The organism is Streptomyces sp. NPDC101152, from assembly GCF_044768275.1.
Classification (GTDB): Bacteria; Actinomycetota; Actinomycetes; order Streptomycetales; family Streptomycetaceae; genus Streptomyces.
The window spans coordinates 149496-203910 of the sequence record NZ_JBIWPO010000005.1 but is presented as its reverse complement, the minus strand read 5'-3'; the positions used below and the strand labels follow the sequence as shown (position 1 = coordinate 203910).

The 54415-nt window shown below is 71.0% G+C and carries 55 protein-coding genes, 7 tRNA genes and 1 pseudogene (2 of these 63 only partly in view); 21 read left to right on the top strand and 42 right to left on the bottom strand.

Features of this window, described 5'->3' with window-relative positions:
• Positions 1-552, bottom strand: the 5' portion of a protein-coding gene (locus ACIRVK_RS09030; protein ID WP_404244770.1) for a hypothetical protein. Its footprint begins 684 nt before the window's first position; 552 of the gene's 1236 nt are visible here — the first part of the coding sequence; it begins with the start codon at positions 550-552; the stop codon falls past the left edge of the window.
• The gene (locus ACIRVK_RS09025) at positions 549-1115 is read right to left on the bottom strand and encodes a DUF4365 domain-containing protein (RefSeq protein ID WP_404244769.1); all 567 of its coding nucleotides are present in this window, start codon (positions 1113-1115) and stop codon (positions 549-551) included. The genes ACIRVK_RS09030 and ACIRVK_RS09025 overlap by 4 nt, the downstream gene beginning before the upstream one ends.
• Before the next feature lie 168 nt (positions 1116-1283).
• On the opposite strand from ACIRVK_RS09025, the gene ACIRVK_RS09020 reads away from it, so the two are divergent.
• Complete coding sequence (locus tag ACIRVK_RS09020) at positions 1284-2009, top strand: 3'-5' exonuclease (RefSeq protein WP_404244768.1); 726 nt, start codon at positions 1284-1286, stop codon at positions 2007-2009.
• A gap of 53 nt (positions 2010-2062) precedes the next feature.
• On the opposite strand, the gene ACIRVK_RS09015 is transcribed toward ACIRVK_RS09020, so the two are convergent.
• From ACIRVK_RS09015 to ACIRVK_RS08975, 9 genes are all read right to left on the bottom strand, one after another.
• Positions 2063-2134, bottom strand: a tRNA-Val gene (locus tag ACIRVK_RS09015).
• A gap of 39 nt (positions 2135-2173) precedes the next feature.
• On the bottom strand, positions 2174-2620 hold the full coding sequence (locus ACIRVK_RS09010) for an SRPBCC family protein (protein WP_404244767.1): 447 nt from the start codon (positions 2618-2620) through the stop codon (positions 2174-2176).
• A gap of 109 nt (positions 2621-2729) precedes the next feature.
• On the bottom strand, positions 2730-5465 hold the full coding sequence (locus ACIRVK_RS09005) for a Tat pathway signal sequence domain protein (protein WP_404244766.1): 2736 nt from the start codon (positions 5463-5465) through the stop codon (positions 2730-2732).
• A gap of 112 nt (positions 5466-5577) precedes the next feature.
• Complete coding sequence (locus tag ACIRVK_RS09000) at positions 5578-6168, bottom strand: hypothetical protein (RefSeq protein WP_404244765.1); 591 nt, start codon at positions 6166-6168, stop codon at positions 5578-5580.
• Between the two features lie 10 nt (positions 6169-6178).
• The gene (locus ACIRVK_RS08995) at positions 6179-7048 is read right to left on the bottom strand and encodes a carbohydrate ABC transporter permease (RefSeq protein WP_404244764.1); all 870 of its coding nucleotides are present in this window, start codon (positions 7046-7048) and stop codon (positions 6179-6181) included.
• Entirely contained in the window at positions 7045-8001 is a 957-nt protein-coding gene (locus ACIRVK_RS08990; RefSeq protein WP_404244763.1) for a carbohydrate ABC transporter permease, read from the bottom strand. The genes ACIRVK_RS08995 and ACIRVK_RS08990 overlap by 4 nt, the downstream gene beginning before the upstream one ends.
• An 11-nt stretch (positions 8002-8012) precedes the next feature.
• Positions 8013-9302, bottom strand: coding sequence for an ABC transporter substrate-binding protein (locus ACIRVK_RS08985; protein ID WP_404244762.1), 1290 nt, complete (start codon positions 9300-9302; stop codon positions 8013-8015).
• A 422-nt stretch (positions 9303-9724) separates the two neighbouring features.
• A tRNA-Val gene (locus tag ACIRVK_RS08980) sits at positions 9725-9796 on the bottom strand.
• A 57-nt stretch (positions 9797-9853) separates the two neighbouring features.
• The gene (locus ACIRVK_RS08975) at positions 9854-10312 is read right to left on the bottom strand and encodes a TIGR02611 family protein (protein ID WP_404244761.1); all 459 of its coding nucleotides are present in this window, start codon (positions 10310-10312) and stop codon (positions 9854-9856) included.
• A 201-nt stretch (positions 10313-10513) separates the two neighbouring features.
• Between ACIRVK_RS08975 and ACIRVK_RS08970 the strand changes: the two genes are divergently transcribed.
• Both ACIRVK_RS08970 and ACIRVK_RS08965 read left to right on the top strand, forming a co-directional pair.
• A complete protein-coding gene (locus ACIRVK_RS08970) occupies positions 10514-10927 on the top strand; it encodes an SsgA family sporulation/cell division regulator (protein WP_004002642.1) in 414 nt (137 codons plus the stop codon).
• A 239-nt stretch (positions 10928-11166) separates the two neighbouring features.
• Positions 11167-11727: a CGNR zinc finger domain-containing protein gene (locus tag ACIRVK_RS08965; RefSeq protein WP_404244760.1), complete on the top strand. Its 561-nt coding sequence runs from the start codon at positions 11167-11169 to the stop codon at positions 11725-11727.
• A 90-nt stretch (positions 11728-11817) separates the two neighbouring features.
• Here the strand turns inward: ACIRVK_RS08965 and ACIRVK_RS08960 are convergent, their stop codons facing one another.
• Positions 11818-11970 (bottom strand): hypothetical protein, encoded by a 153-nt coding sequence (locus ACIRVK_RS08960; RefSeq protein ID WP_208784159.1) that lies wholly within the window; start codon positions 11968-11970, stop codon positions 11818-11820.
• Positions 11971-12138: 168 nt separating this feature from the next.
• Positions 12139-12582, bottom strand: coding sequence for a hypothetical protein (locus tag ACIRVK_RS08955; RefSeq protein WP_404244758.1), 444 nt, complete (start codon positions 12580-12582; stop codon positions 12139-12141).
• Positions 12583-12786: 204 nt separating this feature from the next.
• Here ACIRVK_RS08955 and ACIRVK_RS08950 point away from each other — a divergent pair, with 204 nt between their 5' ends.
• A complete protein-coding gene (locus ACIRVK_RS08950; protein WP_404244757.1) occupies positions 12787-13308 on the top strand; it encodes a DsbA family protein in 522 nt (173 codons plus the stop codon).
• A 2-nt stretch (positions 13309-13310) separates the two neighbouring features.
• Here the strand turns inward: ACIRVK_RS08950 and ACIRVK_RS08945 are convergent, their stop codons facing one another.
• The 3 genes from ACIRVK_RS08945 to ACIRVK_RS08935 are packed head-to-tail and all read right to left on the bottom strand — an operon-like array spanning position 13311 to position 16052.
• Complete coding sequence (locus tag ACIRVK_RS08945; protein WP_404244756.1) at positions 13311-14135, bottom strand: GNAT family N-acetyltransferase; 825 nt, start codon at positions 14133-14135, stop codon at positions 13311-13313.
• Between the two features lie 53 nt (positions 14136-14188).
• Positions 14189-15010 (bottom strand): aminotransferase class IV, encoded by an 822-nt coding sequence (locus ACIRVK_RS08940; RefSeq protein WP_404244755.1) that lies wholly within the window; start codon positions 15008-15010, stop codon positions 14189-14191.
• 4 nt (positions 15011-15014) lie between these two features.
• On the bottom strand, positions 15015-16052 hold the full coding sequence (locus ACIRVK_RS08935; RefSeq protein WP_404244754.1) for a chorismate-binding protein: 1038 nt from the start codon (positions 16050-16052) through the stop codon (positions 15015-15017).
• A 189-nt stretch (positions 16053-16241) separates the two neighbouring features.
• Here ACIRVK_RS08935 and ACIRVK_RS08930 point away from each other — a divergent pair.
• The 5 genes from ACIRVK_RS08930 to ACIRVK_RS08910 all read left to right on the top strand — a co-directional run bounded on the left by ACIRVK_RS08930 (position 16242) and on the right by ACIRVK_RS08910 (position 16699).
• Positions 16242-16314, top strand: a tRNA-Gly gene (locus ACIRVK_RS08930).
• A 39-nt stretch (positions 16315-16353) separates the two neighbouring features.
• A tRNA-Cys gene (locus tag ACIRVK_RS08925) sits at positions 16354-16427 on the top strand.
• 1 nt (position 16428) lies between these two features.
• Positions 16429-16500 (top strand) — tRNA-Val (locus ACIRVK_RS08920).
• A 23-nt stretch (positions 16501-16523) separates the two neighbouring features.
• Positions 16524-16595 (top strand) — tRNA-Val (locus ACIRVK_RS08915).
• 32 nt (positions 16596-16627) lie between these two features.
• A tRNA-Val gene (locus tag ACIRVK_RS08910) sits at positions 16628-16699 on the top strand.
• Positions 16700-16893: 194 nt separating this feature from the next.
• Here the strand turns inward: ACIRVK_RS08910 and ACIRVK_RS08905 are convergent.
• Both ACIRVK_RS08905 and ACIRVK_RS08900 read right to left on the bottom strand, forming a co-directional pair.
• Positions 16894-17091 carry a hypothetical protein gene (locus ACIRVK_RS08905; RefSeq protein WP_404244753.1) on the bottom strand — a complete coding sequence of 66 codons (198 nt, stop codon included), beginning with the start codon at positions 17089-17091 and terminating at the stop codon, positions 16894-16896.
• Positions 17092-17288: 197 nt separating this feature from the next.
• The gene (locus ACIRVK_RS08900; RefSeq protein ID WP_133044924.1) at positions 17289-17564 is read right to left on the bottom strand and encodes a hypothetical protein; all 276 of its coding nucleotides are present in this window, start codon (positions 17562-17564) and stop codon (positions 17289-17291) included.
• Positions 17565-17760: 196 nt separating this feature from the next.
• Here ACIRVK_RS08900 and ACIRVK_RS08895 point away from each other — a divergent pair, with 196 nt between their 5' ends.
• A complete protein-coding gene (locus ACIRVK_RS08895) occupies positions 17761-19113 on the top strand; it encodes a serine/threonine-protein kinase (RefSeq protein WP_404244937.1) in 1353 nt (450 codons plus the stop codon).
• A gap of 4 nt (positions 19114-19117) precedes the next feature.
• Here ACIRVK_RS08895 and ACIRVK_RS08890 read toward each other — a convergent pair whose 3' ends face one another.
• The 10 genes from ACIRVK_RS08890 to ACIRVK_RS08845 form a co-directional block, all read right to left on the bottom strand.
• Entirely contained in the window at positions 19118-19510 is a 393-nt protein-coding gene (locus ACIRVK_RS08890) for an NUDIX domain-containing protein (RefSeq protein ID WP_404244751.1), read from the bottom strand.
• Complete coding sequence (locus tag ACIRVK_RS08885) at positions 19510-20328, bottom strand: TrmH family RNA methyltransferase (RefSeq protein ID WP_404244750.1); 819 nt, start codon at positions 20326-20328, stop codon at positions 19510-19512. The genes ACIRVK_RS08890 and ACIRVK_RS08885 overlap by 1 nt, the downstream gene beginning before the upstream one ends.
• Before the next feature lie 64 nt (positions 20329-20392).
• Positions 20393-21625, bottom strand: coding sequence for a uroporphyrinogen-III C-methyltransferase (cobA, locus tag ACIRVK_RS08880; protein ID WP_404244749.1), 1233 nt, complete (start codon positions 21623-21625; stop codon positions 20393-20395).
• Between the two features lie 144 nt (positions 21626-21769).
• Positions 21770-25720, bottom strand: coding sequence for a nicotinate-nucleotide--dimethylbenzimidazole phosphoribosyltransferase (gene cobT, locus ACIRVK_RS08875; protein ID WP_404244748.1), 3951 nt, complete (start codon positions 25718-25720; stop codon positions 21770-21772).
• A gap of 391 nt (positions 25721-26111) precedes the next feature.
• Positions 26112-27329, bottom strand: a complete 1218-nt coding sequence (gene cbiE, locus ACIRVK_RS08870) for a precorrin-6y C5,15-methyltransferase (decarboxylating) subunit CbiE (RefSeq protein WP_404244747.1) — start codon at positions 27327-27329, stop codon at positions 26112-26114.
• Between the two features lie 68 nt (positions 27330-27397).
• Entirely contained in the window at positions 27398-28036 is a 639-nt protein-coding gene (locus ACIRVK_RS08865) for a GNAT family N-acetyltransferase (protein ID WP_404244746.1), read from the bottom strand.
• Between the two features lie 180 nt (positions 28037-28216).
• Positions 28217-29047 (bottom strand): MetQ/NlpA family ABC transporter substrate-binding protein, encoded by an 831-nt coding sequence (locus ACIRVK_RS08860; protein WP_404244745.1) that lies wholly within the window; start codon positions 29045-29047, stop codon positions 28217-28219.
• 76 nt (positions 29048-29123) lie between these two features.
• The gene (locus ACIRVK_RS08855) at positions 29124-29861 is read right to left on the bottom strand and encodes a methionine ABC transporter permease (protein ID WP_404244744.1); all 738 of its coding nucleotides are present in this window, start codon (positions 29859-29861) and stop codon (positions 29124-29126) included.
• Positions 29858-30895 (bottom strand): methionine ABC transporter ATP-binding protein, encoded by a 1038-nt coding sequence (locus ACIRVK_RS08850; protein WP_404244743.1) that lies wholly within the window; start codon positions 30893-30895, stop codon positions 29858-29860. The genes ACIRVK_RS08855 and ACIRVK_RS08850 overlap by 4 nt, the downstream gene beginning before the upstream one ends.
• Positions 30896-31213: 318 nt before the next feature.
• Complete coding sequence (locus tag ACIRVK_RS08845; protein ID WP_404244742.1) at positions 31214-31864, bottom strand: HAD family hydrolase; 651 nt, start codon at positions 31862-31864, stop codon at positions 31214-31216.
• A 69-nt stretch (positions 31865-31933) separates the two neighbouring features.
• Between ACIRVK_RS08845 and ACIRVK_RS08840 the strand changes: the two genes are divergently transcribed.
• Positions 31934-32293: a hypothetical protein gene (locus ACIRVK_RS08840; RefSeq protein WP_404244741.1), complete on the top strand. Its 360-nt coding sequence runs from the start codon at positions 31934-31936 to the stop codon at positions 32291-32293.
• The gene (locus ACIRVK_RS08835) at positions 32274-32720 is read left to right on the top strand and encodes a hypothetical protein (RefSeq protein WP_404244740.1); all 447 of its coding nucleotides are present in this window, start codon (positions 32274-32276) and stop codon (positions 32718-32720) included. The genes ACIRVK_RS08840 and ACIRVK_RS08835 overlap by 20 nt, the downstream gene beginning before the upstream one ends.
• Here the strand turns inward: ACIRVK_RS08835 and ACIRVK_RS08830 are convergent.
• The 3 genes from ACIRVK_RS08830 to ACIRVK_RS08820 form a co-directional block, all read right to left on the bottom strand.
• A complete protein-coding gene (locus tag ACIRVK_RS08830) occupies positions 32707-33204 on the bottom strand; it encodes a GNAT family N-acetyltransferase (RefSeq protein ID WP_404244739.1) in 498 nt (165 codons plus the stop codon). The two genes, ACIRVK_RS08835 and ACIRVK_RS08830, sit on opposite strands and share 14 nt — an antisense overlap.
• Before the next feature lie 46 nt (positions 33205-33250).
• Complete coding sequence (locus tag ACIRVK_RS08825; RefSeq protein ID WP_404244738.1) at positions 33251-33757, bottom strand: RNA polymerase sigma factor; 507 nt, start codon at positions 33755-33757, stop codon at positions 33251-33253.
• Positions 33758-33831: 74 nt separating this feature from the next.
• Positions 33832-34992, bottom strand: a complete 1161-nt coding sequence (locus tag ACIRVK_RS08820; protein WP_404244737.1) for a glycerophosphodiester phosphodiesterase — start codon at positions 34990-34992, stop codon at positions 33832-33834.
• Positions 34993-35328: 336 nt separating this feature from the next.
• Here ACIRVK_RS08820 and ACIRVK_RS08815 point away from each other — a divergent pair, with 336 nt between their 5' ends.
• The gene (locus ACIRVK_RS08815; protein WP_404244735.1) at positions 35329-36000 is read left to right on the top strand and encodes a lysophospholipid acyltransferase family protein; all 672 of its coding nucleotides are present in this window, start codon (positions 35329-35331) and stop codon (positions 35998-36000) included.
• A 44-nt stretch (positions 36001-36044) separates the two neighbouring features.
• On the opposite strand, the gene ACIRVK_RS08810 is transcribed toward ACIRVK_RS08815, so the two are convergent.
• From ACIRVK_RS08810 to argH, 4 genes are all read right to left on the bottom strand, one after another.
• Complete coding sequence (locus tag ACIRVK_RS08810) at positions 36045-37568, bottom strand: MFS transporter (RefSeq protein ID WP_404244734.1); 1524 nt, start codon at positions 37566-37568, stop codon at positions 36045-36047.
• Positions 37565-38116, bottom strand: a complete 552-nt coding sequence (locus tag ACIRVK_RS08805; protein WP_404244732.1) for a TetR/AcrR family transcriptional regulator — start codon at positions 38114-38116, stop codon at positions 37565-37567. Before ACIRVK_RS08805 ends, ACIRVK_RS08810 begins: the two co-directional genes overlap by 4 nt.
• An 83-nt stretch (positions 38117-38199) precedes the next feature.
• Positions 38200-39171 carry an aldo/keto reductase gene (locus ACIRVK_RS08800; RefSeq protein WP_404244731.1) on the bottom strand — a complete coding sequence of 324 codons (972 nt, stop codon included), beginning with the start codon at positions 39169-39171 and terminating at the stop codon, positions 38200-38202.
• A 52-nt stretch (positions 39172-39223) separates the two neighbouring features.
• Complete coding sequence (gene argH, locus ACIRVK_RS08795) at positions 39224-40651, bottom strand: argininosuccinate lyase (protein ID WP_404244730.1); 1428 nt, start codon at positions 40649-40651, stop codon at positions 39224-39226.
• Between the two features lie 218 nt (positions 40652-40869).
• Here argH and ACIRVK_RS08790 point away from each other — a divergent pair, with 218 nt between their 5' ends.
• The 3 genes and pseudogenes from ACIRVK_RS08790 to ACIRVK_RS08780 all read left to right on the top strand — a co-directional run bounded on the left by ACIRVK_RS08790 (position 40870) and on the right by ACIRVK_RS08780 (position 42946).
• Positions 40870-41838: a hypothetical protein gene (locus ACIRVK_RS08790; protein WP_404244728.1), complete on the top strand. Its 969-nt coding sequence runs from the start codon at positions 40870-40872 to the stop codon at positions 41836-41838.
• Between the two features lie 120 nt (positions 41839-41958).
• Positions 41959-42546, top strand: coding sequence for a pyridoxamine 5'-phosphate oxidase family protein (locus ACIRVK_RS08785; RefSeq protein ID WP_404244726.1), 588 nt, complete (start codon positions 41959-41961; stop codon positions 42544-42546).
• Positions 42543-42946 (top strand): annotated as a pseudogene (locus tag ACIRVK_RS08780) (hypothetical protein). The gene ACIRVK_RS08785 and the pseudogene ACIRVK_RS08780 overlap by 4 nt, the downstream one beginning before the upstream one ends.
• Here the strand turns inward: ACIRVK_RS08780 and ACIRVK_RS08775 are convergent.
• Both ACIRVK_RS08775 and ACIRVK_RS08770 read right to left on the bottom strand, forming a co-directional pair.
• Positions 42933-44390 carry a sensor histidine kinase gene (locus ACIRVK_RS08775; RefSeq protein ID WP_404244725.1) on the bottom strand — a complete coding sequence of 486 codons (1458 nt, stop codon included), beginning with the start codon at positions 44388-44390 and terminating at the stop codon, positions 42933-42935. The pseudogene ACIRVK_RS08780 and the gene ACIRVK_RS08775 overlap by 14 nt on opposite strands.
• The gene (locus ACIRVK_RS08770) at positions 44387-45127 is read right to left on the bottom strand and encodes a response regulator transcription factor (protein ID WP_404244724.1); all 741 of its coding nucleotides are present in this window, start codon (positions 45125-45127) and stop codon (positions 44387-44389) included. The genes ACIRVK_RS08775 and ACIRVK_RS08770 overlap by 4 nt, the downstream gene beginning before the upstream one ends.
• Before the next feature lie 148 nt (positions 45128-45275).
• Here ACIRVK_RS08770 and ACIRVK_RS08765 point away from each other — a divergent pair, with 148 nt between their 5' ends.
• The 5 genes from ACIRVK_RS08765 (at position 45276) to ACIRVK_RS08745 (ending at position 50235) form a co-directional block, all read left to right on the top strand.
• On the top strand, positions 45276-46628 hold the full coding sequence (locus ACIRVK_RS08765) for a ferric reductase-like transmembrane domain-containing protein (RefSeq protein ID WP_404244723.1): 1353 nt from the start codon (positions 45276-45278) through the stop codon (positions 46626-46628).
• A 19-nt stretch (positions 46629-46647) separates the two neighbouring features.
• Entirely contained in the window at positions 46648-47136 is a 489-nt protein-coding gene (locus tag ACIRVK_RS08760; RefSeq protein ID WP_404244722.1) for an FMN-binding protein, read from the top strand.
• 76 nt (positions 47137-47212) lie between these two features.
• Positions 47213-48595: a ferric reductase-like transmembrane domain-containing protein gene (locus tag ACIRVK_RS08755; RefSeq protein WP_404244721.1), complete on the top strand. Its 1383-nt coding sequence runs from the start codon at positions 47213-47215 to the stop codon at positions 48593-48595.
• Positions 48596-48623: 28 nt separating this feature from the next.
• Positions 48624-49442: an FMN-binding protein gene (locus tag ACIRVK_RS08750; protein ID WP_404244720.1), complete on the top strand. Its 819-nt coding sequence runs from the start codon at positions 48624-48626 to the stop codon at positions 49440-49442.
• 55 nt (positions 49443-49497) lie between these two features.
• Positions 49498-50235, top strand: a complete 738-nt coding sequence (locus ACIRVK_RS08745) for an FAD:protein FMN transferase (RefSeq protein ID WP_404244719.1) — start codon at positions 49498-49500, stop codon at positions 50233-50235.
• A gap of 18 nt (positions 50236-50253) precedes the next feature.
• Here the strand turns inward: ACIRVK_RS08745 and ACIRVK_RS08740 are convergent, their stop codons facing one another.
• From ACIRVK_RS08740 to argC, 5 genes are all read right to left on the bottom strand, one after another.
• Positions 50254-50793: an arginine repressor gene (locus tag ACIRVK_RS08740; RefSeq protein WP_404244718.1), complete on the bottom strand. Its 540-nt coding sequence runs from the start codon at positions 50791-50793 to the stop codon at positions 50254-50256.
• Between the two features lie 19 nt (positions 50794-50812).
• A complete protein-coding gene (locus ACIRVK_RS08735; RefSeq protein ID WP_404244717.1) occupies positions 50813-51991 on the bottom strand; it encodes an acetylornithine transaminase in 1179 nt (392 codons plus the stop codon).
• Positions 51988-52896, bottom strand: coding sequence for an acetylglutamate kinase (gene argB, locus ACIRVK_RS08730; protein WP_404244716.1), 909 nt, complete (start codon positions 52894-52896; stop codon positions 51988-51990). Before argB ends, ACIRVK_RS08735 begins: the two co-directional genes overlap by 4 nt.
• Positions 52893-54044 carry a bifunctional glutamate N-acetyltransferase/amino-acid acetyltransferase ArgJ gene (argJ, locus tag ACIRVK_RS08725; protein ID WP_404244715.1) on the bottom strand — a complete coding sequence of 384 codons (1152 nt, stop codon included), beginning with the start codon at positions 54042-54044 and terminating at the stop codon, positions 52893-52895. The genes argB and argJ overlap by 4 nt, the downstream gene beginning before the upstream one ends.
• Before the next feature lie 112 nt (positions 54045-54156).
• A protein-coding gene (gene argC / locus ACIRVK_RS08720; protein WP_404244714.1) for an N-acetyl-gamma-glutamyl-phosphate reductase crosses the window boundary here: on the bottom strand, positions 54157-54415 show its 3' portion. It continues 770 nt past the right edge of the window; only the last 259 of its 1029 coding nucleotides appear in the window; its start codon lies beyond the right edge, outside the window; the stop codon is at positions 54157-54159.

Here is a 54415-nt window from a genome sequence, read left to right as displayed (position 1 = left end):
GAGCCGGCCGTCGCCGACGGTGGGCCCGACGAGGACGTTCTCCAGCAGCGCGGCGGCGGCACGGCGGTGCCGGGCGCCGTAGTAGCCCGCACGCGCGCGGGTGGCGAGCGCGGCGGCCAGCAGCATCTGGCGGGCGGCGGCGCGCAGTCGCTCCTCGACCGTCCAGGGCGCGGAGTCCGCGGGGCCGGTCGGGGCGTCGCGCCACCAGCGGATCTCGTCGCTCGGCACGGCGAGCCCGACCAGCACCTCGCGGGCGGAGGGCGTGCCGCTGCGGGCCAGGGCGACCAGCGCCTCGCCGAGCAGGTCGTCGCTGTCGGGGAAGGCGCGGCTCTCGGGGACCAGCAGGCTGATACCGGCGCCGCCCGGTCCGGGCGGGGTCCAGCGGCCGTAGCGTCCGGCGGCTCCCCCGCGGCGCTGCCAGCCGTGCCGGTGCAGCAGGGCGCCGAGCACGGCGGGGTCGACGTCGCCGGGCTCGGGCGGCCGCTGCCAGGCGGTTTCCACGGGGTGCGGCCGCACCGGTCGGGTCGGCTCCTCCAACGGGCGGTGCGTCATGGTCTGCCTCCCGTCCCGACCCGCGTCATGATCTCGCACAGCGCCCGGTCGTCGAAGATGCGTGAGGTCGGCACCCGGACGGTGGTCCGCGTGCGGCCGGTGATCGCGTGCCCGGCGAGGTTGACCCAGTAGCAGCAGTGCCTCAGGTCGAGGCGGTCGTGGCTGGCCCTGAGCCAGTCGTCCTGGGATCTCGGGACGAGCATCACGACCAGAATCTTGTGCACCGACACGGGCGTGCGCGCGAGCTTGCGCAGATGGTCGTTGTCGAGCGTGAAGGAGAAGAACCGGCCCGGCGGGTTCGGCGCGACCTGGTAGGTGCACTTCAACTGCACCTTGATGGTCACCTCGTCGTCGACGGTGTGCCCGGGCGAGCCGTGGCTGACGTGCCAGTCGATGCCGTTGTCCGGAAAGGGCTGCGACAGCGAGCAGCCGGCCGCCGCGGCGACGGCGTGCAGATAACCCACCTGCAGTGTCTCCATGCAGGCGGTGGTGGCGAGTGTGCCGCGAAGGGGGCCCGTGCGTTCGGGCAGCAGCCCGCCCCGCTCGGGCTGCGCTATCGCCATGACCGACAGCCTTCCAAGCCAAGAGTTTCCCCGCTGCGGGCCGCTGAACTGCAAAGACCCGTACTCCTGTTGTGTCCTTCCGGCGTAGTGCGCAAACAGCCCGGGTATCACCAAACAGGCAGAAGACGGGACGTCAGCTGTCGTGGGTGAACGAGGAGTTGTGTAGGGATGACGTGCTGGTACGAGGGGCCGCTGGCCGCCTTCGACACGGAGACCACGGGCGTGGACGTCGAGACCGACCGGATCGTGTCGGCGGCCGTCGTCGTCCAGGACGCCCCCGGCACCCGGCCCCGGGTGAGCCGCTGGCTGGTCAACCCGGGCGTGCCGGTGCCGGAATCGGCGACGGCGGTGCACGGGCTGACGGACGAACACCTGCAGCGCAACGGCCGCTGGCCGGCGCCGGTGATGTACGAGATAGCCGAGAAACTGGCCGAGCAGGCGGCGATGCACCGCCCGCTGGTGGTGATGAACGCGCCCTTCGATCTCACGCTCCTGGACCGGGAGTTGCGCCGTCATCGCGCCTCCTCGCTGGAGGGCTGGTTCGAGTCCTGCACGCTGCACGTGCTGGATCCCCGGGTGCTCGACAAACACCTGGACCGCTACCGCAAGGGCCGCCGCAGGCTCACCGACCTGTGCGAGCACTACGGCGTCACCCTGGAGGGCGCCCACGACGCGGCCGCGGACGCACTGGCGGCCCTGGATGTCGTACGGGCGCTGGGCCGCCGTTTCGCCGCCCGCCTGGAGCGCCTGTCCCCCGCCGAACTGCACACCCTGCAGACGGGCTGGCACGCGGCGCAGGCACGCGGGCTGCAGGCGTGGTTCGCCCGCAGCGGCACGGACGAAGTGGTGAGCACCCAGTGGCCGCTGCGTCCGGAACTGCCGGCGGCGGCCTGAGCCCTCCGCTCATGCGGAAGGCCGGCCCGCTGCTGCGGACCGGCCTTTCCCGGTGGGCGATACTGGGTTCGAACCAGTGACCTCTTCGGTGTGAACGAAGCGCTCTCCCACTGAGCTAATCGCCCGGGAACGCACTGAACCATACAGGTCTTCGCCGGTTTCCTTCAAACCGCTTCCAGCAGGGCGATCAGTCCCCGCCGCCCGGCCCGCATCATCAGCCGGTGGTTGGCGCGGAACACCGGCCGTCCCGGTACGGCCAGCCACCTGAGCAGGGGCTTGCGCACGTCGACGACCTGGTCGTAGCGGGCGAGCGTGCCGGCCCCGGCCGCCGTGACCGTCCACCGCGCCCGGCCCTCGAGGTCACCGGTCATCGAGACCTCCAGTACTCCGGCCCCGGCGTCGCGCCGCGTCGTGCGGGCGACGAACCGCAGGTCGTACGGCAGCAGCGACCGGACGCGGATGACGCCGCTCGTGTCGTCGAGCCGGGTCACCTCGCGCACCTGGGGCCACCAGCGGGGATAGTCCTCGAGCCGCTCCAGCACCTGGTACACGGTCGCCGGCGGCGCGGGCAGGTCCCACAGGCTGCGGAAGCGGTAGTGCGTCCAGTCCATGCGAGGAGTGTTCCCGTACGCGGGCCTGCCTGCACGGGGCCTCTTGCGGGGAACCGCGCGATCAACCACAACGAACCCGCGGTCCCCCGCAAACCTGCCCGCGGCGGCGCTACGGCATCTTGTCCCCCAACAACGCCAGATTCTCGATGGCCGCGAGCCCGTACAGGGCGGTGTCGTTCGACGACACCCACGCGGCCTCACTACCCGCCACCAGCGTCAGCGGCCCACTCAACGCCTCGGTCTTCCAGGGCGACGACTCCGTGTACCCGTCCGAGTCGTAGAACTTCGTCCACGCCCGCTTGGCCAGCGCGGCGTCCCCCGTCCGCACGGCCGCGTACGCGTCGAGCCGAGAGTGCCCCTGGAAGAGCAGCAGGGTGCCGAAGTCGGTGCCGTACCGCGCCTTCTGTTCGGCCTTGGTGGCGTTGAAGTACCGGCAGTAGTCGAGGTAGGCCTGGTCGAACGTCGGCATGTCGACCAGGTGGAGCAGCTCGGCGCACAGCTCGTTGAGGCCGAACACCGCGGAGAGGTGGGACACGGACACGACCGGCGTGCTCGCCACGGCGAACCTGCCCGTGTCGAGGTCGTACAGCCCGCTGCCCTGGACGAACCCGTTGGGCTGGGCGGCGATGCCCTCCATCGTCGACAGGACGCGCGCCCTGGCCTTCTCCCACTTGGGTCCCTTGCGTTCCCACTCGGTCAGCCAGGCCGACACGAGCCCGCTCCAGTCGGTGCCGAAGCCGATCGACAGGGCGTGCCGGTCGGGGGTGTACGGACCGGTCCGCACCTTGCGCTGGGGGTCGAGGACGAGGAACGTCTCGTCGGAGTCGACGTTCGCGTGCATGAGGTCGCCGACCCGTTCGTCGGCGGTGAGGAAGTAGTAGAAGCGGCGGTAGGTGGTGTTGGCGATGCGCTGCTGTTTGGCGCTGTCACCGAAGTGCTGGACGCCGTGCCGGGTGCCGAGCCCCGCCCACTGGCCGAGGTGGTAGACGTCGACCTCGCCGGTGTGCCGGGTCAGCGCCTCGGCGAAGCGGAAGATGTCGGACCGGCCGGAGCGGAGGTACGCGAACCAGAGCCAGATGTCCGGCGACAGTTCGGAGTTGTCCCAGGCGTAGCCACCGACGTCGTAGCGCCACTGGTGGCGGACGGTGTCGTAGGTGTGCATGAAGTCGCCGTAGTCCCAGAAGCCGTACCAACGGCGTTGCTCGACCTGGTCCTTGTAGTAGGTGAAGAGGAAGTCGAGGTGGTCCTCGATCTTCGCCTTGGCGGGAGTGGAGCGGTCCGGCTCGGAGTACAGCCCGGGGCCGAAGACCCTGGCCTTGATCAGCTGCTTGGGCGGCGCGGCGAGCTGCGGCAACACCCGTACGGCGGCGACCTGTCGGGCGAGTGTCTCGGCGCTCGGGGTGGACTCGTTGGCCCAGAACAGCAGCTCCGAGGTGCGGGCGATGCCGTAGGGGGTGCCGAACTCCGGCTCGTAGTCCTCGTAGGTGATGTTGAGGCCTTCGAGCTGTTTGGCGTAGGTGTCCTGGCCCATGCCGTCGTGGTAGAAGCGCAGGTCCATGGGCTGTGCTTCGGGTGACCAGAGCCAGAGGGTGACCTCGGCCGCGTCGGTCTGGGCGTCGCGGATGTCGAGCTGGGCGGGGTACTTCTCCCAGAAGTCCCGCAGGCCGAAGGAGAATCCGCCGCTCACACCGCCGACGTACCCGAACCCGGAGGCCCGCCGGCCGCCGCCCGCGCCGATCCAGCCGTACCCCTTCCTGGTCCGCTTGCGCAGGGTGAAGCCGTCGGCGGAGAGCTGGGCCAGGGTGTAGTCGCCCCACTCGGGGATGTACTGCAGCCGGCTCGTCACCCGCTGGTCCCACGTGGACGGGTCGGGCAGCTTCTGCCCCGCGTACTGCGCCGCCTGTACGGCCGCGCCCGGGTCGCGGCGCAGCCCGGTGATGCCCTGCACAGCCTCCCGCAGCAGGCCCGTCCCCTCACCGCCGATCCGGATGTGCCGGTCGTAGGCCGCGTCCCGCATCGGCACGCTGAAGCGCACGCCGAGCCCGCGGATGAAGTCGCCGCTCGCCCTGCCCGGCTCCTGCTTCCCGTCGTAGGTGATGGTGTGCACCATGCGGAAGGAGTCGGCCCCGGCGTAGAAGTACAGCCGGATCGAGAACGGCAGCCAGCTCCGGTCGCCCTTGCGGTGCTTGCCGTCGATGCGGACCACCGCCCGTACCGGCCCGTCCTGTTCGACGACGACCTCCCCGATCGCCCCGTCGAAGCGCTCGGTCCTCACGGCGCCCTGGTCCTCGTCCTCGATCTCGGGCTGGCGGATGAGGACGAGCCGCCCGTCGCGCGCGATCTCGGTGGACCCGCGGATCACCGACTTCACCAGCGTGGAGCCGGACTTGCCGATCTTCACGGAGATGACGCCGGTCGACACGTCGATGGTGCCGCCGCGCCTGTCGACGGTGACCTTCTTGTCCGGAACGGCCGCGTCCCCGGCGGCGAGCGTCAGCTTCCCGGAGCCCGAACTGACCGCGTGCGCGGTCCACTTGATTGATCCGTCCGGCCAGTACGCGATCGGCCAGGACTGCACCGGCACGGCTCTGCCGTCGGCGTCCGTGAGCGCGAAGGCCTGGTCGGGCCGGTAGACGCCCTTCGGCCAGGGCACGCCCACGGTCGAGCCGGGCGCGGCACCCAGGCCGCCGTCCTCCAGCCAGTCCAGGGTCACGGGATCCGCGTCGGCGGCCGCGGCCCCGGGCGCCGCCTGCGCCTCCTTGGCGCCCAGCACCCAGCTGAACTGCGCGGCGGCTCCGGCGACGGCGGCCGCCTTGAGGAGGGACCTGCGGGGAATGGGAGACATGAGAGTTCAGCCTTTCCTTGTCCGTGCGGGAAGTCTTTTCCGAGGCTGGTCAGGGGCATGACAGAAAGAGGTACGACGCCGGAACGCCGACCCGGTGCGCGGGCGCCGCCCGTCAGCGGTGCCGGTGCCGTTCCTCCACGGCGACGGCGGCCGCCGCGACGGCCCCCAGCACGGGAACCGCCAACGGCGCGATGAACACGGCGGACAGGACGACGAGGGCCAGCCCGCCGACGACCATGAAGGAGCCGGCCGGGTCGAGGACGGTACGGCGGCCGGCCTCCGCCAGCAGCACCCGCCACCTCTCCCCTGGAGCCCACACCGCCGCCGCGCGCAGCCCGGCCACGGCGGCGCCGATCAGCGCGAACAGCCCGGCCGCCCCGACGAGCGGCCCACCGGGCAGCCCCGCCCGCACGGCCTGGACGTCCACCCAGACCAGCGCGACGGCCACCCAGCCGCCGAGCCCGACGACCCAGCCGCGCCGCATCGCCGTACGGAAGTCCCCGACGAACTCCCGCCAGCCGCCGCCCTGGTGAGCCGTCCGCCGCCGCAGGTGCCGGGCGCCGGCGGCGAAGGCGGCGGGGTAGGTCACCACCCCGGCCGACGCGACGGCGATCCACACGCCGGTCAGCAGACACTCGGCGAACACGGCGAACCGCTCGGCGAGGACGGACTCCTTGCGCGCCTTCACCCTTGGCTGGGCCATGGTGACCGCCTCAACCCTTCAGTCCGGAGGTCGCCATACCGTCGATGAGGTAGCGCTGGAAGGCGAGGAAGAAGAGGAGGACGGGGAGGAGGGCTACGAGGGACATGGCGATCATGCCTCCGTAGTTGGCCACACCCTCCTGGTCCCGGAACATCATCATCCCGAGCGAGACGGTGTACTTGTCGGGCTCGTTGAGGTAGATCAGCGGGCCCATGAAATCGTTCCAGGCGTTGATGAAGGTGAAGATCGCGCTGGTGATCAGGGCCGGCCGACAGAGCGGGAGAACGATCGACCAGTAGATCCGCAGGTGCCCACAGCCGTCGATACGCGCCGCCTCGTCCAGTTCCCGTGGCAGATTCCGCATGAACTGCACCATGAGGAAGACGAAGAAGGCCTCTGTCGCCAGGTACTTCCCGATCAGCAGTGGCACGTAGGTGTTGATCAGCTCCATCTTCTGGAACATGACGTACTGCGGGATCAGCAGCACGTGATACGGCAGCAGGAGCGTGCCGATCATCAGGGAGAAGAGGAGGTTGCGACCCGCGAACCTGATCTTGGCGAAGGCGTAGGCCGTCAGCGAGCACGAGACGAGGATGCCGACGACCGAACCGCCGGCGTAGAACAGGGAGTTCTTGAAGAACGTCCAGATCGAGATGTCGGCGATTCCGTCGGCCAGGCCCTTGAAGTTGTCCAGGATGGGACTGGTCGGGAGAAGTTGCAGACTGCCGATGATGTCCCGGCTCGGTTTGAACGAGGCACCGATGACCCACACGACGGGATAGAGCACCACTGCGAGGACCAGCAGGGATCCCAGGTGCCAGGCGAAAGAGCCGGTCCGCTTGCGGCTCATGGGCAGAGGCTTCGGGGTGGTCACGGTCATCGGGCGTCCTCCTCGTAGTGCACCCAGCGCTTCTGTGACCAGAAGAGGACGGCCGTCACCAGGGCCACGGCCAGCAGCAGCATCCAGGCCATCGCGGAGGCGAAGCCCATCTGCGCCTCCTTGAAGCCCTTTTGATACAGGTAACAGGTGTAGACGAGCGTGGCGTCCGCCGGGCCGCAGGAGGTGTTGGAGACGACGTAGGCGGAGCCGAAGATCTGGAACGAGTGGATGGTCTCCAGGAGAACGTTGAAGAACAGCACGGGCGAGATCATCGGCAACGTGATGCTCCAGAACCGCCGCAGCGGGCCGGCTCCGTCCATTTCCGCCGCCTCGTACAACTCCTTGGGGACCTGCTTGAGCCCGGCGAGGAAGATGACCATCGGCGCGCCGAACTGCCAGACGGTCAGGGCGACCAGGCTGTAGAGCACCCAGTCCGGATTGCCGACCCAGCCTCCGACGTGGAAGCCGAGGAAGGACTGTGTCCGGTCCACGACGGCGCCGTCGGAGAACAGCGCACGCCAGACGAAGCCGACGGAGACACTTGCACCGATGAGCGACGGGGCGTAGAAGGCCGCCCGGTAGAAGCCCTGGGCGCGTCGGCTCTGGGCGAGCAGCAGGGCCACGCCCAGGGCGAGCAGCAGTTTCAGCGGTGTGCCGATGACGACGTACTTGGCGGTGACCTCGACCGACTTCTGCCAGCGCGGATCGTCGAACATCCGCGTGAAGTTGTCGAGCCCGATCCACTTCGGTGAGGTGAAGAGGTTGTAGTCGGTGAACGCGAAATACAACGAGGCGACCATCGGACCCGCGGTCAGCAAGAGAAAGCCGGCGATCCACGGCGACATGAAGAGATAGCCGGCGAGGTTCTCCCGGCGGCCCCGCCGCCGGTTGGCGACGGGGGCGGCAGGGCGTTTCTCCGCGGCGGGCAGCGGAGAGTCCTTGACGAGCGTCACGGCGGTTCCCATCAGCCGGCGAGGGCGGTCTCAGCCTCGGAGAAGAACTGATTCACCGCATCGGAGACCTTGGTCTTGCCCTGGGACATGTCGCCCGCGATGCGCAGGAAGGCGGCTTCGGTGGTGTCCGCGCCCGACGGATGCGGCGTGATCTTCCCGAGCACTCCCGCCTTGGCGGTGTCGTCCTCGTACTGGGCGATCTCCTTGTTGACCGGATCGGTCGGCTTGAAGGCCGCGTACTGCTCGTTGCTGGCCAGGATGCCGCGGTCGTAGCCCATGATCTTGCCGACCTCGGGGTCGTGCACCATGAAGTCGATGAACTGCGCGACTTCCCTCGGATGCGAGGTGTGCGAGGAAGCACTGAGCATCAGCGAGGCCAGGTACTGACCGGTGTGCTTGCCGTCCGTGGTCGGGATGGGCGCGAGTCCGTAGTCACTGTCACCCTCGGCCGTGTAGCGAACGGTGAAGTTGTCCCAGGTGAACTCCGAGGCGCCGTCGCCCGAGGAGAGCGCGGACTTCGGCGCGACCTGGGCGACCTTCTTGGGGTCGGTGACGATGCCCGCCTTGACGCGGTTGTAGCCGTCCTGCCACCACTCCGTCAGGTCGGCCTTGTCGAACCCCAGCCCCTTGTCGGTGTAGAACGCCTTGCCGTTCTGCCGCAGATACAGGTCGTACAGGTACATGATCCCGAAGTAACCGGTGTCGCCCGGCACCTTGGTCTTGTCGTGGATGGTCTTCAGGGCCTTGAAGTAGTCGTCCCAGGTCCAGCCATGCCTGGGCTCGACGCCCGCCTTGGCGTACACCTTCTTGTCGATGACCAGCGCCATGGTGTTGGAGCCGACCGGGATGCCCAACTGCTTGCCGTCCACGACACCCACCTGGGTGACACCGTCACGGAAGTTCTTCAGGCTCAGATTCCCCGCGTCGATCTGTGACTTCAGATCGAGCAGGACGCCCCTCTTGTCGTACTTCCTAAGGAATGTGACGGCGTTTTGAAAAACGTCCGGGGGATTTCCACCAGCGGCCTGGGTCTGGAACTTCTCCCAGAACGCCTGGTAATCCTGGAAGTCCGTCTTCACCTTGATCTTCGGATACTTCTTCTCGAAGAGCCGGATCGTCTGGTTGATCTTCTTGGCCCGCTCGTCCGCCCCCCACCAGGAGTAACGGATCGTCACCGTCCCGTCGGCCGAGGTCCCACTGTTCCCCCCACACCCGGCCGTCGCGGCCAGCCCCAGCGTGGCCGCCCCCGCCCCGGCCGCCTTGAGGATCGTACGCCTCTCAACATTCCTGCTGGTTCTCACAGTCGGGCCTCCCCGGCATCGTCACCACATGCATGAATCGTTTCAAGTAAGCGCTTGCTGGCACAAGTTACGGAGGGCGCCGGAGTGCGTCAATGATTCGGACACGAAATTCTTGTGACGCGCTCGAGCGGCTGGGCGGGCCGGCGAGCCGGAACGGGTCCGCGTCCACGACGACGCCGCAGGTGAGGGCCGCGTGACCGACGGACCGAACACCCGACGGCTCGCGGAGCACGATCGCGATACGGCCGAACGTCGTCCGGGAATCGGGGAGTTGACGGGACGCCGGGGCGCGGAGAGCGCGTTGCCGTCGAACCGGACGAACGGGATCCGGACGCCGCGCGCGGCCGGCGCGGCATGCGTCGCCGGAGGCTCGAAACGACGGCGGCCCACCTGCGGTGATGCAGGTGGGCCGCCATGCCGGGTGGGCGATACTGGGTTCGAACCAGTGACCTCTTCGGTGTGAACGAAGCGCTCTCCCACTGAGCTAATCGCCCGGACGCAGGAAGAACATTACCCCATGTCAGGGGGTGCCCCCGCACGCCTGGCGCGGATCACTGATCCCTGATCTTCCAGGGCATCACGACGCCGAACTTCCACAGGTACACGCCGAGCAGGATCCCCACGATCACGAGGCCGATCACGGTGAGCGTGATGTTGCGGCGCCGGACCTTCGGATCCAGGGCCTTCTGGGCCGCCTCCGTGACCTTCCGCTTCGTCCAGCGGAGCACCAGCTGCGCCCAGACGAACTCGGTCGCCCAGATGGCCATGCCGGCGAAGATCACGACCCAGCCGGGCCCGGGCAGCGGCAGCATGATGATCCCTGCCACGACGACCGCGAGTCCGATCACGAAGACGCCGACCTGCCAGCTCAGATGGAGTGCGCGGCTTTTCTTGACGAAGGCCGGCGCCCTGGAGCCGAGGCCCTGCTCGCCGCTCTCCGGCGCGCCGTCCGCTTGAGCCTTGTCCGCAGCCACGACGACCTCGCCCGGTCGGTCACTCCCCGTATCCATACGGCCAAACTTTACCTTACTTTACTGATCGGAAACCAGTCACCGGAATGGCCGTACCGGTTCAACGACCTCTCGGCCGGAAGAGTTACGTAAAGGCACGCAAAACACTCAGAGGGGTTTACAACGGCACCGTAGGTGGCATGTCGATTTCGCCGACGTGCGAATCCCCGAGCGCACACTGAGCGAAAGGCCCTGGCGCTTATGAACACCACGGTCAGCTGCGAGCTGCACCTGCGCCTCGTTGTGTCGAGCGAGTCCTCCCTGCCTGTCCCCGCAGGCCTGCGGTACGACACGGCCGACCCCTACGCCGTGCACGCCACCTTCCACACCGGAGCCGAGGAGACCGTCGAGTGGGTGTTCGCCCGCGACCTCCTCGCGGAGGGTCTGCACCGGCCCACCGGCACCGGCGACGTCCGGGTCTGGCCGTCGCGCAGTCACGGTCAGGGCGTCGTGTGCATCGCCCTGAGCTCCCCGGAGGGCGAGGCGCTGCTCGAAGCCCCGGCGCGGGCTCTGGAGTCCTTCCTGAAGCGGACGGACGCCGCCGTGCCGCCCGGCACGGAACACCGGCATTTCGACCTCGACCAGGAGCTTTCCCACATCCTGGCGGAGAGCTAGGCCGAGGCCGCACCAAGCCGCCCGGCGCCGTCGACTCGGGGTGACGGCTCGGGCCAGGACAACCGCATACGGCACAGGCCGGTGCCGTCCCGTCATGGGACGGCACCGGCCTGTCCGCGTGGCACCGACGGGCAGGCGCATCTCGTCCGGGCTCGCGACCGGCCCCACGGCCCCGGAAGCCATTACCATCGGCCAGCATCGGCGGGCGTGTGCCCGACCCCCAGGCCAGGGAGCGAAACGTGCTGATCACCCACGACACCCGGTGCGCCCTCGACACCGTGGTCGATCTGGTGAACACCGCGCCGGAGGACGACACGACGCCGGACGCACTGGCCGATGTCGCGGCTCTCCAGGATTTCGTACGAAACCACGAGGTCAGTGATGTCGGTGTGCTGTCGAAGTTCGACCTGTCGGCGGTGCGGAAGATCCGCGGGCGGTTCGCCTCGGTCTTCGCGGCCCCGGATGCCCGGTCCGCCGCGACGCTGATCAACGAACTGGTGGCAGCGGCGGGCACCACCCCCCGTCTGACCGATCACGACGGCTATGACTGGCACGTGCACTACTTCGCGCCCGGCGCCTCCGTCGCCGATCACCTCGCGGCCGACTGCGGCATGGCGCTGGCCTTCTTCGTGGTGGCCGGCGAGCAGGAGCGGCTGCGGCGCTGCGAGGCCCCCGACTGCCGGCGCGCCTTCGTCGACCTCTCCCGCAACCGCTCGCGTCGCTACTGCGACAGCCGCACCTGCGGGAACCGCTTGCATGTGGCCGCCTACCGGGCGCGCCGCAAGGAGGCGGCGGGCTGACGACCGGCCGGTCGAGGGTCCGGAGCGAGGGTCTGGACAGTGGTGTCGACGTGGCCCCCGGCGGGTGGCGCCGGGGACCACGGGTACGGCTCAGAGCAGCAGCAGATCGTGCAGCGCAGCCATGAGCAGCAGACACCCGATCACCGCAAGGAAGATCATCAGCGGTGGCTGGGAAAGGGCAAAGAGGCATCCGCGCGGCTCGTCCTTCGGCGGCGCGGTCTCGCCTTGTGTCGTGTCCAGCATCTCGCGGCCGATGATGGCGCAGACGGCGTCTGCGCGCGATCAACACGCCCGGAATGACCGGGAGTTCACCGGATCCCGTTACGTCCCGTTTCGGGAGTGATCGTTTTCGGCCGCAGCCTTGATCCACTCTGTCGTTTCGGTCGTCACAGGCGGTACGTCACGCGGGGTTCATATGCCGTGCTTCTTGAGGATGGCCTCGATGTCGCTGAAGTCGTCCGTGGACTGGGCGCGCGGTGCGGTCGCGGGGCGGGTCGTCGCGCGGCTGCCGGGGCCCAGGGAGGGTGCCGAGGCCGTCGGGGCCACCGCGTCGCGCTGGGCCGCCGCCCTGGCCTCCTTGCGCTCCTTGCGGGTGCCGCCGCGGCGGCGCTCCACCGCACGGGTCGTGGAGAACAGCAGCCAGGCCACGCCGAGCACGCCGAAGCCCGCCCACGCGGTCACGCTGAACGCGGTGTCCGAGATCCACTGGACGACACCGGTCATCACCAGGCCGAGGGGCACGAGAGAGTAGGCCGCGATCCGGGTCGCCGCCAGGAAACGCTTGCGGTAGGCGGTGACCGCCGCGATGCCCAGGCCGGCCGCGGCCACGGCGGAACAGACTGTCTCGGCGATCATCCGGTCCTCCAGGCAGGGTTCGGTGGGGCAAGGGCACTTCGTCCCTTCCATCCTGCACCGCCCGGGCCCCGCCGGGCCATGCCCCGGGCGGACATCAGGGACATCTCCGGGTCCCCTCCTCCCCAGGTGCCGGTCGGCCGCCCGTCCCGGAGTGCGGATCAGCACCGATTGGGTCGCACGGGCCCCACCTGGGAGACTGGCCGCATGAGCGACTCCTCTCCCGTGCCCGACGCCGCACCCGTCCTCGACGTCTGGTGCGAGCTCCAGTGCCCCGACTGCCGTACCGCCCTCGACGACCTGCGTGCCCTGCGCGCCCGTTACGGCGACCGGCTGGAGCTGCGGCTGCGGCACTTCCCGCTGGAGAAGCACCGGCACGCCTTCGCCGCCGCTCAGGCCGCCGAGGAGGCCGTGGAACAGGGCCGCGGCTGGGAGTACGTGGAGGCGGTTCTGGGGCGCGTGGAGGAGCTGGACCGTAAGGGGGAACCCTTCCTGGTCGAGGTGGCCGGTGAACTCGGGCTGGACGCCGAGGAGTTCGACACCGCCCTGATCGACGGCCGGCACATCCTGATCGTCGACGCCGACCAGGCCGAGGGCAAGGCCATCGGAGTGACCGGCACACCGACGTACGTCATCGGCGGGCAGCGCCTGGACGGCGGCAAGAGCCAGGCGGGGTTGCGGGAGCGGATCGAGGAGATCGCCGACGGGCTGCTCGCCGGGCGGGACTGAGTTCAGAGCAGGTTCTTGTACAGGACGTGGCGCCGGGTCTCGTAGCCGAGGGACTCGTAGAGCCGCTCGGCCGGGGTGTTGCCGGCGAACACGTTGAGGCCGAGGACGTTCCGGCCGCCGGCGATCGACTGGGCCTCCGCGAGCAGCATGAGGCTGCGGCCGTGTCCGTGGCCGCGGTGGCCCTCGTCGACCGCGACGTCGTAGACGTAGGCCTTGTCGTCGAGCAGGGTCAGCCACAGGGTGCCCACCCGGGTGCCCTCGTGCTCGAGCACGCTGAAGCGCGTGCCCTCGGTGGCCCGACCCAGGGGAAGGAGCCGCTCGTGGTCGCGGCGGGACCTCTCGTACGCCTGCGCCTCGGGCACGCCTCGTGCCATCCACACGCGCGCGTAGTGCTCGGATTCGTGCGCGTGCCACTCCTCGAACTCGGCCTCGGTCATGGCGCGGCCCCCGCTGCCCTCGGGCAGGGCGGGCGGGGTGTCGCCGAGCGGTTTCTCCATGCCCCGGTTGCGCAGGACGTAGCCGAGCGCTCTGACGAGCCTGAGCGCCGGCTCGGCGTCGCCCGGTACGGCCACCTCGATCTGCCGGCATCCCCAGCCGCGCGCCACCTCCTCCGCGGCGAGCGCGGCCACCGTGCCGCGGCCACGGCGGCGGTCCGGCTCCTCGATGCGCAGGTCGACGATCTGGGCGACCGTGTCGCCGAAGCCGGGCGAGGTGCCGAGGCGGAGGGTGCCGACGGGACGGCTGTTCACGCACACCTGGTAGTGGCGTGAGCGGGTCCCGTCGGCGGCGCGCTGAAGCGGCTCGGTCGGCCGCAGGGTGGTGGTCATCAGAGGTGTTCTACCCGTCGTGGACGCACACGTCAGCCCGTTTTTCCGGGCCCTCACGGGTCCAGGTCGTCCCCGGAGCGCTCGTCGAAGATCCGCATCGCCTTGGCGGCCACCGGGCCCGCCGCGCCGGGCAGTTCGCGGTCGTCGACGCGGTGGACGGCCTGGACGTCGCGCAGACTGGAGGTGAGGAAGACCTCGTCGGCCCGCTCCAGGACGTCCAGCGGCAGGTCGGTCTCCCTGGCGCCGGTCCACTCGACGGTCAGGGCCCGCGTGATGCCCGCCAGGCAGCCGGAGGCGAGCGGCGGGGTGTGGATCTCGCCGTCCAGGACGACGAAGACGTTCGAGCCGGTGCCCTCGCAGAGTTGGCCGACGGTGTTGGCGAACAGCGCCTCGGAGGCGCCGTGTTCGTGGGCGCGGGCGAGGGCGACCACGTTCTCGGCGTACGAGGTGGTCTTCAGGCCGGTGAGGGCGCCGCGCTCGTTGCGCGTCCACGGGACGGTGATGACGGCCGTGGAGTCGGGGCGGCGGGTGGTCTCGCCGAGGGCGACCACGAGGGTCGGGCCGTGCTCGCCGCGGTCGGAGCCGAGCGGGCCGTGGCCGCCGGTGTACGTGACGCGCAGCCGGCCGAGCGGCAACGGGTTGGCGTCGAGGACGGCGGCGCAGGCGCGGCGGATCTCGTCGTGGTCGGGGTCGGGCAGGCCGAGGCCGCGCGCGGAGCGGGTCAGCCGGTCCAGGTGCCGGGTCAGTGCGAACGGCCTGCCGTCCACCGTCTTGACCGTCTCGAATATGCCGTCGCCCACGGTCAGCCCGTGGTCGAAGACGGAGACGCGGGCGTTGTCGATGTCCTGCAGCCCGCCGTCGAGCCAGATCTTCACGTCGTCAGTCCCTCTCGCTCACCAGGTACGTCCCCGACGCTACCGCCAGCAGCCGCGCCGCCTTCAGTTCGGTCTCCCGCCACTCCGCCTCGGGGTCCGAGCCCCAGGTGATGCCGGCGCCGGTCCCGAAGCGCAGCACGCCTTCCGCGCGGTCGATCCAGAACGTACGGATGCCCACGGCCAGCTCGCCGGTTCCCCGGTCGGCGTCCACCCAGCCGACGCCGCCGCAGTAGGGGCCGCGGGGTGCCGTCTCCAGGTCGTCGATGATCCGCAGCGCGCTGGACTTGGGCGCTCCGGTGACCGAGCCGGGCGGGAAGGCGGCCTCGAGCAGTTCCGGCCAGCCGGCTCCGGAGCGCAGTTCGCCGCGGACCGTCGAGACGAGGTGGACCAGGCCGGGATGCTTCTCGACGGCGCACAGGTCGGGCACGGTGACGCTGCCGGTGGCGCACACCCGCCCGATGTCGTTGCGGACCAGGTCCACGATCATCACGTTCTCGGCGTGGTCCTTCTCCAGCAGGTCGGCCTCGGTGCGCCCGGTGCCCTTGATCGGCCCCGACTCCACGACCCGGCCGGCGCGGCGCAGGAACAGCTCGGGCGAGGCGGTGGCGATCTCGACGCCGTACCCGGGCAGGCGGATCGTTCCTGCGTACGGCGCGGGGTTGCCGCGGGCCAGCAGCGCGGTCAGCGCGTCCACGTCCGCGTCGGCCGGGACGGGGGCCGTGAGCACCCGGCAGAGGTTGGCCTGGTAGACCTCGCCCGCCGCGATGTGCTCCCGTATCCGGCGCACCCCGGCCGTGTACGCGTCGTGGTCGAGGGACGACGTCCAGTCACCGGGGGCCCGGCCCCGCCACACCCCCGGCACCGGCGCCGGCACGGGTTCCTCTCGGACGTCCGCGAACCGGGCGCAGGTCAGACGGCCCTCGAAGTCGGCGACGACGGCCCAGAAGCCGGTGGAGTCGAGGGCCGCCGGGTCGCTGGTGACGTCGAGGAGACCTGTGGCCACGCGGGGGCCGAAGCGGGCGAGGGGAGGAAGGTCGGGCACGCCGTCGAGTCTAGGGGGGTGTCCGAAAGGTGACCTCGACGTGTCCCGGTGGATGCCCTGACGGATGCCCTGGCCACGCCCGTGGGCAGGTGCGGCGCAGCACGCTGCGCAAACGCGTTTTTGTGCTGGCCCGGGAATCCGCTAGAGTTCAACACGTCGCCGGGCCGCGGGAGCGGAACGAAACGACAAGCGGACGTAGCTCAGTTGGTAGAGCGCAACCTTGCCAAGGTTGAGGTCGCGAGTTCGAGCCTCGTCGTCCGCTCGAAGGAACAGGGGATCCCACCCGGACCCCCGCACTCCTGGTGGAGTGGCCGAGAGGCGAGGCAACGGCCTGCAAAGCCGTCTACACGGGTTCAAATCCCGTCTCCACCTCCACGGACGATTAGCTCAGCGGGAGAGCGCTTCCCTGACACGGAAGAGGTCACTGGTTCAATCCCAGTATCGTCCACTGGAGCCCCACGGCTTCGACCCGCGCGATTAGCTCAGCGGGAGAGCGCTTCCCTGACACGGAAGAGGTCACTGGTTCAATCCCAGTATCGCGCACGCGGTAACGAGGCAGTAGCAGCAGTTCCCGAGGACGATTAGCTCAGCGGGAGAGCGCTTCCCTGACACGGAAGAGGTCACTGGTTCAATCCCAGTATCGTCCACAGACCCAAGCCCCCGGCCGTCTCGTACGGCCGGGGGCTTCGTGGCTCGTCTCACCACTTGACGGGAAAAGCAATGCCGGCGCAGCTCCCCAGCTGCGCCGGCATTTTTGCCGTCCGCCGCACCCCCGTCCCCACGGGGTTTCATGGGTGGATGTCCCCGCCCGGACCGCTCTTCCGGGCCTGGGGGTCGCCGCTCAGCGCCCCAGCATCACGCCCACGGACGACGCCTGTGTGGCCACGGTCTCCCAGCCGTCGAAGACGAAGAAGAGCAGGGCCGCCAGGGGGAGGACCATGAGGGTCGCCACCAGGGGGTGGCGGCGGCCCGTGCGGCGCGGGCGGAGCTTCGTCTGCTCCAGCGTGCGGAACTGTGTCCGCTGTGCCGTCAGAGCCATGGTCCCTCTCCTGACCGTCTCAGTTGTCGTTGGCAGCGGCGGGTGTCTGACCTCGGGGGACGAGTGCTGCACCCGCCGCTTGACCTCAAATCTAGGCGTCCGGCGCTCCTCGCACGTCATGCCCTCGTACCGATTGCCGGGCCTCCCGGAGGATGAGCTCCGTGGTGGTGCGTACTCCCCTGGGTGGAGACGACGTCCTAGGTCTCAGGGTCTTCCCCGAGGGGGCGCCCGCTGTGTACCGGCTTTTCCGAGCTGTCCTCGCGCGGTACCGGCTGCTCGACCAGGGCCAGGACCCGGTTGGCCATGAAGCGGGCCGTGCGGACGACCGAGCCGTTGCGGGTGACTTCGCTCACTTCCACCACCCCGCGCCGTACCGCCGTCTCCACCCTGCGGCCCGCCCTGCTCGCCACCACCTCGTAGGTGCGGGTCGTGTCCCCCGCGTCCACCACTATCTCCACGCGATCACCCTTCACGGGTTCAATCCCCCTTCTGTGATGGGTGGTTGGGAGGCGCTTTGGTGTGAAGTGCGGTTGTTTCCGCGCTCCCTGACCACTCTTCAAGTCTCCCACCCGGCACTGACAATCGATCGGGACGAGAGGGCGCGGCCTCTGCGCGCGGGCGGCCGTGGAAACGTAAGCTGTGCCACGTCACACGGACCGGGCAGCGGGGATGAACATGGCGATGATGCGCCTGAGGCGCGAGGACCCGCGCGTCGTCGGCTCGTTCAGGCTTCACAGACGGCTCGGCGCGGGTGGGATGGGCGTTGTGTACCTGGGCTCCGACAAGAAGGGGCAGCGGGTCGCCCTGAAGGTCATCCGGCCGGATCTGGCGGAGGATCAGGAGTTCCGGTCGCGGTTCGCCCGCGAGGTGTCGGCCGCGCGCAGGATCCGGGGCGGGTGCACGGCCCGGCTGGTCGCCGCCGATCTGGAGGCCGACCGTCCCTGGTTCGCCACGCAGTACGTGCCCGGGCCCTCGCTGCACGACAAGGTCGCCGACGAGGGCTCGTTGAGCGCGGCCGAGGTCGCCGCCGTCGGGGCCGCCCTGTCGGAGGGGCTGGTAGCGGTGCACGAGGCCGGCGTGGTGCACCGGGATCTCAAGCCGTCCAACATCCTGCTGTCCCCCAAGGGCCCGCGGATCATCGACTTCGGTATCGCCTGGGCGACCGGGGCGTCGACGCTCACGCATGTCGGAACGGCCGTCGGCTCGCCCGGGTTCCTCGCGCCGGAGCAGGTGCGCGGGGCCGCGGTGACGCCGGCCACGGACGTCTTCGCGCTCGGTGCGACCCTGGCGTACGCCTCGATGGGCGACTCGCCCTTCGGGCACGGCAGTTCCGAGGTGATGCTGTACCGGGTGGTGCACGAGGAGCCCCAGCTGCACGGCGTACCGGACGCACTCGCTCCGCTCGTGCGGGCCTGTCTGGCGAAGGACCCCGAGGAACGGCCCAGCACGCTCCAACTGTCGCTGCGCCTGAAGGAGATCGCCGCCCGCGAGGCACAGGGCCTCGGCGACGTACGGCCGCCCTCGCCGCGCGCCGCGGAGGCGGACCGGCCGACCGGGCGGCTCGTCGACACCTACCCCGAGCAGCAACGACGCCCGCAGGGGACGCCGCCACCGAGGGGCACCTCGTCCTCGTCCCGGGGTTCCGCTGCGTCGCGGGGCTCCGGTGGTCCCGGCTCCGGCAGTACGTCCCGGGGCGGCGGGGCGTCGGCTTCACGGGGCGGCCCTGCCCGTTCCGGGGCCCGGCCCACGCCGGCCTCGCGCGGCGGCAGCGGGAGCCGGCCCGCACCGCGCAGTGGGTCGGGACGTCCGGCGCCGAGGCCCACGGGGACCGGGCGGCGCCCGGCCAATCCGCGGCTGCTGCGGCAGCGGCTGTTCGTGTTCGTGGTGGTGACGCTGCTGGTCGCGCTCGGCATCGCCGCGGCGCAGGGCTGCCAGGGGCCGTCGCGCGGGCTGGGCGGCGACGGCCGGGGCGTCGTACAGGAGCAGCAGCGGCAGGTCGTGGAGCCGGGGCACGCCGGCTAAGGGGTCACAGGCCCGGCAGGATGTGTTCGAAGAACTCCAGGTCGCCTTCGAAGACCGGGGTCAGGGCCAGGAACTCCTCAGGCGTGACCCAGCGGTGGTCGCCGATCTCGGCCGGGTCGGGGATCACGTCGCCGGTCGGTGCGTCCGCCGTCCACCAGTGCAGACGGAAGCGTCCGTCGTCGGTCTCGGACTCCCAGACCTTGGCCAGGGGGACGGCGGTGAGGCCCACCTCCTCCCGAACCTCCCGGACGACGGCCTCCCGCTGGGTCTCCCCCGGTTCGACCTTGCCGCTCAGCGGCTGCCAGTAACCGGGGCGGGCGACGGTGGCGGCGCGGCGGATCGCCAGGATCCGGTCGTCCCGGCGCAGCACCGCCACGATCGCCTCGCGCCGGGCCATCAGCCCTGGGGGCGGCCCGTGGCCACCGCGTAGAAGGCGACCGCGGCCGCCGCGCCGACGTTCAGGGAGTCGACACCGTGGGACATCGGGATGCGTACCCATTCGTCGGCGGCGACCAGGGCCTGCGTGGACAGGCCGTCGCCCTCGGCGCCGAGCATCAGGGCGACGCGGTCCATCTTGTGCGGGGCGGCCTCGTCGAGGGACCTCGCCTTCTCGTCCGGGGTGAGGGCGAGGAGGGTGAAGCCGGCCTCGCGGACCGACTCCAGGCCCTTGGGCCAGGTGTCGAGGCGGGCATAGGGGACGGAGAAGACGGCGCCCATGGAGACCTTGACGCTGCGCCGGTAGAGGGGGTCGGCGCAGTCCGGGGACAGCAGGACCGCGTCCATGCCGAGGGCCGCGGCCGAGCGGAAGATCGCGCCGATGTTGGTGTGGTCGTTGACCGACTCCATGACGACGACCCGGTGGGTGGTCTGCAGGAGTTCGGCGGCCGTGGGCAGCGGTTTGCGCTGCATGGAGGCGAGCGCACCGCGGTGCACGTGGTAGCCGGTGACCTGCTCGGCGAGCTCCGGGCTGACCGCGTAGACGGGGGCCGGGAGTTCGTCGATGACATCGCGCATGACGTCGACCCACTTGGCGGACAGCAGCATCGAGCGCATCTCGTACCCGGCGTCCTTGGCCCGTCTGATCACCTTCTCGCCCTCGGCGATGAACAGGCCCTCGGCCGGTTCTCGTTTGCGGCGCAGTTCCACGTCGGTCAGGCCCGTGAAGTCGCGCAGGCGGGGGTCGTCGGGATCCTCGACGGTGATGAGATCGGCCACAGGGTGATACTGCCTTGTCCTGGGTGTGGTGCCAACGGCTCGGAAGGGGTTGTGTTACCCCGGGTTACTCGACTGCCCGCGGGCCCACTTCCACGACCTCGCCGATGACGATGACCGACGGCGCCTTGACCTCGTGCGTTCGGACCGCCTCGGCGACCGTGGCGAGGGTCGCGTCGACGCGGCGCTGGGCGGCCGTGGTGCCCTCCTGGACCAGGGCGACCGGGGTCTGCGGGTCCTTGCCGTGCGCGACCAGGGTCTCGGCGATCTTGCCGATCTTGTCGACGCCCATCAGGACCACCAGCGTGCCGGCCACCTTCGCCAGTGCCGGCCAGTCGATCAGCGAACGCTCGTCGTCGGGGGCGACATGCCCGCTGACCACGGTGAACGCCTGCGCGAGCCCCCGGTGGGTGACCGAGATGCCGGCCGCGCCCGGTACCGAGATGGAGCTGGAGATGCCGGGGACGACCGTGCAGGGGATGCCCGCCTCGGCGAGCGCCTGGATCTCCTCCATGCCGCGGCCGAAGACGAAGGGGTCACCGCCCTTGAGCCGGACGACCGACCTGCCCTGCTTGGCGTGCTCGATCAGCGCGTTGTTGATGGCCTCCTGGGCCATGAAGCGGCCGTACGGCAGCTTCGCCGCGTCGATCACCTCGACGTGCGGCGGCAGTTCGGCGAGCAGGTCGCGCGGGCCGAGGTGGTCGGTGATGACGACGTCGGCCTCGGCCAGCAGACGGCGGCCGCGCACGGTGATCAGGTCGGGGTCGCCGGGGCCGCCCCCGACCAGGGCGACGCCGGGCGTGCGGCTGCGGTGGTGCGGGGCGACGAGGGTGCCGTCGCGCAGGCCTTCCACGACCGCGTCGCGGATGGCGGCGGTGCGCCGCGGGTCGGGGTGGTGCGTGTCGGTGGTCAGGACGGCGACGGTGACGCCCTCGCTGTGGCCGGTGGCCGGCGTCCAGGCGGTCGCCGCCTCCGCGTCGTCGGAGCGCACGCACCACACGCGGTGGCGTTCCGCCTCGGCGGAGGCCCGGGTGTTCGCCTCGCGGTCGCCGGTGGCGATGAGCGCGTACCAGGCGTCCGCGAGGTCGCCCTCGGTGTACGGGCGCCGCACCCAGGTGATCTCGCCCGTGTCCGCCATCGCCTCGACGGAGGGGGTCGCCTCCGGGGCGACGAGGAGGACGTCCGCGCCGGCCGCGATCAGGGCCGGCAGTCGGCGCTGGGCGACCTGGCCGCCGCCGAGTACGACCACTTTGCGGCCGGTGAGGCGGAGGCCCACGGGGTAGGCGGGGTGTTCGGCCATGAGGTGCGGCTCCTCGTCCTGCAATGCGGCGGGCGCTACGGCGCTGGAGCAGCCCTGACGTGCGGGTGTCGGTGATGGGGTTCTCAGCGTACGGCCGGGGGTGGGGCGCACGCAGGAGCGCGTACCCCACCCCCGGTACGGGAGCTACTTCTCGGTGACTCCCGCGGAGTCGAAGGTCGCCACCTCGTGCATCGCGCGGGCGGTGCTCTGCACCAGCGGCAGGGCGAGCAGCGCGCCCGTGCCCTCGCCGAGCCGGAGGTCGAGATCGACCAGGGGGCGCAGGCCCAGCTTGTTGAGGGCCGCCACGTGACCGGGTTCGGCACTGCGGTGGCCCGCGATGCAGGCCGCGAGCACCTCGGGGGCGATCGCGCGGGCGACGAGGGCGGCCGCGCCGGCGCTGACGCCGTCCAGGATGACCGGCGTGCGCAGCGAGGCGCCGCCCAGCAACAGGCCCACCATCGCCGCGTGTTCGAAGCCGCCGATCGCGGCCAGCACGCCGACGGGGTCGGCGGGGTCCGGCTGGTGCAGTTCGATGGCGCGCCGGACGACCTCGGTCTTGCGGGCCAGCGTCTCGTCGTTGATGCCGGTGCCGCGCCCGGTGACCTCGGCGGGGTCGGTGTCCGTGAACACCGAGATCAACGCGGCGGACGCGGTGGTGTTGGCGATGCCCATCTCACCCGTCAGCAGCGCCTTGTTGCCGGCCGCCACCAGGTCGCGGGCCGTCTCGATGCCGACCTCTATGGCCTGCTTGGCCTCCTCGCGGGTCATCGCGGGGCCGGTGGTCATGTCGGACGTACCGGCGCGGATCTTGCGGGGCAGCAGGCCCGGGGTGGCCGGCAGGTCGGCCGCGACACCGACGTCCACCACGCACACCTCGGCGCCCACCTGACCGGCGAAGGCATTGCAGACCGCGCCGCCGCCGAGGAAGTTGGCGACCATCTGGGCCGTCACCTCCTGCGGCCAGGGGGTGACGCCCTGGGCGTGCACCCCGTGGTCGCCGGCGAAGATCGCGACGGCCGCGGGCTCCGGGATCGGGGGCGGGCACTGGCGCGAGAGCCCGGACAGCTGGGCGGAGATGATCTCCAGCATGCCGAGTGCGCCGGCCGGCTTGGTCATCCGCTTCTGCCGCTCCCACGCCTCGCCGAGCGCCTTGGCGTCCAGCGGGCGGATCTGCGCGACGGTCTCGGCGAGCAGGTCGTGCGGTTCCTCGCCGGGCAGGGCACGGCGGCCGTACGTCTCCTCGTGCACGACCCAGGACAACGGGCGGCGCTTGGACCAGCCGGCCTGCATCAGCTCGGGCTCGTCCGGGAACTCGTCGACGTACCCGACGCACAGGTAGGCGATGACCTCGAGGTGCTCGGGCAGGCCGAGCGCCCGCACCATCTCCCGCTCGTCGAAGAAGCTGACCCAGCCGACGCCGAGGCCCTCCGCGCGGGCGGCGAGCCACAGGTTCTCGACGGCGAGGGCGGCGGAGTAGGGCGCCATCTGCGGCTGGGTGTGGCGGCCGAGGGTGTGCCGGCCGCCGCGCGTGGGATCCGCCGTGACGACGATGTTCACCGGGGTCTCGAGGATGGCCTCGATCTTCAGTTCCTTGAACTGCTTCGCCCGTCCCTTGGGCAGCGACTTGGCGTACGCGTCCCGTTGCCGCATGGCCAGCTCGTGCATGCTGCGCCGGGTGTCGGCGGAGCGGATGACGACGAAGTCCCAGGGCTGCGAGTGGCCGACGGAGGGGGCGGTGTGCGCGGCCTCCAGGACGCGGAGCAGCACCTCGTGCGGGATGGGGTCGCTGCGGAAGCCGTTGCGGATGTCGCGGCGCTCGCGCATCACCTTCAGCACGGCCTCGCGCTCGGCGTCCTCGTAGGCAGGGGCGGCCGGGCCGGTGGACTCTCGTACTTCTTCCACGGCGGCCGTGCTCTCTTCCTGGTCGGCGGCCCGGGTGTCCAGGTCGTCGGCGTTCTGTACGAGGTCGGGGTCGGCCTCCCGTTGCGAGGGGACCATGGCGACCGGCTCCGGGGCCGGCGCGAGGTGCGGGGTGGTGGGGACCGAGCCCGGCACGGCGACGAACTGGCCGAGGGACCGGTCCGGTTGGGTCTCGGTACCGGTACCGGCGGGCGTGACGGCGAGCGGCTGCGCACTGCCGACAGGCTCCGCCTCCGCCTCCGCCGCCGGCCCGGCCTGGTCCTCGGCGGAGGTCGCGACGGCGTCGGGGGCGTCTGCGGAGTCCGGCGGGGTGACCGCGTCGTCGGGTCGGTGGACGGTCGGGTCCGCCGGGGGAACAGGGTCGGCCGGTTGGAGGGTGGCCGGAACCTGCTCGTTCGCGGGGTCTTGCCGGGAAGCGGGAACAGGCGTTTCGGGGGCGGGAGCGGCCTGAGTCGGGACAGGCGCCGTTCCCACCGGGAAGGCCGGCTGTGCTTCGCCGTCCTGTGCGTCCGTCACGGCGTGAACGGGCACGGCCGGCTCCGCGGCCGGAACCACCTCCTCCGGGACGGGTAGGACAGCGGCCGCGTTCGCGGTCACCGCTCCGGCCTGGACGTGCTGCCCTTCGGCGTCCTGCGCGTCCGTGACAGGGTGAACGGCCTCCGGTTCGGGCAGCACCGGGGAGCCGTCAGCGGGATGAGCCGCATGCGGGGCCGCCGGGAAGGCGGCCACCGGCTGGGGCTCGGGGGTTACGGCGGTGTCGGGACCCTGCGCGGGTACGTCCGCCTCGGCGGGCTGGGCGGCGTCGGGAGAGGCAGCGGGGACAGCCTGGCCGGCGTCCGGCGCCGGGGCCTGTGGCGCCTGGATGGCCTCGACTGCTACCGCGCCGGCCATCTGCCCGGTTCCGGGCACATCAGCGCCCACTGTCTCTGCGGGCTCGATGACCTGCCCATCGGCCGGCACCCCGGAGTCGGCCACCTGCTCACTTCCCGGCACTTCCGGATCGGCGACCTGTCCGGTCCCCGGTGCTTCGGGCTCGTCGACCTGTGTCTCCAAGGGCGCGGTCTGGGCAGTGGTGGCCGCCACAACCGCGACGACCTGCTCGTCCACGGGGGTTACGGGCTCGGTTGCCTGCACTCCCGCAACCGCCGTGTCCGCAGGAGCGTGCGCGGCGTCCGGGGTCTGGTCCGGCTCGGGAGAGGGGTCGGCCTCGACCGGGCCGTCCTGGGGCGTGCCGTCGGTGGCGGGAGCCCACTGCGCCGCTGGAGCTTCCGGTTGCTCGGCCAGGTGCTGGCCCTCCGCGACGGGCGCACTCGCAGTCGCGTGCGCGTCAGAGACCTGGCCTCCCTCAGGGGCAACGCCGGCAGGGGTGTCCGATGGCCCGCCGCTCACATGACCGCCGGCCGTCGGAAGTTCGCCCGGGACGACTCCGGTCCCGGCGTCCTGCCCGGTCTCCGCAGGATGCTCGGCCGGTGCGCCCTGTGCCTGGTCCTGCGCGGCGGCGCCCGTCTCCGTTGCGAGGCGGGCCATGACGGCCTGGGCCGCGCCCAGGGGCGCGGTGGCGTGGCCCGGGGCGGGAACAACCGTTTCCGCAGCCGGCACCCCGGTGGACACCTGGGCCGTGGCCTGGGCCTGGGGCTGGGGCTGGGGCTGGGGCTGGGGCTGGGGCTGGGGCTGGGGCTGGGCGCCCCAGGGGGACGCGCCCTGGGGGGACGCGTCGAGGTACTCGGGGCCGACCGTCGGCGGGCCGGGGTGGCGGACGGGGACGCCCGCGGGGCCGCGGTCGGCGAGGGAGCGGACCGGGCTGGCGGAGGCGTCCGGGGTGGGCGGGCCGAGGTGCAGCGGACGGCGCGGGGTGATCGGCGGGATCGGCACCGAGGAGGCCGCGGGGGCCGGGTCGGGGAGGCGTACGCCGCCGAGGTCGACCGAGCCGCTGTCGCGGCCCGCCGTCTCGTGCGGGCCCGGCTCGTGCACGGTCTCGACGACCGGCTCGGGCGCGGGCGGGGCGACCTCGTTGCCCCAGGGGCTCTGCGCGCCCGGCAGCAGCAACAGGTCTTCGTCCTCGGCGGTGGTCTCGGAGAGGTAGGTGTACGCACCGTGCGCGGCGACGCCCGGCTGCTCCACCATGCCTGCGCTCTCCGGCAGCCCCTCGCCCGGGACCTGGCCGGTGTCGGTCATGCGTACCCCTCGCCCATCGGTTAGTGCTTCTCGGTCCAGCTCACCGGGAACGGCGCACCGACCGCCCCCGCAGTGAAGAACGAGCGTGCGTGCCCAGCGGCACGAACGACCCGCCCGTAAAAGGCGACAAAGCCATTCAGTGGCATTGTCCCGGTCGTTCCGCCGTCGCGACAGCTTGATCCGCGACGGTCCGCTGTGGACTGCGCCACGTTGCGCGTCCTCCGGTTTCGGCGTACCCCACCCACCCCAAAAGGGATGCGTTTTCCGGACATTGACGAACGAAGTGCCGGGCCACCCGGTGCGGTACAACGGTCGATCAGCCTACCGCGAGCGGTAGGACAACAGGATCACCGGGACGGCAGAAAACAGGATCACTGGGACGGGAACGGAGTCACGGGGTGCGCTCGGGGAGTGCGCCGCTGAGCAGGAATGCGACGCTCCGCTCCGTCTCCGTCCAGGCCCTGGTGTCGAGTTCGACGGACTGGAGCAGGGCGCACTCGACCCGGTAGCCGTGCTCGGTGAGGTCGCGGCCGACGAGTTCGGCGGCGTCGCGGGTGGCCGCGTGCGTGACGATGCGCTGCGGGCGCCGGTCGGCGACCGCGGAGACGACGGCCGCTCCCCCGCCGCCGACGCGGACGACGTCGGGTTCGGGGAGTCGTTCCAGGACGTGCGGGGCGGTGCCGTGCACGATCTGGAGCTGGACGCCGTGGCGGCGGCCGGCGGCGTCGGTGCGGCCGCAGGCCACCAGGTCCCGGTCGACGGCGAGGACGGCGGCCCCGGCGCGCGCGGCCTCGGTGGCGAAGGCGCCGCTTCCGCAGCCGATGTCCCACACCAGGTCGCCGACGCGCGGCCCCAGGCGGGCGAGTTGGGCGGCGCGCAGCAGGTCCGTCTCGCCCTCGCCGAGCGGGCCGTCGTAGGCCTCGGCGGGCAGGGTCCAGCCGCGCGCGCCGGCGCCGGGGTCGCGGCCGGCGAGCCAGCCGGCCTCGGCCGGGGCGGCGGGCGCGACGGAGCCTCCGATGACGATGACGACGTTCGGGTCGCGCCAGGTGTGGTCGGCGGCCTTGTCGGAGGTGACGACGGTGACCTGTTCGCGTTCGGTGCCGAGTTCCTCGCAGATGACGAAGGTGCGGTGGACGCCCTCCAGCAGCAGGCCGAGTTCGGCGGGGCCGGCGCCGGGCGAAGTGAGGACGGCGACCTTGGTGTGGGCGCGGCACACGTTCACCGCTCGGCGCAGGGTGCGTCGGTGGGCGACGACCACCTGTGCGTCGTCCCAGGGCATGCCGGCCCGGGCGAAGGCGGCGGCGACCGAGGAGACGGCGGGGACGACCTCGACCTCGAGGCCGAACTGGGGGTCGCGCAGGGTCCGTACGACTCCGAAGAACCCGGGGTCGCCGTCCGCGAGGACGACCGCGGTGCCGCGGTGGCCGGCGATACGGCGGGCGGCGAGGGCGACGCTGCCGAGCCGGATGCGTTCCGCTGTGGCGGGCACCTCGGCGAGCGCCAGGTGGTGGGCGGCTCCGGCCACGAGGGTGGCGGCGCTCAGGGCGGAGCGGGCCGCGGCGGTCAGCGGCGAGCCGTCCCAGCCGATCACCGTGACGCGGTCGGCCATAGTCGTCGGTCTCCAGGGGGTTTACGCAGGTCGGGCTCCGTGAGGGTACCTCTCGGCGCCCCGAGGGTTCAGTTCCAGTCCGTGAACGAGGTGAAACCACCGGTGTCGGCCAGTTCCTCGCTCGCGCCGTCGAGGTCCTCGGGCAGCAGGCTCCACACGATGTAGTCGCTGCGGACCTCGCTCCAGGTGCCGTCGTCGGCGCGGACGCGGACTATGCAGGCGCCGCGCAGAACGCCCTCACTGATACAGCCGATCTTCTGGGCGACCTGCTGGGCGGCGGTGTTGTCGGCGGCGGTGCGCAGTTCGATGCGCTCGAACTTCTGGTCGCCGAGGAGCCATTGGGCGGTGGCGAGCGCGGCCTCGGAAGCGTAGCCCTCGCCGCGGGCCCAGGGGGCGATGATGTACGACAGCTCGGTGGAGCGGACGTGCCAGTCGGTCTCGGTGAGCCGGACGACGCCGACCAGGCGCTGGGTGAGGAACTCGGTGACGGCGAGGTCGGTCCCGCGCCCCGACTCCCGCTCGCCGGGCACGTGTTGGGTGACCCAGGCGCGGGCCTGTTCCTCGGAGTAGGGCTGGGGCACGCTCGTCCAGGCCCCGACCTGCTCGTCGTTCATCATCTCGGCCAGTGCGGGCACGTCGTCCTCGTCGAGGGGCCGCAGCACCAACCGCTCCGTGCTGATGGAGATGTTGGGGAAGGTGCTAGTCATGCGCCGCTCCGTAACCTTCGGTCAACCTTCAGGGCCTGCTGAACTGCCCAGCATGCAGTATGGGGGCACACCACCGCACGACGGGGTCCACGGATGGTGAGCGAGTGGACCCCGTGCGTGGCGATACGCCGTATACGTGCCGTCTGAAGGGAGATCGGGGGGGAAGGAACCGGGGGCGGATCAGAAGGACGGGATGACCGAGCCCTGGTACTTGTCCTCGATGAACTTCTTCACCTCGGCGGAGGTGAGCAGCTTCGCGAGCTTCTTGACCCGCGGGTCCTTCTCGTTGCCCTTCTTCACCGCGAGGAAGTTGCCGTAGGGGTTGTTCTTCGCGGACTCCAGCACGAGGGCGTCCTTGGCGGGCTTGAGGCCGGCCGAGATGGCGTAGTTGCCGTTGACGACCGCGGCGTCCACGTCGTCCAGGGAGCGCGGGGTCTGGGCCGCCTCGACCTCCTTGAACCTGAGGTTCTTCGGGTTTTTGGCGATGTCCTGCGGGGTGGCCTCGTTGCCGGCGCCGTCCTTGAGCGTGATGAGGCCGTTCGCGGCCAGCAGCTTGAGGGCGCGCGCCTCGTTCACCGCGTCGTTGGGGACGGCGACGGTCGCGCCGCTCTTGAGGGCGTCTGCCTTCTTGACCTTGTGGGAGTAGAGGCCGAGCGGCTCCAGGTGCACCGTGACGACGGGCACGATGTGGGTGCCGCGCTTCTTGTTGAAGTCGTCGAGGTAGGGCTGGTTCTGGAAGTAGTTGGCGTCGACCGAGCCGTCCTCGGTGGCGGTGTTGGGGACGATGTAGTCCTGGAACTCCTTGACCTGGAGGTCGAGTCCGGCCTTCTTCGCCAGGTTGTCCTTGACGAAGTTCAGGATCTCCGCGTGCGGGGTGGGGCTCGCGGCGACGATCAGCGGTCCGCTGTAGTCGGACGTGGCGGAGTCCTTGCCCGAGCCGCAGGCGGTGAGCCCGAAGGTGAGGGCTCCGGCGGCGAGGACGGCGGTGGTGAGCTTTGCGGTGTTACGCACGAAAAGTGCCTTTCCTAAGGGTGCAGCGACCCCGCGGTTGGTGGTGCGGGGAGTCTGTGAGGCGTGCCAGGGGTGCCTATGCGACCTTGTCGATGTCGGCCGAGGCCGGCTCCCCGGCCTTCAGCAGCCGTAGCTTCGGCGCCGGGCCGGAGCGTCCGCCGCGTCCGTGCAGCGAGCGGGCCGCGAGGTCGCCGGCGAACTGGATGAGTGAGATGACCACGGCGAGGATCGCCACGGTGATCCACATCAGTTCGGTCTCGAAGCGCTGGTAGCCGTAGCGGATGGCGATGTCGCCGAGCCCTCCGGCCGCGACCGTGCCGGCCATCGCGGAGTAGCCGATGAGCGCGACGATCGTGGTCGTGGTGCTGGCGATCAGCGAGGGCAGGGCCTCGGGCACGAGGACCTTGCGGACGATCGTCCAGGTGTTGCCGCCCATCGACTGCACGGCCTCCACCAGGCCGCCGTCCACTTCGCGGACAGCCGTCTCGACGAGGCGCGCGAAGAACGGGATGGCACCGATGGCGAGCGGCACGATGGCGGCCTCGCGGCCGATGGTCGTACCGGTGATCCAGCGGGTGAAGGTCATCAGCGCGACCATCAGGATGATGAACGGCATCGACCGGGCGATGTTCACCACCTGCCCGATGACCTTGCTGGCGAGGACGTTCTGCAGCAGCCCGCCCCGGTCGGTGAGGACGAGCAGGATGCCCAGCGGCAGTCCGCCGACGACGGCGATGAGCGTGGACCAGCCGACCATGTAGAGGGTGTCCCAACACGCCTGGGACAGCAGCGGCTGCATCTCGGACCAGGTCATCGCTGTGCACCTTCCGTCAGCAGGACGGGCTCCTGGCCCAACACGTCGATCAGCAGGCCCTGTTCACGCAGGAAGCCGATCGGCACGACGTTGTCCTCGTAGCGGCCGGGCAGTTCGATGCGCATCCGGCCCACCTGGAGGCCGCCGACGGTGTCGATGGCGGCGCCGAGGATCGATATGTCGATGTTGTAGGTGCGGGAGAGCTGGGAGATGACGGGCTGGGTGGCGGCCTCGCCCTGGAAGGTGACGTCGACGACGGTACGGTCGTCGCCGGCCGCCTCGCCGCCGACCGGGAAGAGCGTGGAGGCCAGTTCGGAGCCGGGGGTCGCGAGCAGTTCGCTCACCGTCCCCGACTCCACGATGCGGCCCTGGTCCATGAGGGCGGCGGAGTCGCAGATCGTCTTCACGACGTCCATCTCGTGGGTGATGAGCAGGACGGTCAGGCCGAGCTGCCGGTTCAGGTCGCGCAGCAGCTGGAGGATGGAGCGGGTGGTCTCCGGGTCGAGGGCGCTGGTCGCCTCGTCGGACAGCAGCACCTTGGGGTCGCCGGCCAGGGCGCGGGCGATGCCGACGCGCTGCTTCTGGCCGCCGGAGAGCTGGGCGGGGTAGGCCCCCGCCTTGTCGGCGAGCCCGACCAGGTCGAGCAGTTCCAGCGCCTTGCGCGAGCGCTCCCTGCCCGACCTGCCGAGGATCTCCAGCGGCAGCTCGACGTTGTCCTGGACGGTGCGCGAGGACAGCAGGTTGAAGTGCTGGAAGACCATGCCGATACGGCTGCGCGCCTGCCGCAGCTCCTTGCCGGCCCGGGGTCCGCGCCCCGCGAGGGCCGTCAGCTCCTGTCCGGCGACCGTCACGGTCCCGGCGGTGGGGCGCTCCAGCAGGTTGACGCAGCGGATGAGGGAGGACTTGCCGGCGCCGGACTGGCCGATGACGCCGTACACCTCGCCTTCGCGGACGTGCAGGTCGACGCCGTCCAGGGCGGTGACCTCACGACCGCGCGAGCGGTAGACCTTGGTCAGGCCTGAAGTCGTGATCACTGGGGTTCCGTCACTGTCGAGTACGCGGGCGTGGATGTGCCCGGGTACGGGAGGAAAGTGGTGCGCGGGCAGCTCGGTCACGTACGGCGTTCACGGCGTACGGACATGCCACGGCGGCTCGCTTCGGGGCGCGAGCCTCAGGGCGGTACGGGGGCCCTCTACAAGGCGCACATTCGACACGAACAACGAGCACCGGGCGTCAGGGTCGCCTCGGTCGCAAGGGTGCGGCAGCTCGTCGTGGTCATGCGATCAGTAAAGCAGACGTATGGGAGCGACCAGGAACCCGCTGTCCGCATGGCGGACAGCGGTGGACAGGTGTCAGTCGCGTACGGAGATCTCCACTCCCCCGTGGGTGACCAGCGCGGACAGCGCCGACAGGTCCCCGACGACCAGGTCGGCGTCCAGCTCGGGGGCCTGGTGCGTTGTGGTCAAGGCCACGGTGGTCATGTCGGCGGCCCGGCCGGAGGCGAGCCCCGCGGGGGCGTCCTCGAAGACGACGCAGTGGGCCGGGTCGACGCCCAGCCGCCGGGCGGCGAGCAGGTAGGGCTCGGGGTCGGGCTTGCCGCGGGTGATGTCGTCGGCGGCGATCATCGTCTTGGGCAGGATGCCGACGGCGTCGAGCCGGGCCTCCGCCAGGCGCCGGGTGGCGGAGGTGACGACCGCCCAGCGGTCGGCGGGGAGGGAGTCCAGGAAGTCCTTGGTCCCCGGCAGCAGGTACACGCCGCCGTTGGGCACGTCGTCCACTTCCAGCAGCTCGATCCGCGCGACCGCCTCCGCCACGACCTCGGCGGGCAGCAGCTCGGCGGCTATCTCCACGGCCGGCCGCCCGTGCAGTTCGACCCGGCCGAACTCCTCGTCGCTCAGGCCGTACTCCGCCGCCCACCGGGTCCAGCAGCGGTGCACGGATTCGAGGGAGGAGACGAGGGTGCCGTCGTTGTCGAACAGCAGGGCTTGTGCGTGGATCTTCATGGCCTCGACCCTACGGTGTACGGCGGGGTCGGCGGCGACGAGCCATTTGCGCCGTAATAAGGTCGCGTCATGCTCACCGTCCTGACCCTGGTGACCGGGGTCGCCGCCCTGCTGCTCGCCGCCTGGTGCGGCTGGGCCGCCCACCGGGACCAGCCCACGAAGGACTGGCACTTCATCGGCATGGCCGTGGTGTCGCTGCTGGCCGTGGTGCAGCTGGTGGTCGGGATCGTGCTGCTGGCGCGCGGTGAGAAGCCCGCGCAGGGGACGACGATCTTCGTGGCCTATCTGCTGGGCGCCTTCGCGTGCGTCCCGGCGGCGGGCTTCATGTCGCTGGCGGAGCGGACGCGGTGGGGTTCGGTGACGGTCGCCGCCGGCGGTGTGGTGCTGGCCGTGCTGGAGGTACGGCTCTATGACATCTGGGGAGGCTGAGGTGACCGTGACGGAACAGAAGCCCACCAGGACGCGCCTGATCGGCGGACCGGGCATGCTGCTGGTCTGGTTCTACGGCGTGATGGTCGTCGGCGCGGTCTCCCGCTCCGTCTACCAGATCGCCACCGACTTCGACCGGGCCCCGCTCGCCTACGCGCTGTCCGCCGTCGCCGGTGTCGTCTACGGCTTCATCACGTACACGCTGGTACGCGGCGGGGAGACCGCCCGCAGGGCGGCACAGGTGTGCTGCGCCGCCGAACTCGCGGGGGTGCTGATCGTCGGCACCTGGACCCTGGTCGACAAGTCGGCCTTCCCGGACGCGACGGTGTGGTCGGACTACGGCATGGGGTACGTCTTCATCCCCGTACTGCTGCCGATCTCCGCGCTGTACTGGCTGCGCAGGAACCGCGCCGTCACGCCGTCGTGACGTAGGACTCCGCCGGCTTCTCGAGGACGATCATCGGTACGCCGTCGGCGCCCTGCGAGGTGCCGACCGTCTCGTAGCCGACGCGCCGGTACAGGCGCAGGTTGCCCTCGCTGCGGTGGCCGGTGTGCAGCCGGAAGCGCTTGGCGCCGCGCTCCTCGACCAGGGCCGTCTCGGCCGCGCGCAGCAGCCGCGCGCCGATGCCGTGGCCCTGCAGGCGGGGGTGCACGCAGAGCTTGCCGATGGAGGCGGAGCCGTCCTCGGTGACCCGGCCGCGCACCGAGCCGACCACCTCCTCACCGAGCCGCGCGACGAAGACGCAGTCGGAGGCCACCTCCTGGCGGACCGAGTCCAGGCTCTGCACGAGCGGGTCGATGCGGTAGTTGCCGTACAGCGCCGCCTCGCTCTGGAAGCACAGGTACTGGAGCTTGAAGATCTGCTCTGTGTCCTGCTCGGTCGCCACCGAGATGGTCACGCTCATGCCCATGTGCGCACGCCTCCCGCTCACCTGATCGCCACGTTGTCCCTCACTCCTATCCCCGCCCTTCGCGTGCCGCAACCTCCGGTGTGAGCAAACGACGGAGACAACCCAGGCATCTGGAACGTTCCGGACCCAGACTGCCCTGTGAGATACCCAACTCCCCCGCGATCTCCCGGTATGTCAGGTCTTTCGGGGAGAGAAGCGCCTCCAGGAGACGGGGGCAGCGCCCCGGCAGGCGGCGGACCGCGTCCCGCAGGGCCCGGCGGCGGGCGGCGGCGAGGGCGAGGTGTTCGGGGTCGCGGTTCCCGTCGTCGGCGGGCTCGACGCCGTACGGCCGCTCGCGGCGGTGGGTGCGACGGGTGCGGCGCACCTCGGAGCGGACGGCCCGGCGCAGCCAGCCTTGCGGGTCGGCGGGCGGCCCTGCGGAGTCGAGGCGCTCCAGCAGACGCAGCCAGACCGCCTGTTCCAGGTCGGCGGGCTCCGCACCGGAGGCATGTGCCTCGGCGTCGGCTTCCGCGGTGAGCAGGGGGCGCAGGGAGGCGAGGAGATCGTGCGTCACATGCGGCACGACGCGGCCGCCCAGGCCTGGGGTTGCCCGGACGGCCGGCTGTCACCCCAACCGGGGCCTCGGGCTCAGCCGTTGACGAAGTCCGCGCGGGCGAGGACGGCAGTGTCGGCGTTGTCGGTGAAGACACCGTCGATGCCGGTCGCGAAGTACGTCCTGAAGGCACCGAAGGGGTCACCGTAGCCGTCCGCCGCCGTGCCCTTCTGGAAGTCGGCGGGCAGGAAGGGGTTCTCGTTGCGCATCGTGTAGGGGTGCAGGATCAGGCCGACCTTGTGCGCGTCGGCGACGAGGGTGGTCGGCGTGGTGAGCCTGCCCTTGGCGTCCTTCGGGATGATCAGGTCGAGGGTGGGACCGAGGCCCTGCGCGTAGCCGGCGATCTCCCGGAGGCCCCTGGGGGTGATCAGGTCGGCGACGGTGCGCGGGTCACCGGCCTCGACGAAGTCCCAGGGACGCGTGTTCGCGGCGGACAGCAGGACCACCAGCGGGTTGTCGACCAGCGTGTTCAGCTTCTGGATGCTGCTGGGCTCGAAGGACTGCAGGATGACCGGCGAGTTCCGCTTGTCCTTGCCGTACTTGTGCAGCAGCTTGGCGACCCGCTCCTCGAGGCCCAGGCCCAGCTTGCGGAAGTAGGTGGGGTGCTTGGTCTCGGGGTAGATCCACACCTGCCTGCCGCGCCTGCGGGTCTGCTCGTCCTGCCACTTCAGGACTTCCTCGAAGGTGGGGATCTCAAAGCGGCCGTTGTAGAGGGTGTTGTGCGGGCGGTTGGCCGGAATGCGCTCGATCGCGCGCAGGGTCTTCAGCTCGGCGAGCGTGAAGTCCTCGGTGAACCAGCCGGTGGTGGGGACGCCGTCGAGGACCTTGGTGGTCCTGCGACCGGCGAACTCGGGGTGGTCGGCGACGTTCGTCGTCCCGCCGATCTCCGGTTCGTGCCGGCAGACGAGATGGCCGTCCTTGGTGGGCACCAGGTCGCCGGCCTCGACGATGTCGGCGCCCAGGTCCAGGGCGAGCTCGTACGAACCGAAGGTGTGCTCGGGCCGGTAACCGCTGGCGCCGCGGTGACCGATGATCGCGGGCTTGGGCAGACTCTTGAACCCGCCGCCGTGCCCGGCACCCGCGGCTCTCGCCGTCCCGGACAGACCCAGGACGGCTCCACCCGCGCCCAGCACCGCCGCGCCGAGGAGCGCCCGCCGCCCGGTGCCGCCAGTCTGCTCGTTGTCCTGCGTTCCCATGAGCGCCTCCCCGGGCGTCCGTTCACCTCTGTGTCCGGCGCGATGGTAGGGGCGTGGACATGACGCGTAGGGGTCCGTGGCCGGAACACGCGGTCGACTCGCGATGTCGGCGGGGAGCCGGTGCCGCGGCAGGCGCGTCCGATCGGGCGCGACTTCGGTCACAGGTTCCGGGGCTGTTACGGTCCGGAAACGCGATGTCACCGCAGGTGAGCCGACGTCAACAGCGCGTAAGACCTCGGTGAACGCCGTGTCCTCGATGTGCATCACGCCGGGAACCGCGAGTATCGTCCTCACCTGCACAGACTCATAGGGATTCGCTTGACACCGGAGGGCACGTTGTCCCGCTTCGCGCTCATCAAGGCAGTGCTCGGACCGATCATGCGCCTGATGTTCCGCCCACAGGTGGAGGGCGCGGAGCGCATCCCGGGTGACGGCCCCGTGATCCTGGCCGGCAACCACCTCACCTTCATCGACTCGATGATCCTGCCGCTCGTGTGCGACCGGCAGGTGTTCTTCATCGGCAAGGACGAGTACGTCACCGGCAAGAGCTTCAAGGGCCGCCTGATGGCCTGGTTCTTCACCGGGGTCGGCATGATCCCGGTGGACCGGGACGGCGGCCGGGGCGGCGTGGCCGCGCTGATGACCGGACGGCGGGTGCTCGAGGAGGGCAAGGTCTTCGGCATCTACCCCGAGGGCACGCGGTCGCCGGACGGGCGGCTGTACCGGGGGCGAACGGGGATCGCACGGCTGACGCTGATGACCGGTGCGCCGGTGGTGCCGTTCGCGATGATCGGCACGGACAAGTTGCAGCCGGGGGGGTCGGGGATGCCCCGGCCTGGCAAGGTGACCGTTCGGTTCGGTGAGGCGATGGAGTTCTCGCGGTACGACGGGATGGACCGGGACCGGTATGTGCTGCGGGCGGTGACGGACTCGGTGATGGCTGAGGTCATGCGGTTGTCCGGGCAGGAGTACGTGGACATGTATGCGACCAAGGCCAAGGCGGCCTGAGGCCCACGCGGCGGTAGCCGCACATCCGACACAGCCCCGCGCCTCTAAACGGCGTTGTCCAAACGTTGGCCTCTCAGCATGAACCATGCTGCGATCGCCGTCGCCAGGAGTACCGCGGCGCCTGCTCCCGCTGCTAGCGAGAGGCCGTCCACGAACGCTCCGCGCGCCGACGACAACAACCGCTCGGCGCTTTCGGGCGACATGGCGTGAGCCGCTTCCACCGCGCCGCCCAGTGACTCGTGTGCCCTCGACGGAGTGCCCGCCGGTGCCGGGAAGCCCCTGTACACGCCCGTCACGATCGTGCCCAGGATGGCTATGCCCAGGGCCGCGCCCAGTTCGTAGGCCGTTTCCGAGACCGCTGACGCTGCGCCTGCCTGGTCCTTCGGGACCGAGGAGAGGATGACGTCGGCGGTGACCGTGAAGGAGAAGCCGGCGCCGACGCCCACCACGAGCAGGGCCGTGCCGAGGAGGGGGTAGCCGGTCGTCTCGGTGATCAGGGTGAGGGAGCCGAGGGCGAGGCCCACCGCCGCCAGGCCGCCGGAGACCACGGCGCGTACCGAGTGGCGGCGCGCCGCCCGGCCCGCGACCAGGCCCGTCGCCACCGCACCCGCCGCCGCGGGGATTTCGGCGAGGCCCGCCTCGAACGGGCTTCTGCCCTGCACGAGTTGCAGGTACTGGGAAAGGAAGAAGACCAGGCCCGACAGGCCCAGGACGGTCAGCAGGTCGGCCAGGACCGCCGCGCTGAAGCCGCGGTTGCGGAACAGGCGCATGTCCAACAGCGGAGTGGGCAGCGTGAGTTGGCGGCGGACGAAACCGGTCAGCGCCGCCGCGCCCAGCGCGCCCGCGGCCGGTGTGGGCCACGTGAAGCCGTGCGTGGCCAGTTCCTTGACCGCGTAGACGACGCCGATCACGCCGACGAGGGAGAGCGCGACGCTCGGCACGTCCCACGGCCCCGGGGCCGGGTTCTTCGACTCAGGCAGGCTGCGGATGCCCACCAGGACCAGGACCGCCATCACGGGCAGGTTGATCAGGAAGACCGAGCCCCACCAGAAATGCTCGAGGAGGAAGCCGCCGGTGATCGGGCCGACGGCCGTGCCCGCGGAGGCCGTCGCTCCCCAGACGCCGATGGCGAGGCTGCGTTCACGCGGATCATGGAAGAGGTTGCGGATCAGGGCGAGGGTGGCCGGCATCAGGGTCGCGCCGGCGACACCGAGCAGGGCCCGGGCCAGGATCAGCACCTCCGGTGTCCCCGCATAGGCGTTGAGGACCGATATCGCGCCGAACGCCGTCGCGCCGCCGAGCAGGATCCGTTTCCGGCCGATGCGGTCGCCGAGGCTGCCCATGGAGACGAGCAGGCCCGCGATCACGAACGAGTAGACGTCTCCGATCCACAGGAGCTGGGTGCCCGTGGGCCTCAGGTCCTCGCTGATGTAGGGGGTCGCGAGACCCAGGACGGTCGCGTCGACGGCCACCAGCAGCACGGCGAGCACGAGGACGGACAGCGCGAGCCAGCGGCCCGGGCGCTTCACCGCCTCGGGCGTGGTCGCCGGCCGCAGGGTGCTGGTCATGGTTCCTCTCTCCGTAGTGCGCCACCGAGCAGCAGCTCGGTGATCATGAAGGTGAAGTCCTTGGAGGCAACGCGGCCCTCCAGGACCGCCCACGCGCCGGAGGCCAGCAGGCCGTACAGCGCTTCGGTGAGCCAGGCGGGGGTGAGGTCGATACGGAAGGCGCCGGCGGACTGGCCCCGCCGGAACAGGGCCGCGATGCGCTCGTCGATCCGGGTCCAGCCCGTGTTCTGCTGCTCGCCCTCGAACAGCTGGTTCTCGCTGTAGAGGAAGGCGAGCAGCGCGGCGGACGGTTCGATGGCCTGGACGAGCCGCCGTACGGCGTCGGGCGCCGGGCCCTCGTCCACGCGGGCCGCGTCCAGCGCCGCCTCGCACTCGTCGATGCCGAGCGACTCCAGGGCCCGTACGAGTGCGTCGCGCCCCGCGAACTGGCGGTGCAGCGTGGCGCGGCTGATGCCGGCCACCCTCGCGACCTCGTCCATCGTCGCGGTGGACTTGCGGGTCAGCAGGGCCGCGGCGGAGCGCAGCACGTGGTCACGGTCGACAGCCATGAGACAACTATAGACCATGTGAGACATTCATGTCTCACATGGTCTATGCGTGGCTCACCGGGGTCGACCGGGGTCAGTTTCTGTCAGTGCCAGGGGAGGCTGCTGCGCTTCTCCCAGTACTCCCGTGGTTCCTCGACGAGTTCGGCGAGTCGGGCCAGTTGGTCCTCGTCGAGGTCGACGACGGCCGCGTGCAGGTTGGAGGCGAGCTGGGTGAGGGTCGCGGCGCCGGAGAGCACGACGCCGGCCCAGGGCTGGTGGAGGATCAGCGCGAGGGCGACGGCGTCGCAGCCGAGGGACGTTTCCGCGGCCACCCCCCGCAGGGCCTCCGGTGCGTGCGCTGCCGCGAGGCGGCCGTTGGCCATGCCCTCCTTCACGATGACCGTGAGCCCGGCGTCGTGGGCCTCGGCGAGGGCCGGCCCGGCGGAGGTCTCGAGGGCGTTGTACGTCGACTGCACGGTACGGAAGAGGGGGTTGCCGTCGACCGTCACGGCGAGGGCGGCGCGGATGGCGTCCGCCTGGGCGGGACCGCTGGTGGAGAAGCCGACGGTGAGGCCTTCGGCGGCGGCGTCCGCGAGCCGGGCGTGGAGTTCCTTGTCGGTGAGGGCCGGGCTGTCCGGGGTCACCGAGTGGATCTGGTAGAGGTCGAGGCGGTCGCCCAGGAGGGCGGCGGTCTCGGCGCGCTGGCGCTCGTAGGTCCGCAGACTGTGGTCCTTGACCTCGTGTTTCTCGGCGTCGGTGGTCCAGTCGGCGGTATAGGTGTAGCCCCACTTGCTGCCGATCACCACGTCGTCGACGCGGGGGTTGCGCCGGAGCCAGTCGGCGAGGAACTCCTCGGAGCGGCCGTAGGAACGCGCCACGTCGAAGTAGCGGACGCCCTGGGCGTAGGCGGCGTCGAGGAGTTCGTGGGTGCGGGTGCGGAGGGCCTCGGCGGTGCGGTCGTCCCCGAGGTCCTCGTCTCGGCCGAGGTTGATGTAGCCGGGGCGGCCGACGGCTGCGAGGCCCAGTCCGATGTGACAGGTGGGGGTGGTGGCGGTGGCGAGTCGGGCGAAGGGCATACCGACAACGTAGCGCGGGATGCCCTTCGCCCCGGAGAACTCGTCGGCGCACTCAGCTCTTGGCCGTCGACCAGGCGTGCTGCGCGGCCACGTTCTGCTTCACCTCTGCCAGTTGGATCGCCACCGCGCTCGGGGCCGTGCCGCCCCTGCCGTTGCGGGAGGCCAGCGCGCCGGGGACGTTCAGGACGGAGCGGACCTCGGGGGTCAGGTGGGCGGAGATCTTGGCGAACTGTTCGTCCGTCAGGTCGCCCAGTTCCTTGCCCTCGGCCTCGGCGGCCTTGACGCACTCGCCGGCCACCTCGTGGGCCACGCGGAACGGGACGCCCTGCTTGACCAGCCACTCGGCGACATCGGTGGCGAGCGAGAAGCCCGCGGGGGCCAGTTCCTCCATGCGGTCGCGGTGGACGGTGAGCGTGGCCATCATGCCGGTGAAGGCGGGGAGCAGGATCTCGAGCTGGTCGACCGAGTCGAAGACCGGCTCCTTGTCCTCCTGGAGGTCACGGTTGTAGGCGAGGGGCAGCGCCTTGAGGGTGGCCATCAGGCCGGTCAGGTTGCCGATCAGGCGGCCCGACTTGCCGCGCGCCAGCTCCGCGATGTCCGGGTTCTTCTTCTGCGGCATGATCGACGAGCCGGTGGAGAAGGCGTCGTGCAGGGTCACGAAGGAGAACTCCTTCGTGTTCCAGATGATGATCTCCTCGGCGATCCGGGAGAGGTTCACGCCGATCATCGCCGTGATGAAGGCGAACTCCGCCACGAAGTCGCGGGACGCCGTGCCGTCGATCGAGTTGCCGACGCTGCCGTGCTCGAAGCCCAGGTCCGCCGCCACCGCCTCCGGGTCGAGACCGAGGCTGCTGCCGGCGAGGGCGCCCGAGCCGTACGGCGAGACCGCCGTGCGCTCGTCCCACTGGCGCAGCCGCTCCGCGTCCCGGGACAGGGACTGGACGTGGGCGAGGACGTGGTGGGCGAAGAGGACCGGCTGGGCGTGCTGGAGGTGGGTGCGGCCGGGCATCGCCACGTCCGGGTGGGCCTCCGCGAGGCCGATCAGGGCGTCCTGGAGGTCGGCGATCAGCCCGCCGATGGTGCGGGCGTGGTCGCGGAGGTACATGCGGAAGAGCGTGGCGACCTGGTCGTTGCGGGAGCGCCCGGCGCGCAGCTTTCCGCCCAGGTCGGGGCCGAGGCGCTCCAGCAGGCCCCGCTCGAGGGCGGTGTGCACGTCCTCGTCGGCGATCGTGCCCGCGAAGGAGCCGTCGGCCACGTCCGCCTCGAGCTGGTCGAGTCCGGCGATCATGCGGGTCAGCTCGTCGTCCGTGAGCAGGGCCGCCTTGTGGAGCACGCGCGCGTGGGCGCGGGAACCGGCGATGTCGTAGGGCGCCAGCCGCCAGTCGAAGTGGACCGACGCGGACAGCTTGGCCAGGGCCTCGGCGGGACCGTCGGCGAAACGGGCACCCCAGAGCCGGACATCACCGCTGTTGCTGCTCACTTGCGCTGCTCCTAGAGAGATACGGAACTTATGCATGAGTATGCAGTGCACTGCATGATTCGTCAATCCGCGGGGACGGTTACCCGCCAATCTCGGGGGCGTTTGAACACCCGTAACCGCTTACCCGTACCTCTCGCCAGACGCAGGCGCCGCGTTCGTTCACCCGAGTCACACACCAGTGACAGTACTGTCACTCCAGACCCCAGTGAGGCATCCGCATGTCCAGGGCTCTTCCGAAGTACAACAAGCGTCGCGTCGCGATCATCGGCGGCGCCGCCGCGGTGGCGCTGTCCGGAGCGGTGATCGCCGGGACCGCCCTCGCCGGGACGCCGTCCAAGAGCAGCGGGGACAACGCCCGTACCTTCGCCGCGTCGCCGGGCACCATCAGCTGCCCGGACGTCGCTTCGAAGCTGCCCGCGATCCCGGCCTCCGCCCAGGCCGAGGTCACCCGCAACCTGACCCTGCTGCAGACCCAGATCGACGAGGCCAACAAGCGGCTGCAGACCACGGTCGGCCAGGGCGGCCCGAACTTCGTGAACAACGCCATCCTCGGTCCCCTCAAGGACAAGCGCGTCGCGACGATCAACCGGATCGCCACGGCCATCGGCCGTAAGGCGGCCAAGCCGACCGGCCTGGACTCGCTGGCGCCCTGCGCTCTGAACGGCGCGGGAGCGGCCGGGGCGGGCAACGCGAACGCCGGGGGCAACGCCAACGCGGGCGGGAACGCCAATGCGGGTGGCAACGCCAACGCAGGCGGGAACGCGAATGCCGGTGGGAACGCCAACGCCGGGGGCAACGCCAACGCGGGCGGGAACGCCAACACGGGTGGGAACGCCAACGCCGGAGGCAAGGCCAACGCGGGTGGGCAGGCCGGAGCCGGAGCCGCCTCCGCCGTGGGCACGATCACCTGCCCTGACGTCGCCTCGAAGCTGCCCGCGATCCCGGCCTCCGCCCAGGCCGAGGTCACCCGCAACCTGACCCTGCTGCAGACCCAGATCGACGAGGCCAACAAGCGGCTGCAGACCACGGTCGGCCAGGGCGGCCCGAACTTCGTCCAGAACGCGATCCTCGGCCCGCTGGCGGACAAGCGGAAGTCGACGGTCGACCGCATCGCCACCGCGATCGGCCGCACCGCGGCCAAGCCGACCGGCCTCGACTCGCTGGCCGCCTGCACGCTCACCAAGTGACGTGACAGGCGCTGTGGCCGCCCCGATGAAGCGCCGGCCGGGGCGGCCGCGGCGGGGTCCGGGACCGGACCGGGCGATTCCTTTAGACAGGCGAAAGGATCGCGCGGATAATCGTCCGGCGTGGGAAAGACTTACGAACGCATAGACGGCAGGCTGCGCACGTTCATCGAGGCGCAGCCTCTTTTCTTCACCGCGACCGCCCCGCTCTCCGGCGACGGCACGGTCAACCTCTCCCCCAAGGGCCTCAAGGGCTCCTTCGCGGTGCTGGACGAACTCACCGTGGCCTACCTGGACTTCGCCGGGTCCAACGCCGAGACCATCGCGCATCTGCGGGAGAACGGGCGGATCACCCTGATGTGGTGCGCGTTCCAGGGACCGCCGAACATCGTGCGGGTGCACGGGCGCGGGGAGCCGGTCTTCCGCGACGACCCGCGGTTCGGGGAACTCCTCACCCACTTCCCGGACATCGACCCGACCCGGCACGGACTGCGCGCGATCATCGTCGTGAGCGCCGAACTCGTCCGGGACACCTGCGGATACGCGGTGCCCTTCATGACGTACGACGAGGACCGCGATCTGCACGGCAAGCGGTTCGCGCGCGAGGACGACGCGTCGCTGAGCGAGTACTTCACCAAGAAGGAGCACATCGCCACGAGCCTGGACGGCCTACCCGGGCTGCCGTTGCCGCTGCCGCCCTCTACGGTCTGAGCCAGGCCTCCACCGGGTTTGGCACGCGGCTGATCACCGCTGTCGCGTCCGGGACGAACTCGACGTCCGGCACGGTGACCTGGTGGGACCTCAGGGCAGGCGGTGGGTGAAGGCCGGTTCCGCAGCCGCCCGGTTCGGGGCGAAGGGGCTGGTGGAGGGAGCCTCGCGCAAGCAGAACACCGACACGACACCGACGGGGCTGTACGACCTGACTGCCACCAGCCGGTGCGGGGGCGCGGCGCGGGCATCTTCCTGCACGTCAACGGGCGTGGGGCGACGGCCGTGTGTGTCGGTGCCGAGCAGCGCGATGCGGGCGATCCTCGCCTGGGCGGCGCCCCGGAGGAAGCCGCACATCGCCATCGGGACGGCGGGCGGGAGCACGGCGATCACCCGGTACTGATCCGTACGGTGAACGTCGTCGACCCCGGCCTGCTCTCCAGCTCGACACTCCCCCCGTGCGCCTCCGCCACCGCCACGACGATCGACAGGCCAAGGCCCGCCCCGCCGCCGGAGGCGTCCGCGCGGCGGCGGTGGTCGGCCCTGGTGAAGCGTTCGAAGACGCCCGGCTGGATGTCCCGGGGGACTCCCGGGCCGTCGTCGTGGACACGCAGGACGGCGGTGGCACCCTCCGTCTCCAGGGTCACCGTGACCTTCGTGCCGTCGGGTGTGTGCAGGCGGGCGTTGGCCAGCAGGTTGGCCAGGACCTGGTGCAGGCGGTGCTGGTCGCCGAGGACGGTGACCGGTTCCTCGGGCAGGTCCAGCTGCCAGCGGTGACCGGGGCCCGCGGCGCGGGCGTCGGTGACGGTGTCCAGGACCAGCATGGTGAGGTCGACCGGTTGGCGTTCCAGCGGGCGGCCCGCGTCCAGCCGGGCGAGCAGCAGCATCTCGTCGACCATCTCGCCCATCCGGCCCGACTCCGCGGCGATGCGTTCCAGCGCCCGGGTGATCTGCGGCGGTACCGGGCCCGGATGCAGCAGGGCCAGTTCCGCGTGGCCGCGGACCGAGGCGACCGGGGTGCGCAGTTCGTGGCTGGCGTCGGCGGCGAAGCTGCGCAGCCGCTCCTCGCTGGCGTGCCGTTTGGTCAGGGCGTCCTCGACATGGCCCAGCATGCGGTTGAAGGCGCCGGCCATCTGGCCCACCTCGCTGCGCGGATCGGACTCGGGTGCCCGGGGCGGCAGCGCCACCTCGCCGCTGGCCAGCGGGAGTTCGCTGACCCGGGTGGCGGTGGCCGCGACCCGGCTCAGCGGGCGCAGCGACCAGCGCACCCAGAGGGCGCCGGCCACGCCGGTGACGGTGAGGGCCGCGCCGAAGACGACCGCCGCGACCAGTTCGAGGCGGTGGATGACGGCCTCCACCGGCTCCAGCGGCAGGCCGGTGATCAGCGTGTCTCCGTCGACGCCCCGGGAGTAGACGACGCGGTAGGCGTGCAGGGCGGAGAGGTGGACCGTGTGTCCCCTTCCGTCGGCCGGGACCGCGGCGAGCCGTTCCTCGTCGTCGGCGGTCAGGAGGACGAACTGGATGCTGTTCGAGCGGACGACCGCCGCCTCGGTGACCTTCCCCCCGACCAGCCGAGCGCCCAGGGTGCCCGTGGACTGTCGGCGGGTGTCGCCGTGTTCGTCGCCGTCCCCGTCGTCGGGCAGCCGGCCGTTGTGCTCCAGGCTCACCGCGAACCTGTTTCCGGCCCCGGCCAGCTGCTCGTCGAGCCGGCGGTTGAGGAAACCCTGCAGTTCGATCACCGCGGCCACCCCGACCGCCGCACAGCTGACCGCGAGCAGCACGACCAGGCCGAAGGTCAGCCGGGCCCGCAGCGTCCGCGGCCGTGGCAGGCGTCGCACGAACCTCATGGGCTCACCGGCTTGAGCACGTACCCGGCCCCGCGCACCGTGTGGATCATCGGCTCACGGCCCGCGTCGACCTTCTTGCGCAGGTAGGAGATGTACAGCTCGACGACGTGGGCCCGGCCGCCGAAGTCGTAGGACCACACCCGGTCGAGGATCTGCGCCTTGCTGAGGACCCGGCGGGGGTTGCGCATCAGGAAGCGGAGGAGTTCGAACTCGGTCGGGGACAGTTCGACCAGTTCACCCGCGCGCGTGACCTCGCGGGAGTCCTCGTCCATGACCAGGTCGCCGACGATCAGCCGGGGTCCCTCCTCCAGCTGGCGGGCCATGCCGGCCCGGCGCAGCAGTCCGCGGAGCCGGGCGACCACCTCCTCCAGGCTGAAGGGCTTGGTGACGTAGTCGTCGCCGCCCGCGGTGATGCCGGCGATCCGGTCCTCGACCGCGTCCCGGGCGGTCAGGAACAGCACGCACACCTCGGGTTGCACGGCGTGCAGGGAGCGCAGCACGGCGAACCCGTCGGTGTCCGGGAGCATCACGTCGAGGACGACCGCGTCCGGCAGCAGCTCGCGGGCCTCGGCGAGCGCGGAGGCGCCGTCGCCTGCCGTGCGGACCTGCCAGCCCTCGTAGCGCAGGGCGCCGGAGAGCACCTCGGCGAGGTCGGGGTCGTCGTCGACGACGAGGACGCGCAGGGGGGTGCCGTCGGGGCGGGTGAGGGCGGGACGGCCGGATCTGGTGGTGTTCATCTCCTGACCAGGATCACCCCTCGTGCGGGCGCCGGGCAGTGGGCCCGGCTGTGAGTTTCCTCTGAGTCGGGTCGGTGGAGTCCCGTTCAGAGGGTGCTCAGAGGTTGTGGAGGCACAGTTGCGTCCGGACAGGCGAAAGGACGCATATATGACCACCGTGTACGAGCGGCGGGCCGCACCGCCGGTGACGCCGCCCGCGCGCCGCTCCCCCGCGGGCGCCGTGCTCGCGCTGCTGTGGGCCGGCGCCGCGGCCGTGGTCGCGATGTGGTGGGCGGACACCCCTTCGGTGGTCGGCGCCGCGGGCTGGCTGACCGGGTCCGGACGGATCGCCGGGCTGCTGTGCGGGTACGCCTGCGCGGTGCTGGTCGGGCTGATGGCCCGGGTGCCGCTGCTGGAGCGGCGGGTGGGCTCGGACCGGGTGGCCCGCTGGCACGCGATGGCCGGCCGGTACACGATCTGCCTGCTGGTGGCGCACATCGTGCTGATCCTGCTCGGGTACGCCGCCCAGGACCGCGCCTCGATCTGGCACGAGACGGTCACGGTGGTCCTGGACTACCCGGACATGCTCAAGGCCACCTTCGGCACGGTCATCCTCCTCTCGGTCGGCATCACCTCGGCCCGTGCCGCGCGCCGGCGGCTGAGCTACGAGTTCTGGTACTACGTCCACCTGCTCACGTACGTCGCGGTGTTCCTGGCCTTCTTCCACCAGCTGACCCTGGGCAACGAGTTCAACGGGCACCGGCTGGCCACGGCCGCCTGGTACGCGCTGTACCTCGGGGTCGCCGCCCTGGTGCTGTGGTTCCGCGTCCTCGCGCCGGTGCGGCTGAACCTGCGGCACCGCATGCGCGTGCAGTCCGTGCACCGGGAGGCGCCCGGCGTCTACTCGATCGTCGTCCACGGGCGGCGGCTGGACGAACTGGGCGCGCGGCCCGGGCAGTTCTTCCGGTGGCGGTTCCTCGGCGAGGGACTGGGCTGGACGTCGACGCCGTACTCGCTGTCGGCGCCGCCGCGCCCGGACCTGATGCGGATCACGGTCAAGGCGCTCGGCGACCACAGCGCGGCGGTCTCGCTGCTGCGGCCCGGCACGCGCGTGTGGGCGGAGGGGCCGTACGGCTCGATGACCGAGGACCGGCAGACCTCGCCCCGGTCCCTGCTCATCGCGGCCGGCGTCGGCATCACGCCGCTGCGGGCCCTGTTCGAGACGCTGCCCGGCGAGGTGACGCTGCTCTACCGCGCCCGTACGGCCGAGGACCTCGCGCTGGGCGCGGAGCTGGAGGCCATCGCGCGGTGGCGGGGCGCGAAGGTCCTGTACGCGCTCAACGGGCCGGGCGGACAGCGCCCGAACCTGACCGCGCAGTCCCTGCGGGCGTCCTTCCCGGACCTGGCCGGCCATGACGTCTACCTCTGCGGCCCGCACGGGTTCGCCCGGGACCTGTACGAGGAACTGCGCGCCGCCGGGGTCCCGGACCGCCGCATCCACCACGAGTCGTTCGAATTCTGAGAGCTGTGAGGCCGTAGAAGTGCACGCTTTGAAGAGGAACCGTCCGCTGCGCCGGATCGTGCTGGCGAGTGCCGCCACCGTCTCCGGATTCGTCCTGCTGCTGTCCCTGAAGCCGCACACCGCGCCGACGGCCGCCCTGGCGGTACCGGCGCCCTCCAGCAGTTCGAGCGCGTCCAGTGGATCGAAGGGCTCCAGCGGAACCGGCAGCTCCGGGGGCTCGACCACGACCGGCACCAAGGCCGTCACCGGGAGCACCGTGCAGACCCGCTGGGGTCCCGTCCAGGTGAAGATCACGATCAAGAGCGGCAGGCTCACCGACGTGACCGCCGTGCAGTACCCCACGGACAACCCCCGGGACCAGGAGATCAACAGCTACGCCCTCCCCCAGCTGCGCACCGAGGCCCTGCAGGCCCAGAGCGCCAACATCGACACCGTCTCGGGGGCCACTTACACGAGTGACGGTTACCGCCAGTCACTCCAGTCCGCACTGGACTCGGCACGGAGCTGAACACACACGCGTCGTGGCACGTATCTCAGGGCCAAGGGACCACGCCCACCCCCCTTGCCCCCGCCCCGGAGGAACAGTGACCACCACGCTCGCAGGCGGCCGCGCCGCCCGCCGCCAGACGATGCGCCGCATCCGCCCGCGCCGCTCCCCGGCGACCGTCCTGCTGCTCGCCGTTTGGGCGGGCGCGGTCGGCGTGCTGTGGCTGTGGTGGATGAACACGCCGTCCATCGCCGACCAGAACGGCAAGATCCTCAACGCGGGCCGGATCACCGGTCTGCTGGCCGGCTACCTGATGGCCCTGGTGGTGCTGCAGATGGCCCGGGTGCCCGCCCTGGAGCGGCGGGTCGGCTCGGACCGGGTGGCCCGCTGGCACGCGATGAGCGGCCGCTACACGCTCTGCCTGGTCTTCGCGCACGTCTTCCTCATCATGTGGGGCTACGCGCTGCAGGCGGGCAAGACGCTGAACGACATCGTCCAGCAGACCATCGACTCCATCAACCAGCTGCCGGACATGGGCAAGGCGGCCATCGGGACGGGCCTGTTCGTGCTGATCGGCCTGACCTCGATCGGTCCGGTCCGGCGCCGTATCCCGTACGACACCTGGTACCACGTCCACCTGCTGACGTACGGGGCCGTGTTCCTGACGTTCTGGCACCAGATCACCACCGGCAACGACTTCGCCGTCACGCCGACGGCGAAGACCATCTGGTACGCGCTGTACGGGTCGGTGACCGCGCTGGTGGTCTGGTACCGCATCCTCACCCCGATCCGGCTCAACATGCGCCACCGCATGCGGGTCGAGGCGGTCATCGAGGAGGCGCCGGGCATCGTGTCGGTGCTGATCGGCGGGCGCAAGCTGCACCGGATGGGCGCGGAGGCGGGCCAGTTCTTCCGGTGGCGGTTCCTCGCGCCGGGCATGCGGTTCAGCTCCCACCCCTACTCGCTCTCCGCGGCACCCCGCCCCGACATGCTGCGGATCACCGTGAAGGCGATCGGCGACCACAGCGAACGGCTGCGGGAGCTGACACCCGGCACCCGGGTGTGGGCCGAGGGCCCGTACGGCGCGATGACCGCCCAGCGACGCAGCCGCGGCAAGGTGCTGCTGGTCGCCGGCGGCGTCGGCATCACGCCGATGCGAGCACTGTTCGAGACGCTGCCGGGCGCGGCCGGGGACATCACCCTGCTCTACCGGGCCAACACCACCCAGGACCTGGCCCTGTGGGACGAGCTGGCCGCCATCGCCGACGACCGCGGCGCCCGGCTGATGTACGCCGTCAACAGCCCGGACGGGGAACGCCCCGACATCTCGGCGGAGCGGCTGCGGCAGAAACTGCCGGACATCGACGACCACGACGTGTTCATGTGCGGGCCGGCCGGGTTCGCGCAGTCCGTGTACGAAGCACTGCGCGGTGCGGGAGTGCCCGCCCGCCGCATCCATCACGAGTCGTTCGAGATGTGAGCGACGGGATCCAGGAGCTCAGGTAGCGATGAAGAAGAGTCACCCCATCCGGCGTGTCGTGCTGGCCAGCGCCGCCACCGTCTCGGGTGTCGTGCTGCTGCTGTCGCTGAAGCCGGCGTCCGCCCCGAACGCCCAGGCGGCGGGTGCGGCACCGCAGCAGACCGCGGGAGCCCAGGCGTCGCCCCAGGGCGGCACCGCGGCGACCGGAACGGCCTCGGGCACGATCGACGGGAACGTGGCCCAGACGCAGTACGGCAACGTCCAGGTACGGCTGACCGTCGCGAACGGCAAGATCACCAAGGCGGAGGCGATCCAGGCGCCCAAGGGCGGCACCAGCGACCAGAAGACGGCGCTGTCCATCCCCAAGCTCACCCAGGAGACGGTCGCCGCGCAGAGCGCGCAGATCGACGCGGTGTCCGGGGCGACGTACACGAGCAACGGGTACAAGCAGTCCCTGCAGTCGGCGCTCGACAAGATGAAGGCCAGCGCCGGTGCCTCGCAGGGCGGCGGCTCGGGCTCGTCGTCGAGCGGCCGCTCGGGCTCCTCCTCCGGTGCCGCCTCCGGCGCCGCGCAGGCCAAGACGGTGACGGGCAGGGTCGCGCAGACCCAGTACGGCCCGGTCCAGGTCCGTATCACGGTGGCGAACGGCAAGATCACCAAGGCGGACGCGGTGCAGGCGCCCAAGGGCGGCCTCAGCGACCAGAAGACGGCGCTGGCGATCCCCAAGCTCAACCAGGAGGCGGTGGCGGCGGGCAACGCGCGGATCGACTCCGTGTCGGGTGCCACGTACACCAGCGGCGGCTACAAGCAGTCGCTGCAGTCCGCGCTGGACCAGGCCGGTGGCTGAGTCGGTGGCGGAGTCTGCGGAAGCTCCCGCCGCGGTGCGTCATGCGGAGGAGGTCATGGGGACCGTCTTCTCCTTCGACGTCCGCGGCGGGGACCCCGGTGTGGTACGGGCGGCGCTCGGAGAGGCGATCGCCGGGCTGCACCGGGTGAACGAGGTGTTCAGCACCTACCGCGAGGACAGCCAGGTCTCCCGGCTCGCCCGCGGTGAGCTGACCGTGCGGGAGTGCGACCCCGAGGTCGCCGAGGTGCTGGAGCTGGGCGCCGAGGCCGAGCGGGTGAGCGACGGCTGGTTCAGCCTGCGCTACGAGGGCCGCCTGGATCCCACCGGCATCGTGAAGGGCTGGGCCGCCGAACGCGCGGCCCGCCGGCTGCGGGCGGCCGGCGCGACGGGCGTCAGCGTCAACGGCGGCGGAGACGTCCAGATGTTCGGCGCGCCGGAACCCCACCGCCCCTGGCGCGTGGGCGTCGCCGACCCGCTGCGCCCCGGCGGCCTGGCGGCGGTGGTCTCGGCGGCCGGCGCGGACGAACTGGCGGTCGCCACCTCGGGCACGGCAGAACGCGGCGCCCACATCGTCGACCCCCGCACGGGCCGATCGGCGGTGACGGACCTGGTGGCGGTGACGGTGGTCGCCCCCACCCTCACCTGGGCGGACTGCTGGGCGACAGCGGCCTTCGCGATGGGTTCCCGAGAGGGCCTGCGCTGGCTGGAGTCCCTACCGGACGTGGAGGCCCTGCTCATCACAGCGGGCGACGAGGTCAGATGCACAGGGGGCCTGGCATCTCGACTCGGGTGAGTGCATGTCCCCAGGGATTCAGTGGCCGTTCTGAGCCAACCGCAACAAGTGCTCCGCCAACGCCTGTCCCCCCGTCGGCTCCCGACTGATCAACAGCACCGTGTCGTCCCCGGCGATCGTGCCCAAGATGTCATGCAGCTCAGCCTGGTCGATGGCCGAGGCCAGGAACTGCGCGGCCCCCGGCGGGGTACGCAGGACCACGAGATTCGCCGAGGCCTCCGCGGAGATCAGCAGTTCCTGCGACAGCCGCCGCATCCGCTCCTCCTTCGCCGACTCCCCCAGCGGCGCCCGAGGCGTGCGGAACCCGCCCTCGCTCGGCACCGCGTAGATCAGGTCGCCGTCGGTGTTGCGGATCTTCACCGCGTTCAGCTCGTCCAGGTCCCGCGACAGCGTCGCCTGAGTGACCGTCAGCCCGTCGTCCGCGAGCAGCTTCGCCAACTGGCTCTGCGAGCGCACGGGTTGCCGGTTGAGGATGTCCACGATCCGGCGGTGCCGCGCGGTGCGCGTCTGCGGCACGGCAGGGCCGCCGGGCTGTGCGTCGTCCTGCACCTGACTCATCGTCGTTCCATTCCCAGGCTCATCCGTCCCCGTCGAGGATGCCGGGCAGTGCCCGGAGAAACGCCGCCACCTCGTCGTCGCCGAGGTTCAGCGGCGGCATCAGCCGTACGACGTCGGCAGCGGGCGCGTTCACCAGGAACCCGGCCTCCTGAGCCGCCTGACGCACCCGGGGCGCGTGCGGCTCGGTGAGCACGATACCCAGGAGCAGGCCCGCGCCCCGGACATGGTCGATCAACGGGTGGCCCAGCGACTCGATTCCGTCCCGCAGCGCCCCGCTCTGCCGCTTGACGTTCTCCAGCAGGCCGTCGTTCGCGATCGTGTCGAGCACCGCGAGCCCGGCGGCGCAGGCGACGGGGTTGCCGCCGAAGGTCGTCCCGTGGTGCCCGGGCTGCAGCAGCTCCGCGGCCCGCCCGAAGGCGACGGTCGCGCCCAGCGGCAGCCCGCCGCCGAGGCCCTTCGCCAGCGTCACGACGTCCGGCAGGACACCCTCGTGCGCCTGGTACTCGAACCAGTTGCCGGTCCGCCCGATCCCCGTCTGCACCTCGTCCAGCACCAGCAGCGCACCGTTCGCGGCCGTGATCGCGCGGGCGGCCTTGAGATAGCCCGCGGGCGGGACGACCACGCCGATCTCGCCCTGGACCGGCTCCAGGATCACCAGCGCGGTCTCCTCGGTCACCGCCGCGGCCAGCGCCTGCGCGTCGCCGTACGGGACGTGCGTGACCTCGCCGGGCAGCGGCAGGAACGGCTCCCGCTTGCCCTGCTGGCCGGTCATGGCGAGGGCGCCCATGGTGCGCCCGTGGAAGGCGCCCTCGGTGGCGACCACGTGGGTGCGCCCGGTCAGCCGGCCGATCTTGAAGGCCGCCTCGTTGGCCTCGGCGCCGGAGTTGCAGAAGAAGACCCTGCCCTCACGGCCGAAGAGGTGCAGGAGCCGTTCCGCGAGCGTCACGGTCGGCTCGGCCATGAAGAAGTTGGAGATGTGGCCGAGGGACGCGATCTGCCGGCCGACGGCCTCGACGACCGCCGGGTGCGCGTGGCCGAGCGCGTTGACCGCGATACCGCCGACGAAGTCCAGGTACTCCTTGCCGTCGGCGTCCCAGACCCTGGCGCCCTCGCCGCGCACGAGGGGCAGCAGCGGGGTGCCGTAGTTGTTCATGAGCGAGCCCTGCCACCGCTCGGTGAACTCCTGATTGCCCGTCATGACGCGTCCCCCTCTTGTCCGTCGGGCACGACCATCGTGCCGATGCCCTCGTCGGTGAAGATCTCCAGCAGGATCGAGTGCTGGACCCGGCCGTCGATGACCCGGGCGTTGGTGACGCCGTTGCGCACGGCGTGCAGACAGCCCTCCATCTTCGGCACCATGCCGGAGCTCAACTCCGGCAGCAGCTTCTCCAGCTGGGAAGCGGTGAGGCGGCTGATCACCTCGTCGCTGTTCGGCCAGTCCTCGTAGAGACCCTCGACGTCCGTGAGGACCATGAGAGTCTCCGCTCCAAGAGCCGCAGCGAGTGCCGCAGCCGCCGTATCAGCATTGACGTTGTAGACATGTCCGTCGTCCTGGCTCCGGGCGATCGACGAGACGACCGGGATCCGGCCGTCGGCGAGCAGTGCCTCGATCGCGCCCGTGTCGATCTCGGTGATCTCGCCCACCCGCCCGATGTCGACCAACTCGCCGTCGATCTCGGGCTGGTGCTTGGTGGCGGTGATGGTGTGCGCGTCCTCACCGGTCAGTCCCACGGCGAGCGGCCCGTGCTGGTTGAGCAGGTTGACCAGCTCCCGCTGCACCTGCCCGGCCAGCACCATCCGTACGACGTCCATGGCGTCCTCGGTGGTGACCCTGAGGCCGGCCTTGAACTCGCTGACGATGCCGTGCTTGTCGAGGGCGGCGCTGATCTGGGGGCCGCCGCCGTGCACGACGACCGGCTTGAGGCCGGCGTGGTGCAGGAAGACGACGTCCTGGGCGAAGGCGGCCTTCAGGTCCTCGTCGATCATGGCGTTGCCGCCGAACTTGATGACGACGGTCTTCCCGTTGTGCCGGACCAGCCAGGGCAGCGCCTCGATGAGGATCTGGGCCTTGGGCAGGGCGGTGTGCTTGCGCGTGGTGCTCATGACGAATAGGCGCTGTTCTCGTGGACGTAGTCGGCGGTGAGGTCATTGGTCCAGATGGTGGCGGTCTCGGAGCCGGCTGCGAGGTCGGCGACGATGTGCACCTCGCGGTAGCGCATGTCGACCTTCTCGCGGTCCTCGCCGACGCCGCCGTTCTTGCACACCCAGACGCCGTTGATGGCGACGTTCAGCCGGTCCGGCTCGAAGGCGGCCTTGGTGGTGCCGATCGCGGAGAGCACGCGGCCCCAGTTGGGATCCTCGCCGTGGATGGCGCACTTGAGGAGGTTGTTGCGGGCGATGGAGCGGCCCACCTCGACGGCGTCGTCCTCGCTCGCCGCGCCCACCACCTCGACCCTGATGTCCTTGCTGGCGCCTTCGGCGTCCCGGATCAGCTGCTGGCCGAGGTCGTCGCAGACCCGACGTACGGCTTCCGCGAACTCCTCGTACTCCGGAGTGACTTCGGAGGCGCCGGAGGCCAGCAGCAGCACGGTGTCGTTGGTGGACATGCAGCCGTCGGAGTCGACGCGGTCGAAGGTCGTGCGCGTGGCGGCCCGGAGTGCCTTGTCCAGTACGTCGTTCTCGAGGACCGCGTCCGTGGTCAGCACGACCAGCATGGTGGCCAGGCCCGGGGCGAGCATGCCCGCGCCCTTCGCCATGCCGCCGACGGTCCAGCCGTCCTTCGTCACGACGGACGTCTTGTGGACCGTGTCGGTGGTCTTGATGGCGATGGCGGCCTTCTCGCCGCCGTGCTCGGACAGTTGCCCGGCTGCCGTCTCGACTCCCGCCAGCAGCTTGTCCATCGGGAGCAGGACGCCGATCAGGCCGGTCGAGCAGACCGCGACCTCGATCGCCCCGCGCCCCAGCACCTCGGCCACCTTCTCGGCGGTCGCGTGCGCGTCCTGGAAGCCCTTGGACCCCGTACAGGCGTTGGCGCCACCGGAGTTGAGGACGACGGCGGAGGCCTGGCCGCTCCCCAGGACCTGCTCGGACCACAGCACGGGCGCGGCCTTCACACGGTTGGAGGTGAAGACACCGGCGGCGGCGCGGCGCGGCCCGTTGTTGACCACGAGGGCCAGGTCCGGGTTGCCGTTCGCCTTGATCCCGGCGGCGACACCCGCCGCTGTGAATCCCTTGGCTGCCGTGACGCTCACTGCATCTCCTTGTTCGCCCCGCCGCGGTAGCGGCTGATGTCACTGCCGCCCGTGCAGCGCAGAGGTGCGGCTGTCGTCTTTGTCTGCGGCCCGGTGGCTGCACGCGCGTCGCTCACGGTGCGACTCCGATCGTGGAAAGCCCGGTGGTCTCGTCGAGACCCAGGGCGAGGTTCATGCTCTGGACGGCACCGCCCGCGGTGCCCTTGGTCAGGTTGTCGATCGCGCTGATCGCGATGACGCGGCCGGCCGCCTCGTCGTACGCGACCTGCACCTGAACGGCGTTCGACCCGTACACGGACGCCGTGGCGGGCCACTGGCCCTCGGGCAGCAGGTGGACGAAGGGCTCGTCGGCGTAGGCCTTCTCGTAGGCG

Excerpts from the sequence above, each read along its gene's own strand:
- ACIRVK_RS09025 (WP_404244769.1), bottom strand. The coding sequence starts at position 1,115 with ATGGCGATAGCGCAGCCCGAGCGGGGCGGGCTGCTGCCCGAACGCACG.
- ACIRVK_RS09020 (WP_404244768.1), top strand. The coding sequence starts at position 1,284 with ATGACGTGCTGGTACGAGGGGCCGCTGGCCGCCTTCGACACGGAGACC.
- ACIRVK_RS09010 (WP_404244767.1), bottom strand. The coding sequence starts at position 2,620 with ATGGACTGGACGCACTACCGCTTCCGCAGCCTGTGGGACCTGCCCGCG.
- ACIRVK_RS09005 (WP_404244766.1), bottom strand. The coding sequence starts at position 5,465 with ATGTCTCCCATTCCCCGCAGGTCCCTCCTCAAGGCGGCCGCCGTCGCC.
- ACIRVK_RS09000 (WP_404244765.1), bottom strand. The coding sequence starts at position 6,168 with ATGGCCCAGCCAAGGGTGAAGGCGCGCAAGGAGTCCGTCCTCGCCGAG.
- ACIRVK_RS08995 (WP_404244764.1), bottom strand. The coding sequence starts at position 7,048 with ATGACCGTGACCACCCCGAAGCCTCTGCCCATGAGCCGCAAGCGGACC.
- ACIRVK_RS08975 (WP_404244761.1), bottom strand. The coding sequence starts at position 10,312 with ATGGATACGGGGAGTGACCGACCGGGCGAGGTCGTCGTGGCTGCGGAC.
- ACIRVK_RS08970 (WP_004002642.1), top strand. The coding sequence starts at position 10,514 with ATGAACACCACGGTCAGCTGCGAGCTGCACCTGCGCCTCGTTGTGTCG.
- ACIRVK_RS08960 (WP_208784159.1), bottom strand. The coding sequence starts at position 11,970 with ATGCTGGACACGACACAAGGCGAGACCGCGCCGCCGAAGGACGAGCCG.
- ACIRVK_RS08955 (WP_404244758.1), bottom strand. The coding sequence starts at position 12,582 with ATGATCGCCGAGACAGTCTGTTCCGCCGTGGCCGCGGCCGGCCTGGGC.
- ACIRVK_RS08950 (WP_404244757.1), top strand. The coding sequence starts at position 12,787 with ATGAGCGACTCCTCTCCCGTGCCCGACGCCGCACCCGTCCTCGACGTC.
- ACIRVK_RS08945 (WP_404244756.1), bottom strand. The coding sequence starts at position 14,135 with ATGACCACCACCCTGCGGCCGACCGAGCCGCTTCAGCGCGCCGCCGAC.
- ACIRVK_RS08905 (WP_404244753.1), bottom strand. The coding sequence starts at position 17,091 with ATGGCTCTGACGGCACAGCGGACACAGTTCCGCACGCTGGAGCAGACG.
- ACIRVK_RS08895 (WP_404244937.1), top strand. The coding sequence starts at position 17,761 with ATGAACATGGCGATGATGCGCCTGAGGCGCGAGGACCCGCGCGTCGTC.
- ACIRVK_RS08890 (WP_404244751.1), bottom strand. The coding sequence starts at position 19,510 with ATGGCCCGGCGCGAGGCGATCGTGGCGGTGCTGCGCCGGGACGACCGG.
- cobA (WP_404244749.1), bottom strand. The coding sequence starts at position 21,625 with ATGGCCGAACACCCCGCCTACCCCGTGGGCCTCCGCCTCACCGGCCGC.
- cobT (WP_404244748.1), bottom strand. The coding sequence starts at position 25,720 with ATGACCGACACCGGCCAGGTCCCGGGCGAGGGGCTGCCGGAGAGCGCA.
- cbiE (WP_404244747.1), bottom strand. The coding sequence starts at position 27,329 with ATGGCCGACCGCGTCACGGTGATCGGCTGGGACGGCTCGCCGCTGACC.
- ACIRVK_RS08865 (WP_404244746.1), bottom strand. The coding sequence starts at position 28,036 with ATGACTAGCACCTTCCCCAACATCTCCATCAGCACGGAGCGGTTGGTG.
- ACIRVK_RS08855 (WP_404244744.1), bottom strand. The coding sequence starts at position 29,861 with ATGACCTGGTCCGAGATGCAGCCGCTGCTGTCCCAGGCGTGTTGGGAC.
- ACIRVK_RS08845 (WP_404244742.1), bottom strand. The coding sequence starts at position 31,864 with ATGAAGATCCACGCACAAGCCCTGCTGTTCGACAACGACGGCACCCTC.
- ACIRVK_RS08840 (WP_404244741.1), top strand. The coding sequence starts at position 31,934 with ATGCTCACCGTCCTGACCCTGGTGACCGGGGTCGCCGCCCTGCTGCTC.
- ACIRVK_RS08835 (WP_404244740.1), top strand. The coding sequence starts at position 32,274 with ATGACATCTGGGGAGGCTGAGGTGACCGTGACGGAACAGAAGCCCACC.
- ACIRVK_RS08830 (WP_404244739.1), bottom strand. The coding sequence starts at position 33,204 with ATGGGCATGAGCGTGACCATCTCGGTGGCGACCGAGCAGGACACAGAG.
- ACIRVK_RS08820 (WP_404244737.1), bottom strand. The coding sequence starts at position 34,992 with ATGGGAACGCAGGACAACGAGCAGACTGGCGGCACCGGGCGGCGGGCG.
- ACIRVK_RS08810 (WP_404244734.1), bottom strand. The coding sequence starts at position 37,568 with ATGACCAGCACCCTGCGGCCGGCGACCACGCCCGAGGCGGTGAAGCGC.
- ACIRVK_RS08805 (WP_404244732.1), bottom strand. The coding sequence starts at position 38,116 with ATGGCTGTCGACCGTGACCACGTGCTGCGCTCCGCCGCGGCCCTGCTG.
- ACIRVK_RS08800 (WP_404244731.1), bottom strand. The coding sequence starts at position 39,171 with ATGCCCTTCGCCCGACTCGCCACCGCCACCACCCCCACCTGTCACATC.
- ACIRVK_RS08790 (WP_404244728.1), top strand. The coding sequence starts at position 40,870 with ATGTCCAGGGCTCTTCCGAAGTACAACAAGCGTCGCGTCGCGATCATC.
- ACIRVK_RS08775 (WP_404244725.1), bottom strand. The coding sequence starts at position 44,390 with ATGAGGTTCGTGCGACGCCTGCCACGGCCGCGGACGCTGCGGGCCCGG.
- ACIRVK_RS08770 (WP_404244724.1), bottom strand. The coding sequence starts at position 45,127 with ATGAACACCACCAGATCCGGCCGTCCCGCCCTCACCCGCCCCGACGGC.
- ACIRVK_RS08765 (WP_404244723.1), top strand. The coding sequence starts at position 45,276 with ATGACCACCGTGTACGAGCGGCGGGCCGCACCGCCGGTGACGCCGCCC.
- ACIRVK_RS08750 (WP_404244720.1), top strand. The coding sequence starts at position 48,624 with ATGAAGAAGAGTCACCCCATCCGGCGTGTCGTGCTGGCCAGCGCCGCC.
- ACIRVK_RS08745 (WP_404244719.1), top strand. The coding sequence starts at position 49,498 with ATGGGGACCGTCTTCTCCTTCGACGTCCGCGGCGGGGACCCCGGTGTG.
- ACIRVK_RS08740 (WP_404244718.1), bottom strand. The coding sequence starts at position 50,793 with ATGAGTCAGGTGCAGGACGACGCACAGCCCGGCGGCCCTGCCGTGCCG.
- ACIRVK_RS08735 (WP_404244717.1), bottom strand. The coding sequence starts at position 51,991 with ATGACGGGCAATCAGGAGTTCACCGAGCGGTGGCAGGGCTCGCTCATG.
- argB (WP_404244716.1), bottom strand. The coding sequence starts at position 52,896 with ATGAGCACCACGCGCAAGCACACCGCCCTGCCCAAGGCCCAGATCCTC.